The organism is Larkinella terrae, assembly GCF_009668025.1.
In the GTDB taxonomy this organism is placed as follows: Bacteria; Bacteroidota; Bacteroidia; order Cytophagales; family Spirosomataceae; genus Larkinella; species Larkinella terrae.
The window spans coordinates 1-57,671 of record NZ_WJXZ01000015.1 but is presented as its reverse complement, the minus strand read 5'-3'; the positions used below and the strand labels follow the sequence as shown (position 1 = coordinate 57,671).

The following is a 57,671-nucleotide window of genomic DNA, read 5'->3' as shown; positions in this document are numbered from 1 at the left end:
CGGCATTGTCGTAATCCCAGATGTCGTGATGAACCGTCTGAAAACTCCAGACTACTTTCCCGGTGGAGGCCCGAATGGCGACGATGGAGCTGGCGTTGGCATTTTTTCCCAGCCGTTCGCCCCCGTAATAATCGGGGCTGGGCGAGGTGGTGGGAATGAACACCAGATCGCGCCCGGCATCCGCCGAAATGACCGACCAGGCATTGGCCGCACCGGTTTGCGTGGCGCTGGCTCCTTTCCAGGTTTCGAAACCGGCGTCGGTTTGGGTACGCGGGATCGGGTCCCAACTCCAGCGCAGTTTTCCGGTCAGGGCGTCGAAAGCCCGAACCACGCCCCGCTCGTAGTTAAACCGCTGGTTGTCACCCATGGAAGAACCGACTACGATGGTGTTACCGATGACGGCGGGGGGCGAAGTAACGCTAATGTTACCGACGCCCTGCCGCAAATCGACGGTGCCGTCGTTCCCGAAAGTTTTAATCGGCTGACCGGTTTTGGCATCCAGCGCAATCAGCCGACCGTCGAGCGTGGGAATCAGAATTCGTTTGGGCGCATTGGCCGCGGTATTGTCGCCCACGGCAGGCCAGATTGAAACACCCCGCGACGTGACCTCGGAGAAGTCCTGCCGAAAATAAACCTCGGGATCGTACGACCATTTTTTCGTGCCGGTGGCTGCATCGACGGCAAACACCCGCGACGAGGGCGTGCTGAAAAACAAGGTTCCGTCCACCATCAGGGGCGTGGCTTCAAAGGCGGCTTTTTCGTCGGCGTTGGAGCCTTTGTACTGCTCCAGTTCGCCCGTTCGGAACGTCCAGGCGACGGTCAACTGCTTGACATTGCTGGCATTGATTTGTTTTAGGGGCGAAAACCGCATGCCGCCCGGATCGTTGCCGTAAGCGGGCCATTCGACAGAGCCGCCGGTTTGACCGATGGCGTAAATCGTTGAAAAAAAGACTAAAAGGACGGTGCTAAAAAAAGATTTTTTCATGGGAGTGATGACGGGTCTTATTTTAATCCGAATAGCAATCGGGTAAGCTTAAAGGGCCGAATGAGAAACCAGTAAATAACCGCGCATGTAATCAGGGCCGAGAAACTGATGACCAGAAAACCGCTATAAATCCCAGATTGGCTATATTCCAATACATAAAAGCCAATGGCGACGATGACAGTCTGGTGCAAAATATAAAAAGGATAGACTGCTTCGGTCAGATAGGGGAGAATGGGGCGGTTTTTGTTCAGGTACCGAAAACCGTATGCCACCGACATCAGGACCGAAAACCAGATCAGGCAGTCGGAATTGATGCCGGAGAAAAATGCCCACAACGCACTGTATTCCAGCTCGGGATGGCGGTTGACGTAGGCCGTTCGGGCGTAAAAATAGATGGTACAGGCCAGGGTGCTGAACAAAAAAATCCGACGTTGACTGCTCAGAATTCCGGCAAATTGCGGGCGACTCACCAGCACGTATCCGAACCAGAACAGCAGCAGGTTTTTGACAAAATAAGCCCAGTCGTTGATTAACGCGTGGGTTTCGTGCGGGAAAAAAGGTTTGAGGACCAATTGGCTGATCAACAGGATGATCACGAATCCCAAAGCGCCACCCGGTTTTTCAACCAGTCGTTCAATCCGATCCATAAATCGCTCTCCGGGCGCGGATTTCAGAAACCGGAAAAACGGAATACTGAGCAGCGAATACAGGAAAAGATAGGCCACAAACCAGAGGTGGTGCCAGCTAAAGGCTCCGCCTTTTCCGCCGTCTTGGTACGGTTGAAACTCAAAAACGTGGGGGTAAAAATCCGCAAAACTGCCCGAAAATCGGCCCCGGAAAAGCCATTCGAAATAGATCTGGGGCGGTACGATGACGAACATCCCGAAGACGAGCGGAATGAAAAGTCGCTGAAAACGCTCTCCGGCGTAGCTGGCGTACGGGCGTTTCCGGAGGGCGAAGTAGGTTCCGGCCCCGGAAATAAAGAACAGCAGCGGCATTCGCCAGCGGTGCAGCCACATCATTACGTCTTCAAAAACCGGGCTGGTTTCCCGGCTCTGGATGTGCCAGCCCCAACTCACGTAAATCATGCCGGTATGGTAAAAAAGCAGGATCAAAATGGCGAAAATCCGCAGCCAGTCGAGGTCGTAGCGCCGGGCAGTTGTGAGCAGAGGAGTTGTGGCATAGGGCAGCGGGCGCGGGGTTGCGGACTGCGAGTCAGGAATTGGACTGAAAGCTTGCATCGGTTTTACCGGTTGGTTTCGATGCCCAAACTTCGCGGCATTTCGGCCCAAAACCGCCATTTTCCGATAATCAAGAACTTCACGCCGACCGGGATGAAGTCGCCGTAGCCCGAAATTGAGCCGGGGTCTGGTTCGTCAGTCGCTTAAAAGCCGTGTGAAAAGCGGAAGTGGAATTGTAGCCGACGCGCTCCGCAATCTCGTCGATTTTTAAGTTGAACGTAGCGGGGTCCTGCAGGAGTTGCTGCGCTTCGCGGATGCGGTAGGTGGCCAGCAAATCAAAAAAGCTCTGTTCCAGCCGGTCGTTCAGCAATTGCGAAAGATGGTGCGGAGTGGTTTTGAGTCGTTGCGCCAGTTTGGGCAGCGACAGATCGCTTTCGAGGTACGGTTTTTCATCTTCCATCAGCCGCGTCAATTTTTGCAGAACGGCCTCTTCCACTTCTTCCGACAGCGACGATTTTTCGTATTTTTTGCGGGGAGAAGGCAGATCGGTTTCGGGCTCCGGAGCAGGTTCTTCCGCGAAAAAATCTGACCCCCGCATGACCAGAAAACTCATGGTGTAAATGATCAGCGTGATGTAACAGGCCAGAATGTAATCACCTAAATCTTCGTAAAATTGCGTTTTAACGGCCGAGCCAAAAATCGGGAACGCCAGATTCAACAGCACCAGATTCCGAACCTGCCGCAGGCCCGGTTTGGCATTTCCCCAGAACGACGAGTTCTGTTGCCGGAAAGCTTTCCGAACCGCAATAAAAGCTAAAACCGCATAAATCAGGCAGCTCAACATCGTCAGTTCACTGACAATGCCGCGCAGGCCGGTAAAATCCTCTTCGATGTAATTTACTTTCGGAACATAACTCAGTTCGGGGTGATAGGCGCTGATGTAGGAGTTGTATTTGAACTCGGCCGACTGGTATATCCAGGTAAACGAGTTAATCAGCCAGATCAGGGCGGGAACCAGGTGCCATCGCCAGTGGGCGGGGAGCCGTTTGTGCAATCGGGCAAAAACGAAGAAATAGAAAACCGGTCCCAGCGTAAAGTTGATCGGTTCCGAAAAATCGACCAGCCACAGCACCTGAAACATGTAATTCGTGTAGCAGAGAAAAATTTCGGCGATGATGGCCGAAAGTCCCAGCATAAACCAGCCGATGCACCGGTTTGTCAGGTTTCGCGCTCGCGATCCGGTCAGGAAGAAAATACCCAGAAACAGTCCCTGGGCAACTCCCAGCAAAATGATCAGGGCAAATAAATCGAGGTGAACCGGCAGTGTCTTCATGAAATGCTAAGATACAAAAAGACCCGTCAGGTTTTGAAAACAAAGTACCTGTCAGGTTTCCAAAACCTGACAGGTATCGTTCCGTTTTACGTTATTTTACATCCAGTCCAAACGGCAAGCGGGCCTGCGTTCCCTCCATGTTTTTCAGCATTTTGAGGTATTTGACGTACGGCGCCAGCTCGCCCAGTTTGGCCTGCATTTGCTCGTCTTCGTCACCGGTAAATGATTTGATCAGCTCTTCGACGGCGTTTTTCTTTTCGGGCGTGTAGCGAATCCGGTAATCACCTTCTTTCAGTTTGGCGGCTTTGGCGGCCAGTTCAACGGCTTTGTCCAAACCGCCCAGCTCATCGACCAGGCCGTTGGCTTTTGCCTGCACGCCCGACCACACGCGGCCCGACGCCAGCGCTTTCAGGCTGTCAATTGGCAATTTGCGACCCTGAGCGGCTTTGCTCGTGAAGATTTCATACCCCCGGTTGACGCTTTGTTGCAGCACATTCTTTTCAAAATCCGTCATTTCGCGGGTGAACGACGGGAAGTCGGAGTGCGTATTGGTGACCACGCGGTCGTACGTAATGCCTAATTTATCCTTGAAGAACCCCTGGGTGTTGAACAGCATACCGAAAATACCGATCGAGCCCGTAATGGTGTTGGGTTCGGCCACGATCTGGCGGGCGCCCATTGCCAGGTAATAACCGCCCGAAGCGGCATAATCGGACATCGACGCAACGACCGGTTTTACCTTGTTGGCCAGCACCACTTCGCGCCACATGACGTCCGACGCCAGGGCGCTGCCGCCCGGGGAGTTAACCCGGATCACGATGGCCTTCACTTTGTCGTCCAGCCGGGCTTTCCGGATTTGCTCGGCCACGCGGTCGGAAGCGATGTTGTCGTCGTCTTTTCCGGAAACAATTTCGCCATCGGTAACAATGACGGCGATGCGGTTTTTGATATTGCCTTCCTCGACGTATTTCTTGGCGTTTTCGTATTTACCGAGCGAGATAAAGTCGATTTTTTTCTTCTCATCGGTTTTCAGCGATTTCCGGATGTCGGCTTCCACTTCGTCATAATACGCCACTTTGGTAACGAGTTTGGCCCGTAGCGCATCACCGGCCGTCTGGATCGACAGGTCGTCGGCCAGTTTTTTCAGTTCCGGCACCTGCAAGCCGCGGCTTTGGGCCACGTTGACCAGAAAATGGTTGTTCAGGGAATTCAGGAACGAAGTGGTTTGCGTTTTGTTGGCTTCGCTCATATCCTCCCGAATGAACGGTTCAACGGCGCTTTTGAACTCACCGACCCGGAAAATTACCGGCTTGATACCCAGTTTGTCGAAGGTACCTTTGAAAAACGTGTATTCGGCATCCAGCCCGTTCCACTCCAGCGCTCCGGCGGGGTTGAGGTAGATATTATCGGCTACGGACGCGATGTAGTAGCCTTTTTCGGTCATCACTTCGCCATAAGCGACCACAAATTTCTTCGATTTTTTGAAGTCGATCAGGGCGTTCCGTATTTCTTCGAGCGATGCCCAGCCGGTTTGCGGGTATTCCGTCTGCACGTAAACACCTTTGATGTTCGGGTCCAGTTTGGCGTTGGCCAGGGCCGCTTTCAGGTCGATCAGGCCAATGACGTCACCCGACGAATTGATGGGGCCAAAACCGGCGAACGGGTTGTCGACGCCAATTTCCCGGATGGGACTGTTCAGGTTGAGCTTCAGTACTGAATTTTCCTTCACGGCCACCTCGTCGCCCGATGCCGCCGAAAAAGCCGACCCGATTGCCAGCAAAAGCATGAAGGCAACAACGGTAAAAATGAATAAACCGATGATGGTTGCAAAAACGTATTTAAAAAACTGACGCATGTTTGGGATTGACGAATAACGGGTTAATATGTGAGTTAGTTAGACGGGAGACAAGAGATTATAGAAAAAAGACTACCGAGTTTTCTAACCTCTTTTGCCGCATCTCATTCGTTTACCTATGAAGTTAATTGTTTTAACAACAATATAACTAACAAAAATAAAAAGGAGACGGCTCCCCATCTCCTTAATTTATGTTGAATGTGATTATTTGCGGGAAGAAAGGAAAGAGGGGCGGAAGGGAGGAAAATGCCTGCTCCCGTTTCCTCTTCCGGCCGGTTTTATTTTGCCTGATTCCGGATCAGGAGCCAGTAGTCTTCAATGGACCGGCGAATGACTTCGTGGGCTTCGTCCTTCCCGTAAACATTGACAATCTCGCAGGTCATGGGTTCGCCGGGTAAGTTTTTGTACGTCAGGAAGTAGTGCTTCAAACGCTGCACCACGCTGTCGGGCAGTTGGTGCATGTCCTCGTAGCCCATATACATGCCATCGCCTTTCAAAACCGCAATGATTTTATCGTCCGCTTCACCTTTGTCGAGCAACCGAAAACCGCCGATGGGAATGGCTTGCAGAATAATGTTTCCGTGCGTAATGGCGTGCTCGCTCAATACGCAGATATCGATTGGGTCACCGTCGCCTTTTTCGATTTCGCGCCCCGACTTTTCGCGCGCCAGTGAAGCCACTTGCTCGTCGCAGTACGTCATCGGAATAAAACCGTAGAGTGCCGGTACAATGTTGGAATATTTCTGCGGCCGGTCGATTTTCAGGTAGCCGGTTTCTTTGTCCACTTCATACTTCACCGTATCGGTCGGTACGATTTCGATGAAAGCTGTCACTTGTTTGGGCGCGTTCTCGCCAATGGGAATCCCGTGCCAGGGATGTGCTTTAAACTGATTGTTCATACTTTTTTAAAAATGAAGATCTTAATTATGGTTGGTTGTGATTTTTAATGGTTGGATGGTTAAAAATGGTTGGATGGTTAAAATGGTTGAGAATGGTTAAAAATGGTTGGATGGTTAGTTTTTTAGGTGGTCGCGGGTGTATTTGATTTGCTGGTTGATCAGTTTTTAACCATTCTCAACCATTAAATCCGGCTTTTTCAGCAATGAGATAATCACCGGTTTTGCTGGTTGATTGCCGGACAAGCATCTCTCCCAAAAAACCGGCCAAAAATAACTGAACACCCAGAATAATGGCGACTAAGGCCAGAAAAAATAGGGGATTATCAGTCACATTCCGGTATTTCAGGTGTTTCGCAATGTTGTATATTTTTTCCCCGATGAGGTAGATCGTGATCACCGTTCCGATAAAAAACGAAAGCGTTCCGAAACTTCCGAACAAGTGCATCGGGCGCCGACTGAATTTATGGACGAAGGCAATGACGAGCAAATCCAGAAAACCGTTGATAAACCGGTTCAGGCCGAATTTGGTCGTGCCGTATTTGCGGGCCTGGTGCTGTACTACTTTCTCGCCAATTTTATGAAAACCGTTCCATTTGGCCACGATCGGCAGGTTGCGGTGCATTTCGCCGTAGAGATTCATGGACTTGACAACCTGTCGGCGGTACGCTTTGATGCCGGAATTGAAATCGTGCAGATAAACGCCCGAAACCCAGCGCGATACGGCGTTGAAAAATTTGGTCGGAATGGTTTTGGTCAGTGGATCATAACGTTTCTGTTTCCAGCCCGAAACCAGGTCAAAACCGTCGACGGTGATCATGCGGTACAATTCCGGAATTTCGTCCGGACTGTCCTGTAAATCAGCGTCTAAGGTGATAACTACATTTCCGTTGGCGGCCTGGAAACCGGTTTGTAAAGCGGCCGTTTTGCCGTAATTCCGCGTAAACCGGATGCCCCGCACATTCGGATTTCGTTCCGAAAGCTGACTGATCGCTTCCCAGGACCGGTCGGTGCTGCCGTCATCGACAAACAGTATTTCGTACGAAAACCGGTGTTCCGTCATCACCCGCACAATCCAGTCGTGCAGTTCGGGTAACGATTCATCTTCGTTGTACAGGGGGATGACGACGGAAATTTGAAGTTTATCGCTCATACATTGCGGTCTAAACACGGCTGAATTAAAATCCGGGCGGTTTTCTCTCAATCACCCCTTGCGGCCGGTGTTCAGGAATAATTCGTCAAAGGTCGTAAGGATTTTAGAAAATCAGATAAAAAGGTTGCAATAACTCACGGAATGCTGCAGAATACGTTTTTCCATCCGGTTCAAAAATGATTAATTCGTCGGTTGTGGGAGTTGCCAAACCGTCAAAAGTGAAAGCGGTCACCGTTCGAAAAACCGGTTTTCGGCTATTGTGCCGGAGATTCAGTTGCCGGAAAGGCCGTAAACCGGTTTTGGCCGCAATTGATGTCAGTCGCTCCATTTCGAACGGCGGTAACAAAACCCAGAATTGGCCTTCCGGTTTGAGCAGACTCGCAACACGCGCGATCAATTCTTCAAACGGCAATTCGTCGTTGTGAAGCGCCCGGTTCACCGCCGAGTCGGGCGAGCGCAGGTGGTTGGAGTAAAAAGGCGGATTGGAAAGAATGCGGTCGTACGGTTCGGCCAGAAACGGTTGAATCCGGGAGTGAATGACCCGCACTTGTTCCGCAAACGGACTGGCTTGCACATTCTCAGTCGCCTGCTGAAAAGCCGCATCGTCTACTTCCACGGCGTCGATTTGGGCGGTCGGGTTGCGTTGGGCGGCCATGAGGGCCAGCAAACCGGTACCAGTGCCGATGTCGAGCAGGCGGCCACCCACACCGGTATCGGCGTACGCGCCCAACACGCACGAGTCGGTGCAGACCTTCATGGCCGTTCGATCCTGCTGAATAATGAATTGCTTGAAGCGAAACACAACGAGTTAAAAGTGAAGCGTTAAAAGTGCAGCGTGCCAGGGTTTACGTCCATTCATTGGGTCGCAAAATAGGGTGAGGGCCGCAGGATAAACAGTTTTGTCATTTGGGGAGTTTGAATGGGAAACTGTTTTTCCACCAAACTCAACGACAATGTTCAGTCCACAAAAATCGCTCGGTGTTCTGATTTTTTCACAAAAATATTTCTTCATTCTTGCTGTTTTATCCGTTTTTCTGACTGGCTGTGAACAGATTGCCGATTTAAAGCCTAAAAAATCGAAGTCTGAGTCGGATTCGGTTTCCACTTCTCCCCCCACTTCTTCTACTCCTACCTCTTCTACTCCTGTTTCTTCTACCCCTGTTTCTTCTACCCCCACTTCAAAACCGAATGCCCGAATTGCTTGCGTGGGTACCAGCATCACCCTGGGCGAGGAATTGCCACCGGAAAAAAATTACACCAAGCAGCTTCAGGACTTACTCGGCGGTGCAGATACCGTGCGAAATTTCGGCGTGAGCGGGGCTACGATCCTTAAAAAAGGCCTGTTGCCCTATTGGACTGAGAGCGCCTATAAAAACGCGCTCCAATTGAATCCGAGAATTGTCGTCATTGAGTTGGGGACGAACGACTCCAAAAGTGTGAACTGGAAATACAAATCGGAATTTAAATCGAATTACGTAGAATTCGTCCGTTCCTTCCAGGCCTTGCCTTCCAAACCCATTGTTTACATCTGCAAACCAACACCGGCCTTCAAAGCCGCATACGAGATTAATCCGGACATTATCAAGAACGAAATCAATCCCCTCATCGACGAAGTGGCCCGGGAAACCAATGTGCAGGTGATCGATTTATATACCCCTTTGGTGTCGAGCGATGCGTTATTCCGGGATGGTATTCACCCCAACGCGGAAGGGGCAAAGATGATCGCCGAGATAGTCAGAAAGGCAATCCGGCCGAATTAAGCTGAACGTACCGTTAGGTGATCCTTACTTCCGGCCAAAGTCGGCCGGATTTTCACCCCAGTGTTCGGTCTCCCATTTCAGGATTTTGTTTAGGAAGTTGTTGGTTTTCAGCCAGTTTTCGGCCCGGTCGATGAGCTCGAACAGGTGGGCGTTGCGGGCGGTTTCTTCCAGTTTGGTATTGGCTTTCTTTTTCAGGACCCAGCTAATGGCGGTTCGCGAATCGGAGTAGATGGGCAGGTTACTATCGCGCTGTTTCAGCCACGCCAGCGCGTGCACGATGGCCAGAAATTCACCGATATTGTTCGTGCCGTCGGGATGCGGCCCCTGATGGAAAAGCAGCTGTTTCGTTGTGGCATGCACGCCCTGGTATTCCATGTCGCCCGTTGCCGTGTTCCAGGCGGCATCCACGGCGATGCTGTCGGCAATGGGTTTACCGACAAACAGTTTTTGCCCCTTGCCATCGGTTGCCGTACCTTTGCCCTGCAGGTGAATATGCGGTTTTTCGCCCAGGGCTTTGTCGGCTACCGCACGGCTTTCAAACGATTTGTAAAGCGCACCCGGAAAGTTCTGAATCTGCTCCTGACAAGCTTCCCAGGTATCGTATACGCCTTTTTGCCGCCCTTTCCAGACGACGTAATATTTGGGCGATTTCGCCATTGTTAGTCGGTTCAATGAAACGCCAAAGATACGAATTGGCAGGAAGGTGCGCCAGCGGCTTATACCGGAAGTGATGGCTGAAACCGGTTTTCCTGTTTACTTTTCCGGTAAAGAAACTCACTGGTTGCAGAACCATTGGGTAAAAAAAACAAAAAAAAATAACCGTATGACGCAACTAAAACTTGATGTCATTCGTAAGTAACTCAATTTTGTATGCTTTTCACTCTTTTTAAACTTTAACTACCCACATCAGCTGTAACTATAAATGACGGTACTTATTTACGCACTAATTGCTTTAGTAGGTTTATATATTTTCTTTCTGCTTGGGATTCTACTAAAAACGCAGAAGAAATGTGAATGCATGCATTGCCGGACGTCGATGCACCTGGAACGAACGACCCGTCCTTTGTATGTCCGACGGCTTTACGACTATCTTCCCCTGAAATATTTTCATTGCCGACGTTGCCACCGCACATTTTACCTGCATAAAGACACGCCCGATTCGGAACCGGAGAGCATGAAAGATTCCACTCCGAAACCCAAGGCTTCGTATACCTGATAAGATGCAAGGTAACTGACGCCCGCGATGCGCAGGCGTCAGAAGACAGGAAAATGGAACGCTGAAATCAAAGAATCGGATTTTCCTTCATCTGAACGCGGATCAGGCGCAATTTCCGATTCAGATCCCGCAGTTCCGTCTGGTATTTGTGATACGTTGCAGGATCGTTGTTTTTGAGGGTGTCGTTGCTGCTGTAAAGTAAAACAGCATTCCGGCGGGCGCTAAGCCGCTGGTAAAGTTCGCTTGTAAGGTTCATCGGTTTGTTGTTTGGTCAGGAATAGTAAGAAAGGATCTGCCGCGCATCCTTCTCACTAACTAGAACGTTCGTTAGGTGGCAACATACTTACCGTTTATCAATCAATAATCACGTTTATCATATACTACGAATCAAATTGGGGGATGTACTACCCGGATAAGTAAGTTTTAGCCCCAGAAAACAAAAAACCGCCCGCAATGCGGACGGTTTTGTAAACTTATTTTTTTTGACTTTCCGGCCTATAACCGTTCTATTTTTGCACCAATGGCGTTCAGACGATCGTCGATGTTTTGATAACCCCGGTCGATCTGCTCGATGTTGTCGATAATGCTGTCGCCTTTGGCCGAGAGCGCGGCAATCAGCAACGCTACACCCGCGCGTATATCGGGAGACGTCATGCGAATTCCTTTCAGTTGCTGCTGGCGATTGAGGCCAATGACCGTGGCCCGGTGCGGATCGCACAGAATCATCTGTGCGCCCATTTCAATCAGTTTATCGACGAAAAATAACCGGCTTTCGAACATTTTCTGGTGAACGAGCAACGTGCCCTGCGCCTGAATCGCCGTCACGAGAACGATGCTGAGCAAATCCGGCGTAAAACCGGGCCAGGGGGCATCAGAAACGGTCATCATGCCGCCATCCAGAAAACTCTCAATCTGGTAATGTTCCTGGGCCGGAACAAAAATATCGTCTCCGCGAAATTCCATTTTAATCCCCAGTCGTTTGAAAACATCGGGAATGATGCCCAACTGCGGAATCTGGCAGTTTTTAATGGTTATTTCCGACTGCGTCATGGCGGCCAGACCAATGAACGACCCAATTTCGATCATGTCGGGTAGCATCGTGTGATCGGTTCCGCCCAGCTTTTCAACACCTTCGATGGTGAGCAGATTGGAGGAAATACCGCTGATGTTGGCGCCCATGCGGTTGAGCATCGAGCAGAGTTGCTGCAGATACGGTTCGCAGGCCGCATTGTAGATCGTCGTTTTTCCTTCGGCCAGAACTGCAGCCATCACCACGTTGGCGGTTCCGGTAACCGACGCTTCATCTAGGAGCATGTAAGTGCCTTTCAGGTGACTGGCATCGACGTTGAACATCCCGCTTTCTTCGGAGTCGTAGTTAAACTTTGCTCCGAGCTTTTCAAATCCCAGAAAGTGCGTATCTAGCCGACGGCGGCCAATTTTGTCGCCCCCCGGCCGCGGAATCCGGCCGGTTTTGAAGCGCCCCAGCATGGGTCCCAGCAGCATCACCGAGCCACGCAGAGCCGCTGCTTTTTCACGGTATTCGGCGGTATCCAGTACGGCAATATCGACCTGATCGGCCTGAAAACGGTAGGAAGATGCGGATAGTTTTTCAACTTTGACGCCCAGATCACCCAGCAATTCAATGAGTTTGTTGACGTCGCGGATGTTGGGAATATTATGAATCGTAACCGGCTGATCGGTCAGCAAAACCGCACAGAGAATCTGGAGTGCCTCATTTTTAGCCCCCTGCGGATTGATTTCACCTTTTAAATGTTGATCACCGGCAATTCGGAAAGATGCCATAAATGGAAGGATGAATGATGAATTATAAATGATGAATTATGAAAGAGCAGCCCACGCAATTGACTGATGCGAAGCTCATCATTCATAACTCATAATTCATAATCCGCAATATTGTTTAACGTCTTTTGCGATTGTTGGAATTGTTGTTTCCCCGGAAACGGTCGTTGCGGTGGCTGTTATCGCGGTTGTCGCGGCCTCCGGAATTGTTGTCGCGGTTACCGCGCGGTCCCTGATTCTGATAGAAATTATTGTTCTGGCGATTGCCCGACGTTTCGTTCCGGTTGTAGGGTTGGGAAGAGCCCTCGTTGCGCCCGTGCGAAGAACCTTCGTTGCGGCCATACGATGGACCGCCGGGATTGCGCCGGGGTGGCTGATCGCCCGTCCGTTCGCGCGGGGTAGCGTCGACAAAACCGTTCGTCCGGATCGATACGATGTCGGCGTGGAGTTTCCCGTTGGCCATCTCGTCGAGGTTGGTCAGAATCGTGTCGTCTTCAACGGCCTCCTTGTTCCAGGTCGAATAGAATGTCTTCATCAACCGGGCCATATACGACACGAAGGCCAGCCGCTCTTCGGTGTCTTCCAGCGAAATTGCTTTGGCAATCAGCAGGTTAATGTTCTGGCCGTAGTGTTTGTAGCGCAAACCGTGGGTGTTATACGGAACGGGTTGCGGTTTTTTGCCCAGTACATCGGCGGTCGGGGGCGGATAGGGGCTGTCTACATCCAGCCTGAAGTTCGACATGATGTAGAGGTCGTCCCAGAGTTTGTTGTAATAATCCTGATTATCCCGCATGTTGGGATGGATTTGCCGCATCAGTTCTACCAGGATATGCGCGTAGCGGGTGCGCTTTTCGCGGTCTTCAATAGTCTGTAGATGTTCGACTAATTTTTGGATGTTGCTGCCGTACTCTTTCAATCGATCGGGGCGTCTATAATGTGTTCAGACAAAAGTAAGAAAAAAAGTATTGAACTATCATTAATCCTTCGCGGATCGAGTTGCCGGAACAACCGGCCGAAAGTTGCTGTTGGAAAAGGATGAAGCAGTGGTATTTTGTTTATAAACCGGAACTGAGTGATACCCTGAGGCTGAGCATTCCGATTGTGATTGCGCAGTTGGGAGTGGTGTTGATGGGGGTTACCGACAATTTATTCGTGGGGCGGCTACTCGGAGCGGTTCCGCTGGCGGGGGCCGGTTTGTCGGTATCGCTGTCTTTTCTGGTGTCGAGCATTGGCGTGGGCGGTTTGGCCGTGGGGGCCGCGCTGATTTCCCAGGCCAAAGGCCGGGGCGATGCGGCCGAAATCAACCGGTTATTCCGGGCGGGTTTGTGGGTTGCGCTGCTGTTTGGATTGGTATTGGGGCTGATCGGAGCCGTCGGCGCCTATTTCTACGGCCTCTTTGGTCAGACGCCCGAGGTAACAACCATTGGCCGGAATTTCACGTTGATTCTCAGTTTGTCGAACCTCCCGTTGTTTCTTTTTATTGCAGCCCGGCAGTTGTGCGACGGCCTGGCGTACCCGCGCGTGGCCATGTCCATTACCCTGTCGGCCCTGGTTCTGAATGCGGTTTTCAACTATGTGCTCATCACCGGTTTTGGGCCGTTTCCGGCGCTTGGCGTATACGGATCGGCAGTGGCCACGCTGCTGTCGCGGATTTTCATGGCCGTTACCGTCATCATTTATATTCGGAAAGCCGGGACTTTTCAACCGTATTTTCAATCGTCATTTCGCTCTCTGGAAGTTGGTCAGTACGTCCGAAAGATTTTGCAACTGGGTTTGCCGGGCGGTTTAACGTTTTTCTTCGAAGTCGCCACGTTTTCGCTGGCGGCCATGATGGCGGGCTGGCTGGGCGCGGATCAACTGGCGGCTCACCAGATTGCCATCAACATGGCTTCGACGACTTACATGATGGCGACCGGTATTTCGGCCGCTGGTGCCATTCGGGTAGGCAATGCGCTCGGCCGTCGGAACCAGACGGCGGTGCGCCGGGCCGGAACGGCCGCTTTGATTCTGGTAACCGGCTTCATGAGCGTATGCGCCATTGTTTTTCTGACGGCCAACAACTGGCTGGTGGAGTTGTACATTCGCGATAATCCGGCGGTTTCGGCACTGGCGGCTTCGCTGGTCATCATGGCGGGCGTTTTTCAGCTATCCGACGGCGTGCAGGTCGTGGGCGTTGGGGTATTACGCGGACTGTCCGACGTCAACGTACCCAGCATTATTACCTTATTTGCCTATTGGATTGTCGGTTTGCCAATGAGTTATATTTTCGGGTTCTGGCTGCATTTCGACGTGGACGGCATCTGGCTGGGCTTACTGGCGGGCCTGACTATGGCCGCCATCTTACTGCCCATGCGGTTTTTCCGGCTGGTGCGCAAGATCAGCCCGATTGGCACCGAAGAACGAATTTACACCCATTAATAAGCAGAAATGAAACCATTGCTATCGGCTTCGGTTCCACCCAGAGAGCGGTTTTTGAATGCACTGGTGTTAATATTGATTATCAGTCAGTTGGTATTGATAATCGGATATTACGCGCAATTGCCCGAAGCAATTCCGGTTCATTTCGGCCTGGAAGGAAAACCGGACCGCTGGGGTGAGCGCCTGCAATTGTTTATTGTGCCGGGCCTGGCGACGTTTATTTTTCTCTTATTCTGGAGTTTCCGCTCCATTCCGGCCGAATTTTACAACCTGCCCTTTCCCTCAACGCCCGAAAATCTAAGCCGTCACTTACAGAATTCGCACGAAATGCTGGCGATGTTGTCGCTGGCGACGATGCTTTTTATGACCCTGACCCTTTGGAACTGGCTGGAAATCGCTTCAACGACCCATCCGATTATCAACGGCAAGACTCCCATCGCCCTTTTTGTGCTGGCGCTGATCGGCATTACGATTTTCTATGTCCGAAAGGCATACCGTCTGAAGTGACGGTTTTCGGCTACGTCGCATCTTTCGTACTCCGGATCAGGCTGATGCCGGAAAAGAAGAAAATACCGCCCATGATGAGATAGATCCAGGATGCCCGGGCGACACCACCGCTGGTGAGATCCATTCCGCCGTAAATCAACCCCACCAAGCCGACTAATGTCAATAGGATACCGAAAATGCTTTTGACGCTCATAATTTGTTGAAGTAATTGGTTTGTAGGCTATAAACTGTTTTGGGGGCAAAATGTCTGTGGGGAACGCAGGATCTTTTTTCGGGACAGTAGAACTGCGCTCCGCCTTTTGTTTTTTTTCGGTAAATTCGTACCTAATTTCGCCGGTTCCCAGACTGGATAAACCCTTTATGTTTAAAATTCCTGCCCCCACGTTTTCACCGCTCGTGCAGTCGTTCGATGGTGAAATCTACTTTGATAATTCTCCCGAACACGAAGCCATGCGGCTTCTTTACGCCACGGATGCCTCGGTTTACCAGGAAAAACCGCTGGCCGTTGCCATTCCGAAAACCGTTGAAGACATCAAACGCCTGGTGCGGTTTGCCCGCCAGCACCACACTTCTTTGATTCCCCGGGCCGCCGGAACTTCGCTGGCCGGGCAGGTGGTCGGCGGGGGCATCGTCACCGACTGTTCCCGGTATTTTACGAATGTGCTGGAAATCAATCAACAGGAACGTTGGGTGCGGGTTCAGCCGGGCGTCATTCGCGACGATCTGAATGCCGCACTGAAACCGCACGGGCTGATGTTCGGGCCGGAAACCTCGACGGCTAGTCGGGCGATGGTCGGCGGGATGATCGGGAACAATTCCTGCGGGTTGCACTCGATTGTCTGGGGCAGCACGCGTCACCATTTGCTGGAGGCAAAGGCGATTCTGAGCGACGGTGCCGAAGTGACGTTCAAAAGTTTGAGTTTCGACGAATTTGACCGGAAATGCCGGGGCGAAAATGTGGTGAGTCCGCTCGAGCAGCGCTTGTACCAGCAGATTCGGGAAACGTTAAGTACCCCGACCAACCAGCAACAGATTCGCGACGGTTTTCCCAAACCGACTATCACCCGCCGGAACACCGGTTATGCGCTGGATGCGCTGCTGCCGTTTTTCGAACAGAGCGCCGACCAGCGGTTTAACTTCTGTCAACTTATTGCCGGTTCGGAAGGTACGCTCTGTTTTATTACCGAAGCGAAACTGAACCTGCTGCCGTTGCCGCCGAAAAAAAGCGCGCTGGTCTGCGCCCATTTCATCACCATCCGTCAGTCGCTGGAAGCCAATCTGGTTGCGCTTGACCATGCCTGTTCGGCGTCCGAACTGGTCGATGATTATATTCTGCAATTAACGAAAGGCAATATTGAGCAGGCCAAAAACCGTGATTTCGTCGAGGGCGATCCCAAGGCGGTTTTGATGGTGGAGTTTTTCGACGACACGGTTGAAGCCGTTACGCAGAAAGCCAACCGACTCATTGCGGCTTTACAGCAGCAGGAATTGGGCTATGCCTACCCGGTTTTGTACGGCGAAGAAGCCGTGAAAGCCTGGAATCTGCGGAAGGCCGGACTGAGCATCATGTACAACATTCCGGGCGACGACAAACCGGCCAACCTTATTGAGGACTGCGCCATCGACGTCCGCGACCTGCCCGATTACATCGACGAGCTGGATCAGATGGCGGCCGAAAAACACGGCCTGGCGCTCGAATATTCGGCCCACGCCGGGGCGGGCGAGCTGCATGTATTGCCCTTAATCAACCTCAAATCGAACGAGGGGCGACTGAAATTCCGGGCGCTGCTGGCCGATACGGCCGCTCTGGTGAAAAAATACGGCGGCTCGCTGTCGGGCGAACACGGCGACGGACGTTTGCGGGGCGAATTCATTCCGTTTATGATTGGCGATGCGAATTTTCAGCTGGTGCAGGAGGTCAAACAGACCTGGGACCCGCAGCGCATTTTCAACCCCGGCAAGATTGTCGATACGCCCCCGATGAACGAATTTTTGCGGTATGAAGCGGATCAGAAACCCGTTCAGATCGACACCATTTTCGATTTCTCGGCGGAAGACGGTATCTTGAATCTGGCAGAAAAATGCAGTGGATCAGGTGATTGCCGGAAAACCGCTGTCACCGGCGGAACGATGTGCCCGAGCTATATGGCTACGCGCCGGGAACGCGACACCACGCGGGCGCGGGCCAATATTCTCCGCCAGTTTTTAACGCATTCCGAAAAACCGAACCAGTTCGATCACGATGAAATCAAGGAAGTGATGGACCTGTGTCTGTCGTGCAAAGGCTGCAAGTCCGAATGCCCGTCGAGCGTCGACATCAGCCGGATGAAGGCAGAGTTTTTGCAGCATTATTACGACGCCAACGGCGTTCCCCTGCGTTCCCGGCTGGTCGGGAATTTTACCAAACTGATGTCGCTGGCGAGTCTGGCTCCCTGGGCCTACAACGCCATTTACGACACCCCGGCCCTCCGCCGGATCGCGAACCGGCTGGCCGGTTTTCACCCGGACCGCACCATGCCGGAACTGGCGGGAACGACCTTGCGGCAGTGGGGGAAAGGGAAGCGGGTAAAGGGCGTGGGGCATGGGGCAATGGGCACTGAAGAACCTTCTGCCCCAAATCCTCTGCCCCATGCCACGAAAGTCTACCTCTTTTGTGATGAGTTTACGAATTACAACGACGTTGAAGTTGGGATAAAAACCGTTCAACTGCTGGAGCGGCTGGGCTATGAGGTGATCATTCCCGACCATCTGGAGAGCGGGCGGACGTATCTGTCGAAAGGGCTGGTGCGGGATGCGCAAAAGATTGCGATTGAGAACGTAAACCGGCTCAAAGACCTGATTACCGCCGAAACCCCACTGATCGGGATTGAACCGTCGGCCATTCTAGGATTCCGGGACGAATACGTGGATCTGGTGCCGCAATCGCTCAAGGCGTCGGCCCAGCATCTGGCCAAACATGCGCTGCTGGTTGATGAATTTATTGCGCAGGAAATCGACCGGGGACACATTTCAAAAACCGCCTTTACGACCGAAAAACGACTGATCAAGCTGCACGGACATTGTCACCAGAAAGCCATCGCTTCGCTGGTACCGACCAAAAAAATGCTTTCACTACCCGAAAATTACGAAGTACAGTTGATTCCGTCGGGCTGCTGCGGCATGGCCGGGTCGTTCGGGTACGAAAAAGAGCATTACGAATTGTCGATGCAGGTGGGCGAACTGGTGCTGTTTCCGACGGTTCGGCAGCAGCCCGCCGAGGTGCTGATTGCCGCCCCCGGAACGAGTTGCCGCCATCAGATCAAAGACGGAACCGGCCGCGTGGCCCAACATCCGGCCGTAATTCTGTACGACGCCCTCGTTTAAAAACCGGTTAAACCGTGAACGTTACTCGACGCAGTTAAACTGAAAGGTTTGTTGGTAATACCGGTTGGGAGAATCCGTAGGAATGGTAATCGTTGTCTGCTGGCTGGAACGGATCGGGTTGTAATTGCCATCAAAATCGGTCGTGAACTGGCTGTATTCGCGCAGGGACCGGTTTCCGCCTGTATTCATGATCTCGTGTGTAACGGATTGACAGTCAAATCGCTGTAAGTAGCGGGCAATTTCGACTTCGTTCGGGTTCGTCAGCGCCAGTAACGCAAACACAATGGTTTGTCCGGAATCATAATAAGGCGAATGATTTTGGGCACTGAGGTCAAAATCAAATTCTTCTTCTGTTCGCGAACCATCTTTGTACGCATTTTGAACGGTCTGGATAACCAGATCTTCCGTCTTACCGGCAATTTCCTGGTAGGAAAACTGAAATGTCCGGCTGATGATGGATGAATTGGCGGGCAAGAGTATTCTCGTTTCGACCAGACCGGTTAAGCGGGTAGTGCGATCAGGAGATTCATAATTAAGTGAAAACACCGTTTGCTCTTTGTTGTTAACCAATAGGGAAGCTTTTTCAATTCGCTCAAACTGGTCATAGTCAAAATTGAGAACGGTCGAATGGTCTGCCGTGTACGCATAAGCAACTTTTCCGCCCACGTACTTAAACTTGAACGAGAGAGCGCGGTCCGGATTCTGGTCGGTGTAAGACGCTAATCTGCCGGTTTCGTAGCCAAATGTTTGTCGGTTAATTTCCTGTTGATTCGTATCATGCTGCTCATACCGAACGATTTCAGTGACCATACAAACCTGATCAGAGGGTGTAGGGTCATTGAGTGTACAAGCGACCAGCAGTAGGGGCATCCATCCGAAGCCAAACCAATTTTTCATAGTAACGATGCCCAGAGTATCAACTGAATCGCCAAAATACGAACTATTTGCCAAAATGTAGTAGCTTCGACAGGCAGGATACCAAACAAGATTATGACCCTGACTCAGCAAAGGCACCAACTCATTGAAAAATTACGAACTATTGATCAACCCGAAGCGACCCGAAAGTTTTTTGGATTGCTCAAGGAATTGATCGAAATGGTAAATCTGCCAAATGGCGATGCCCGGCTGGCATTTGTCGTTGATCGGGATCGGAAAGGGATCTCGGCAAATATCAATTTTTTTCTGGCTTTGCGATTGTTTAAGCCCCGCCAGGGCGAGGTCGAATTCTGGCTGACGGTGAAGAAAGGTTGCCGGGAGCGGATCGAAGCGATTGCGACGATCGATGTAGTGCCGTTGTCTGAGAAATCGGATTATGTTTCCATCGTGATCGGGCAATCGTCGGATTACCTGCTGAACCATCCCGTGGTTCGAAGCTGCTGGGAAGATTGCCTGATGGAATTGCTGGTAACGACCAAACGGGGGCCGCATACCGCCAGTCACAATCCGTACGTCTACCAGACGGCCGACGATGAGGCCATTCGCGGGGAAATTCTGACGTCCATTTTTCGATCGGATGCGCCCGCCGACGAACAAAACCGGGTGGAAGAAGAACCGGAAGAATACGAAAAAACCGCTCCGCTCCGGCCCTCAATTCCGCAGAACTTTATCCTGTACGGCCCGCCCGGTACCGGTAAATCGTTCGAAGCGAAGCAGTTGAGCCAGTCTTTTGACAGCGAATGGGTCACGTTTCATCCGTCGTTTGGCTACGAAGAGTTCATCGAAGGCATTCGGCCCGAAACCCGTGGCACCCAGATTAGCTATAAAGTAGCCAAAGGTATTTTTTACAAAGCCTGCCTGTCGGCGCTCCAGAAAGCCGGGTACGCGACGCTGGCCGATTGCCTGAATGATGTGCCCGAAAACCGCAGGATCAAATTTGCCCGGGCCGATGCTCAGTTGCTGATCATCGACGAAATCAACCGCGCCAATATTTCCAAGGTGTTTGGCGAGCTGATCACCCTAATCGAGCCCGACAAACGGTTGGGTGCAGCCAATGAATTGTGGCTGACGTTGCCCTATTCACAGGAGCGGTTTGGCGTTCCGGCGAACCTCTTTATTGTGGCTACGATGAATACCGCCGACCGGTCTATTGCCCTGCTGGACATTGCGTTACGTCGCCGGTTTCATTTCCGGGAAGTAGTACCCGAACCCGGTTTGCTCACGTCGGTCAACGGGGTTGATCTGGGGGAACTGATGCGCGTTTTGAACGAGCGAATCGAATACCTTTACGACCGCGATCACCTGATTGGTCATGCCTACCTCATGAACATTCCGTCGCACGAGGAACTTTGCGATGCGTTCTGTGACCGGATTATTCCGCTGCTGCAGGAATATTTTTACAACGACTGGCGTAAAATCCAGTTTGTGCTGGGCGACAATCCGGCCTGGGGAAAAGCGCCGGACCAGAAACTCATCCGGGTAAAAAAACAATACCGACCGGCTTTAACCAAAGAATTATTTGGCGAGGAACCGGATGATCTGACGGAGGTAGTGACGTACGAAATCAACCCCGATTTACTCCGGCGAAACTACGATCAGGTGCCGAAAGAAGCATTTATCGCTATTTATCAAAAATAATTGCGTACTCGCGGACGAAAAGCTAGGTTTTTGTGTTACCCTTTTCTGTTCACCACAAAAAGCGCGGATTCTCTGTCCGTATGTACGTCGAAAATTATGAAAGCTCTCGTCCTGACTGAGTACAAACATTTTGAATTACAAGACCTTCCGCGCCCCCAACCCGGCCCGACCGATGTGCTGGTGAAAGTGCAGGCCGTTGGGATCTGTGGTAGCGACGTCCACGGAATGGACGGCAGCAGCGGCCGCCGGATTCCGCCCATTGTGATGGGCCACGAAGCCTCGGGTATCATCGTCGAAACCGGAGACAGTGTCAAAAAATGGCAGGTCGGCGACCGGGTTACGTTTGATTCAACTGTTTATCCCTTAGACGATTGGTACAGCCGTCGGGGGCAGTATAACCTCAGCGACGGCCGTGAAGTGCTGGGCGTTTCTACCCCGGATTTCCGTCGGCAGGGCGCTTTCGCCGAATTCATCGTCGTGCCGCAACACATTCTGTATCAGATCCCCGACAACGTCAGTTACACCCAGGCGGCTCTCGTCGAACCGGTGGCGGTAGCCCTCCACGCCGTGAGTCTGACGCCCATTCAGGTGAACGATTCGGCGGTGGTTGTTGGCGCGGGCATGATCGGTTTGTTCATTATCCAGGCGTTGAAACTGGCCGGTTGCGGTTCGATCATCGCCGTCGATCTGGACGACGACCGTCTGGACCTGGCGCTCAAGCTGGGCGCGACCGTTGCGATCAATGCTGGCCGTCAGGATGTTACCGCAGAAGTTCAGGCGCTGACCAACGGACGCGGGGCTGATGTTTCGTTTGAAGTGGTCGGGATTGCTCCCTCCGTCAAAACCGCCATCGACTGTGTTCGGAAAGGAGCGACTGTTACGCTGGTCGGAAATCTGTCTAAATCGGTTGATGTGTCGTTGCAGGCCATTGTGACCCGCCAGTTGCGTTTGCAGGGTTCCTGCGCGATCAATGGTGAATACGAAGCCGCTCTGGCCCTAATTTCTTCCGGAAAAATCAACGTCGAAGCGATTTTAAGTGCGGAAGTTCCGCTGGATAAAGGCGCAAGCTGGTTTCAGCGGCTGTACGAAAAAGAAAAGGGACTTTTGAAGGTGGTCCTAAAGCCCTAATAAACTTCGTTATTTAATTCATACTGAGCCAAATAGCGAATATTGAATAGCGAATTACGAAGTGGCTGCGCCGTACGCCGTCACGGTGCAGCCACGTAAGAAATCGAGAACGCCGAGTGTTCTCCGGACCAGAAATCGAGTACCAGACTCGTATCCGTGAGTGACAGGATGTGGAGTTCGGAAACGGCGACGCAACTCACATTGGCGCAGGGGCCATCCGTACCGGTCCTGACCACTTTTAAAATTTTTTTCTGCCGCTCTACTTGAACGGGAGAGCAGCAGGTCATGGACCGGTTTTCGTATTTAACCGATCCATCGGCCATAAATTCAGTAATGTCCTGCGGTTTCAGTTCCCGCCAGTCTTTCCCATCTTTACCTATTTCCACGGATTTCCAGCGTTTATAGAGTTTATCAGACGGCGAAACGTAGTTTCTCGAGGGATCACAGGCGCTCAAAAGCACCAGAATCAGCACGAAAGAAAGGAGGGATCTCATGAGTTTTCCGGATTTATGTAAGTAGAGTCATTCTGCCGGTAAACCGTTGGAGTAGGCATCAGAATTTTACGGGTTTTAGGTTGAAGACGTTCGCCCGGAGCGGTTTTCAAATGACCGGTTTTATCTTTTGCCGTTAACTAAATAGTTACAACTGGAAACCCCGGCAAATACTACCTTACCTGCTCAAAGTCAGACCCTATTCCTCCAAAACCAACAGTCCCAGTCCGATGCGTTTCGACACTCTTCCCCAAATCGAAGCCCGCTTTCGCCAGGAAGCCACGCCTTTTCTGACACCCTTTTCGATGCCGGTGCCTAATGAAAGCCTGACCCTGCGCGGCCAGGTGTTTAAGCCTCGCCAAACCAATTATTTTCACGCGGTCGAGCACCCCAAGCAACGCATTGTGCTGCATTTTACGGCTGGAAATCTGCGGTCCGATATGCAAAGCCTTACCCAGCAGGACCGCCATGTGTCGGTCGCTTTTGTGGTAGCACGGGATGGGACGATTTATCAGCTTTTTCCCTCGAAATTCTGGTCGGGACATCTGGGCGAAGGGGTCGGTAACAAAAAAGGGACCGGAAATCCGCAGGACAAAGCCACGATCGGCATCGAAATTTCCAACTACGGTTTTTTAGTCCCCCGCGACGGCAACCTGGAAACCATCTATTCCCGGTCGAAAGATCCCAGTACCGGGAAAATCGGCGCGATCGATGCGTACTGCCCGCTGACAAACACGGCCGCTTATCAGAAAGTCAACGTCCCGTTCCGGGAGCAGTCGTTTTATGCCACCTTCACGCCGGAGCAATACGATAGCACAATTATTCTGTTGCGGTTTTTGACGGCTAAATACGCAATTCCCCGCCAGTTTTTGCCCGAAAACAAGCGGTTTCTGACGACGGAAGATGTCCTGAATTTCAAGGGAATTGTTTCCCACATCAATTACCGGTCGAGCGGAAAATGGGATATTGGTCCGGCTTTTCAGTGGGAAACCGTCATTGCGGGTGTTCAGGCGGCTCAATATGTGAGTACGACCCAACAGCAGCGGAGTTTGCTGGCCGATCCCGACGAGCTGACTTCGGAAGAAGCTGTTGACGCGCTTTTCCCGCAAACCCGCGATCTGATTCCGGATGAAGCAGAAACTACCGATAACGAAGGCTACAATCCGGCGGATTTTGACGCGAAACCCGTAGCCGATCAACCCACGGAAACTGCTTGGAATGTGTTTGCGCTACTGGTCGGGATCAATAATTACGATCGAATCAGAAAGCTGGGCGGCTGTTTACATGATGTCGGCGAGGTGGAAAAATACCTGACCCGGCGTACGGCTTTCGACTTTGAGCTGGACGGAGAATCCACCGGGAAAATAAAGAAACTGCTCGACAGCGATGCGACCCGGGCGGGCGTTGCCGCCGGTTTTCGGGAGCATTTGGGGCGGGCTAAAAAAGGCGATACCGTTTTGTTTTATTACTCGGGTCATGGAACGCAGGAAGAAGCCGATGCGATCTGGGATGAAACCGACGGTCGGCTGGAATGTCTGGTCTGTTACGATGGGGGAGCTGAAAATGCTGCCGATTTTCTGTTGACGGACAAAGAGTTACGGTTTTTGATTCACGAGCTTTATCAAAAAACCGGTGCGCACATCGTTACAATTTTTGACTGCTGCAACTCCGGCGATAATACCCGAAATGCCGCGTTGGTCGGTGCCGCCTACCAGGATCAACCGGTGAAAATCCGGCGCGCGACCGACACCGGCGCTTTTCCGGCCCGCACCTGGGAGGAATTTCTGTTTAGTGACAAGATTTTGAAAGCGGATATCGCCGGTCAAAAACCGCACGAGTTTCTGGCGGAAGGGACGCATGTGCAAATGGCGGCCTGCGAGTCGGACCAGACCGCCGTTGAGATCGCCGGGGAAGGAATTTTTACCAAAACGCTTCTCAAAACGCTCACCGATTCGGGCGGGAATATTTCGTACAACACGCTGCGGGGGCGAATCCGGCAATACATGCGGGTGGGATATGAACAGACGCCCCGAATCTACGCGCCAGTGGACCCGGAAAAAGTACTGAACAACGGTTTTCTGAATCAACTCATTGATCCGCAGCAACTTATCTGCGAAGCGGTTTTCAACGCTAAAACCGGCTGGCAACTGAACATGGGCGCTATTCACGGGATCAATGAAAAAACCGCTATTCTCCTCCTTGATCCCGGCGATGCGACGAAGATGATTCCGGTAACGGTTAAAAAGAATGGCGTCTTTGTGGATTATACGGTTCTGGCGGGTACGTCGGCGCTCAGTCACGCGACGATTTACAAGGCCGTGGTTTCGGGTTTGATGATTCAGGAACTGAAAGTTGAACTTCAGAATCACGACGGGAATCCCAAAGAGGTTGGGGAGTTTGTAGCTGCGCTGGAGGACCAGGCCAGTGGTAGTTTTGCGTTTGGTGGGGAGAAAAGCACCCCAGCGGAAACGAAGCAGGACAACGGCAAGGTTCAACCGGCGGATTACACGCTTCACGTCCGCGCCGGGGAGGTCTATCTGACGTTTCCCGATGATCCGTATCGCCCGCTGGTTCGGCCCATTCCGTTTGTAACCTCCGACAACAACCGCGCGGTATTGGCGATGCTGCAGCACGTGTCGCGCTGGCATTTTATCAAAACCCTCCAGAATCCGATCATTCCCGACGGTTTTCCGGAGCAGGCGCTTGCCATAAAAGTGAAGCGCCTTCTGGCCGATGGCACCACGCAGAAAATAACGACCTCGGATTCGGTCGCCAAGCTGGAATACGAACAGGTCGACGAGGTCTGGAAAGGCACCATCCAGATTGAAATTACGAACACGACGGCGCAGGATCTGTACGTCTGTGCGGCTTATTTGAGCAAGGAATTTCAGTGTTACCTCAAATTTATCCCGCAACGGGTTAAGTTGCTGGAAGCAGGCCAATCGATCTTCCTGGGGCTCAATGGCAAAGACCGGATCAACATGAATCTGGGCAAAGTGGAGCAGGAATACAACTGGCCGGAAACGCACGAGGCTTTAAAATTCATCATCAGCACGACCGAATTCGACGCCGAAGCCCTGACGCTGGAAGAGTTACCGCCCCCGCTGACGACTGACGAGATTGGAAAAAGTCTGGAACCCGAGCGGGCCCGGGGATTAGACACCGATGAAGAGCCCGTGGAGTTTTCCGGCTGGATTACGCAAACCCTGCATCTGGTTTTCAAAAACCCGGTTTATAACCAGATTCCGGCCCGTACGCTGAAAGCCCTGCTCGAATGGGACGAAACGGCTTATTTTGCGGCCGGACTTTATTGCGATGTCAAACTGGATCCGTTTGGACAGCCAACGGTTTGGGAACTCAAGGAGGGCATCAACAAAGGGTTGAAGGTGCCGGAAGAGGAAAGAAACCTGATTAGCGACGCGAAACTGTTTCTGGGTAACACGATTGAAACCGCGCAGCGACGCAAACGCTACCGAAATCTGAAGAAAGATCCCAATCGGCTGCGGATCGTGGCCGAAGGTGACTCCTGGTTTCAGTACCCGATTCTGGTGGAAGATACGCTCGATCACCTGTACAAACTGTACGCCATCCGGAGTTTTGCCGAAGCTGGCGATACGCTCGAAAACTACATGAAAAAGCGGGAATATCTGGACGCTATTGAAGAAGAAGGCGCGAAGTTTTTCCTGATCAGCGGGGGCGGAAACGACATTCTGGGCGAGCAGTTTGAAGGCTTTCTGCGGGATGAACCGGATGCGGGCGACACCACGCCTAGGCGGTATTTCAAACCTAATTTTGCGGCAAAATTAACGCATCTGGAAGCGTTTTATCAGGATATGTTCAGCGAATTGCTGGAACGCTACCCGGATCTGCACATTCTGGTCCACAGCTACGATTACCCCATTCCGCTGGACACCGACGATCCGGCCAACCAGAAAAAGTCGAGCTGGCTGGGCCAGTACCTGATTAAAAAAGGCGTTACGCCCCAGGATGAGCGGGAAAAATGCATTCACTTTATCATGGACGAATTCAACACCCGGCTTAAAAAACTGGTGGAAGGATTTGGAGAGCGGGTATCCTACATTGATGCCCGAAATTTGGTAAACCGCACGAGCTGGTTTGACGAAATCCACCCCACCAACGACGGTTTTCAACTGGTTGCCGACAAATTTATCGCCAGAATTGAGCAGATTCGGGGAGCAACAACGTAGTGGAAGTGATTCCCGGAAGTAGCCAATTGGCGCGATAGAAAACGAGTAAGGCCGGTCCTACAACCGGCCTTACTCGTTAGAAAGAAAAATACAAAAACCGCTTTTTATTCCATTAAAACAGAGAACCCAGCACCTTCAGACTGAGTGGATTGACAAAATAATTGACGTGATCACAGGCGACGGTGAAAGTAACCGGCGGTTTTGACCAGCTTTCGGAACCGGGAATCGACAGGATACTTTTCGTGCCGACGGCAATGTCGTTCGACGCCCGGAAGACGAATTGATCCAGCAGATCGTATTTGGCGGCCCGGCCCAGCCGTTGAAACATTTTTTTGATTAATGACATTTCCTGGCTCAGATCCAGCTCAATCTGGCGGATGTCACCGGCGATGATGTAATACGGAATCCGGGGGTCGGTCTGGTCGTTGAGCTCCCCGTAAATGCCGGTAACCATGTCCATTTGTTTGAACGACACGGAGACCTCGCTGCCCAGTTTTCCGAGGAGATTGATGCCGAAAAGCCACGGTTTCAGGATCGAAGCTCCGTTTACCGCGAAGGTTAACAGGACTTCAAAGGCATCGCGCACGTCGGCCAGCGGAGTGCCTTCGTTGGGCGTACCACAGAGGATTACGCGGTCGACGACCTCATCACCCCGCAGTTTTTCGATAAACCAGCGCGTCACCAGGCCGCCCATCGAGTGGGCAATAATCGTCACCTGCTTGCCGTCCTGCGCCTTGATCCCGACTTCGGCCAGCCGCTCTTTGAGTTTCTGGGCGTTGTCCTGAATCCGCGTGCTGAGGTTTTCATAATCAAACGTGAGAATGGCATCGATCTTTTTTTCAATCGGCTGACCGTCGGCCGTCAGCGCCAGTCGGGCGGATTTGGTCATGTCGAGCGTGTCGCCAATAATACCGTGGGTGAAGAGCAGAATGTTTTTGACGTTCTCCTGCTGGAGCGTATGGCGGATCATTTCCGGGTCGGTTTCGTACTGAACTTCCAACGTGTCGGAAAGCGTTGCCAGGGCCAGCCGCGGGTGGTTGTAACCAAAACCGACTTTGCTCAGAACTACCTTGTAAAAAAAGAGCTTGATCGAGCCGCCCAGACTGCGCTGCGAAGACGATTCGTCCGGCAGCGTGTGAACGGCGACGGTTTGGTCACCAATCTGATCTCCGGCCGAAAAGTAAAGTCCGGTGGATGGGTCGTAGGCCAGCACCACAAAACTGTCGCCCACGCTTGCTTTAAACTCAATCAGCAGTGGCTGTTCCGGCGAAACGGCGTTTCTGTCCGAATAATCGTAGAGTTCAAGGGTGTTCAGCGACGCGCTGTCGCCCCGGGTCTGGAGCCAGTTGAACGGTTGCAGTGCCGCATTTCCCATCACCAGATCGGGCGGAACAACCTCGCCAATCGACCGTTTGATCTCGCCGGGGCTGCTCCAGGCGAAACTGGTCTGAAACGATGCGGGGGTCTGAATCCGTAAAAAAGTAGAATCCCAAAAACCACCGGCGGGGATCAAAACTCCTTTGGCCGGGTAATTGATTTGCAGGGAAACCGTCGTCGTAATCCAGTTCTGAATACCATCATCGACTTCGTCATCCATGCCATCATCGGGGCTTCGCTCAAGTTCTCCACGCGTTTCCGTTCGTTTTTTAGCCAGATCCAGCCCTTTCTGGTTGTACTTATTCAGAATACCGGTTTCCAGTTCCTGGGTCGAAACGATCACTTTGACATGTTCCAGAATCTCGCTGTAACCCAAATCCCGGTACGTTTTATCCACTTTGAGCCGCAGGATGTCGCTGGCGCTGATCAGGCCCGTGGATGTGTTCCTGACGTTAAACGTCACGGTGGTTTCCGAATTTGGGGCCAGCGAAAAGGCATTCAAACTCCGGTTGCTGATCGAGTAATCGAAACCGAGGTAAAAAGGCTGGAACCAAAGCGCCCGATTACTCCGGTTTTCAATCTGAATCTGCAGGGCCGGGGACTCATCGCCGAAATAAAACAGCGGAACCGGCTGGGTCAAATCCGCGACTTCCCGGAATGTATCGGGTTTGTAATCAGGATCGGGTGGGCTGACGGCCACCGTAACGCTGAGTTGAAAATCGCTGTCGGTCAGGGTAGAGGTCGGATTCTGGAGGTTCAGAAGCTGCGTCCACGTACTGAAATACTGCAACTCTTCGAGAAAAAGAACCGCATCATCGTCCGTTTGAATGGCTCGTTCCTTGAACAAGGGTGTGGTGTCGGCTAACCCCGTCACGTATACCAAACTGCCCTCGGCACGAATCCGGAAACGGGTCTGGTCGTCGATACCGTCGGTTAACTTCAACGAAAAACCGGTTTGACTGGCTGCTTTCAGGAACGCCCTGACTGGTGCCGGAACGGTTGGATCGATGCCGAAGGAGATGAGTTGTTTCGGCACCCAGGTGGCCTGATACTGCTTAAGCTGATCCAAACCCGGTCCGGCCAAAACCGTTGATTCTTCCGGGAAAACCTCGCCAATCCGGGTGGAAACGCCATTTTCCAGCATCACCACGTCGCCCGACCGCGCGCCCAGCACCGCCCCGGCGTCGATGCACCAGCCGCGCTGACCGGTAAAAGCGACCCAGTTGGTCGGCTTTGTAGTTGAGGTTTCGCTTTGCAAAAACCGGTTTCGGGCCGCATCGGAAGGTAATGACTCTATATTGAGCAGCGGATTCTGATCGGTGACGTAGCTTTTGAGTTGTAATTCCGTCCGCCGGATGAGTTCGGCGTAACTGATCAGGCCTTTGCTTTCCTGCAAGGCTTTGAGCAGCGAATAGGTAAATAAACCCCGGGCCTGGCCGTTGAGCACATTCTCTTTCGCCGTCTGATTATCGCGGGCCGCAGCCAGGTGAATATGCGGGGCGGTTTGCACGGTGATCAGCTCTTTTCCCGATTCGCTGGAGGTAACATAGCCGCGTTGCCCGTTCACTTCTTCCGAAAAACCGTAATAATCCTCGGCCGTCAGCGTCCCCGGAAAGGGGTCGAGGGAGCGTTCCCGCAGTTCCTCCGTCCGGTTTTCGGTCGCGTTCCGGGTGACGGTTCCTGAGTGACAACTGTCGGTGATGACCACAATACGAAGCGCGGTTTTCTGCCGGGCTACGGAATATTTCCAGATCAAATACGCCAGTTCCTTGTCCATTAAATCCCGGCCGCCCGGATTCCGGCTGTCCCAGCAAACCAGCGACTGGTGAAACCGGTTCGTCGGGCTGTAAAAACCGGCCGGAGCAGTGGCAAAGGAACCGTGCCCGAAAAAGTAAAACAGGCAAATGTCGGTTCCGCTGGCCTGATCGAAATGGGCAAAGCCGTCGATGACCTCCGCGCGGGTGGCCTGCTCGTTGACCAGTTTCCGGATGCGCAGCTTGTTGGCGTCGGGCTGAAACCACCGCAGAAATGTTTCAACGGCGGCCAGATCATTCAAACAGCCTTTCAGCGGTTTTTTCGCATAGTCATTAATACCCACCAGCAAGGCATAAATTGTTGATTCCATAAGAAAACTTACGGGTTAAAAAGAGGTTTAGGGGCTTATAAACGCTTATTCCAGCTCGGCGGGGTCGAAAGGCTGGATGCGGAACTTCTCTTTGGCCAGCTCGTCGGCATCGCTCCGGTTGCTGAGTTGCGGGCGGCCAAACAGCGGATGACGAAAACCGGCCACCCGGTATAAAGGCGTAATGCCGCTCGACGCAATGGCTTTGAAATGGCTGCCTTTTTCGTTGGCCACCGTCAGTCCCAGCGATGCATCCGTCAGTTTCAGTTGCGGAGTGCCGACGTTGGCGCTGGCTTTTAAATCGATCTTACTGTTGCTGCTGAACGAAATAATAATGGTGGCGGTGGTCGCCTGCACCAGTTGCGTAACGATCGCCCACTCTTTGACCCACTGCCCCGCCTTCACCCGCTTGATGACTTCCCGCTCGATGGCGCCCATGTTGGTAATCTGGATCGTCTTCGTTTTGTCGGCCTGAAAAACGATTGATTTTTCACTGGCGAAATCGATGCTGAAACCGGCGTCGGCGTCTGACAAAACACTGCCGGCCAGGGGCGCCTGCCCGGCCAGTTTAACACCGATCTGCACCGATCCGGTGGAAGAATAATCCAGCGTTCCTTCCGAAAGATCATCCATTACCTCCATCGGAATGCCTTCTTTTTCCAGGCTGCTCTGAATGGTAAAAACGCCTTTTTCAAGCGTAACTATCGCGCCGATAAACAGCGGGCGGTTGGGCTCCCAGGTGGCCCGGTAGCCGGTTTTGGAAGCCATGTGTTCCAGATAAAACTGATGAATGTTAGCCATGGACGTAGGAATGGATTTAGAAATAAACGGGAGAGGGCTTTATTGTAGAATGGTGATAAAGGACCAAGGCCCCGATCAGAAAAAACGGATACGAAATAAATGCCAAATACCGGAAGCTATCTTACAATTTAAATAGCAGCGAGGGAATCTAATTTTAGTGAACGGTCGATAATGGCCGGATACGGTTTACCTGGCGGGTTTGTACTTCAGAAATCCATTACTGACGGGGCTGTTGTTTCCTAATATCGTTTCGATAATCAGTTCGTTGGTGGTCAACGACACAATGTTCAGCGCCGATGGTGATGCGCAGTCGACGTATTCGCAACCGGGACCGGAATAGAGGCCCGTTACTTTCAGCACATTCGACTGACGCTCAACCTTGACCGCAGCACAACAGGGCGGATTCGGTTTTTCGTACCGTATGCTGCCGTCGGTACGGAACTCGATGAAAGCATCATACGTCACGGTTTTCCAGGAACCGGTATTGCTTTTATATTCGATCAGCTTCCAGTTCTGGTACAACGGATCGGCAGGCGATGTATCCCGATCTGATTTTTTGCAGCCACCGGCCAGCGTCAAAAGTAGCACGAAGAGAACCAGTTGTTTCATGACTTTCCTACATTTGTAGACTAAGAGCCGTTTTGCGGGGAAATCGTTGGAGTAACTTGAACTTATACTGATTTATCGGCCTACTAGTTTGCTCCTTTTATTGGCATTCGCATGACGAATGAAAGGCTTTAATTTAAAAAAAAACATGTCCAAAACCCTCAACATCGCTTTGATCGGACCCGGTAAAGTGGCTCATAACCACGCCCGATCGGTCCTGGAAACTCCGAATACCAAACTCGTTGCCATTTACGGACGGAATCATACCAAAGCCGACGAATTTGCCGATCAATACGGCATCGCAGCCTATTCCGATATTTACGACATGGTCGACCGCGAGAATGTGGACATCTGCATCGTCTGCACCCCGCACCCGGCCCACCGCGTGGTAACCGTGGCGGCTTTTGAAGCCGGAGCCAATGTGCTGGTCGAAAAACCGCTCGCGTCGTCGCTCGAAGACTGCGACGCCATGATCGAAGCCGCCCGGAAAGCCAATCGCCAGCTCGCGGTTGTCAGTCAGCGCCGGTTTTACGAACCCTGCATGCGGATTCGGCAGGCCATCGACGACGGCAAAATTGGAAAACCGGTCCTCGGTATGGCGCAATTGTTCGGCTGGCGCAGTGAAGAATACTACCGCAGCGACCCCTGGCGCGGTTCGTGGGAACACGAAGGTGGGGGCGTGCTGGTCAATCAGGCCCCGCACCAGCTGGATTTGCTGCTGTGGTACATGGGCGAAATGGAGGAAGTTTACGGCGTTTGGGCTAACCTGAATCACCCGAATATTGAGGTCGATGACACGGCCGTGGCGATTGTTAAGTTTAAAAACGGCGGAATTGGTAACGTCATCGTCAGCAACTCGCAAAAACCGGGGCTGTATGGGCGCGTTCATATCCACGGCCAGAATGGTGCTTCGGTTGGGGTACAGACCGACGGCGGTTCGATGTTCATCGCGGGCATGACGTCCATTCAGGATGCGCCCTACAACGACATCTGGTCGGTGCCGGAGGAGGCCGATATGCAACCCGTCTGGAAGGCCGGAGACGATGCGGTTTTCAACAGTGTCGACTCGTCCAGCCACTATTTCTCGCGGCAACTGGCGGATTTCTGTCAGGCCATTAACGAGGGCCGAAAACCGCTCGTGACGGGCGAAGAAGGCCGGAAAGTAGTCGCCCTGTTTGAAGCCATTTACGAGTCGACGCGTACCAATCAGCCCGTTCGATTGAGTTCTTAGCCGCTTTTCAACAAAATCCGGTGTGTATACGTTTTGGGAATAACTCATCGGATTATGAAGAAACTTGCACACTTTTTTTGCCTTTTTGGCGTCTTTATCCTGGCGGATGGTTGCCGGAAAACACCTGCGACGAGCAGTCAGCCAACGGATGCGGGTGAGATTACCACAAACGATTTTGGCAGCAAACGGCGGCAGGGCATCGACTTCACGGCACAGGGCGGCACGCCAACCTGGACGCTGGATGTCGATTTTACGAAAGCCATTCGGTTTCAAACCCAGAACGGCCCGGTTCTTCTGGCCGCCGTTCCCAAATCGCAGCGCGACCCGCGCAGCAACGGCATTCTGATCGACGCAGAACTGATGGCCGAGCAAACCGGGTCGGGAAAGCGAACGGTGAGTCGGGCCGTAGTGGCCAACCGGCGGCTGAAAATCATCATCAGCCCCGTCGTTTGCCGGGATACCAAAACCGGTCAGTCGTTTGCTTACGGCGTTACGGTTGAAACCAACGGCCAGCGGTACAGCGGCTGCGGAACCTTCCTCAACGGCGTCTCCCGGCTGAACAGCCAGTGGGTTTTGGAAACGTATCGTGGGCAGCGTTTGCACGCCGAGCAGTTTGTGAACCGCCAGATGCCGACATTGGCTATCAACCTGAAAGAGAAGAAAGTACAGGGTTTTACCGGGTGCAATTCCCTGCAGGGGCAGGTACAGGCCGACGGCGACAACGTCCGGTTCGAGACCATTTCGACCACCCGCCGGGCGTGCCCGTACAACTTTGAAAGCGGTTTTTTGTCCACCCTGCAAAGTGTTACCCTTTATCGAATCAGTAACAACCGCCTGACGCTGCTAGCCGATGGCAAATACGTGATGACGTTTCGGAAAACGGCTTCTCAATGACCTTCACCCTCACTGAGTACGGCCTCATCCGGCGGAGTCGTGATTTTCCCGATGCGGTCAATTCGCTGACGGAATTACACCTGCCGGATGCGGTTTTTGATGCGCTCCGCAACTTCGTAACCGAAAGCGAAGCCGATACCTTGATGACTTTTTTTCTGCAGAAAGGCCGCGAATGCATCCGGGTGAAGAATTACGTCGGGCTGCTCGAGACCCGCGATGGCACCCAACTGGAGATTTTACCCAAAGCCGTCGATGTCGAAAACGCCCGGAAAACGCTGCTTCGGATGCTGCGGTATTTGCGCAGCGGCCCCTTCCAATCGGTTGGGTCGGTGCACCTGGGAGCCGCTAAACTACCGGTTTGGGAAGTATTCATTTCAGCGTTTCTGGCGGAGGTTATGCCCCTGATTACCCGGGGGTTACAAAAATCGTACGTGCCGAAAACCAATACGCAGCGGTTTATGAAAGGGAAACTGGAAGTCGCCACGCAGGTTCGCCAAAACCCGCTCCACGCCGAGCGACTTGTCACCACGTTCGATGAGCAAACCACCAATTTACCGCCCAACCGTTTACTGAAATCTGCCCTGGAATTTGTGCAGTCCCGCGCCCGGACGGTTCCCAATCAGACCCGCATCCGGCAATTGCTGTTTGCGATGGAAGACATTCCTGCTTCCGACCGGGTTGCAGACGACCTGCGGGCGGTGGCAACACAAAACCGGCTTTTTGCTCCCTATCAACCGGCTTTGCGCTGGGCCGAAGCCCTGCTGAACGGCCGGGCATTTGGGTTGACGCCCGGGCGATACCTGAACCTGGCGTTGCTGTTTCCGATGGAACGGATTTTTGAAGATTACGTCGCGGCCGGTTTTCAACGCTACGTTTCCGGGGGCGAAGTTGTTCTTCAGGAATCGTCGCAGCACCTGATCGACAACCACAGCGGTTCGCGAAAATTCCGGTTGCGGCCGGACATTATTCTGCGAAAAAACGGCGTGATCACGGTACTGGATACAAAATGGAAACGCATCGATGCGTCCAACGCGGCCGGAAATTACGGAATCGACCAGGGCGATCTGTACCAGTTGTATGCCTACGGCAAAAAGTACAGCGCCACCGAACTCATCCTGATTTATCCGATTACCGAGCAGTTTCAAAAACCGCTCGACCTCTTCGGTTACGACGAAACCATGCACCTCCGCGTCGTGCCCTTCGATGTCACGTTGCCTCTGGAAGAAGCGGTTTTGGGGGTAATGAACAATGAACAATGAAAAATGAATAGGGCTAACGGAAGGATATGCTGGTGGCCGGTCAGCTTCATTATTCATTGTTCATTATTCATTAATTGCTATCTTACGCCCTCCTAAACAATCCCAATCCTCTTAAATGCCACTTCTACTCACCTTTCTGGGCATTCTGGCCCTGGTATTTCTGATCGCATTTGTCAAGATCGACACGTTCATTTCCTTTGTGCTGGTTGCGCTTGGTATCGGGCTGGCATCGGGAATGGATGTGGTAGCGGTCGGCAAATCCATTCAAACCGGTATCGGCGGCACGCTGGGCGAGCTGGTTCTGATTGTCGGTTTTGGGGCCATGCTGGGCCGACTCGTGGCCGAAAGTGGGGCGGCCATGCGGATTACGAACGTCCTGATCAAGCTTTTTGGCATCAAAAACCTCCGCTGGGGGCTGGCGCTGGCCGGTTTTATTATCGGTATTCCGCTGTTTTACAACGCCGGTTTTATCATCGTTTTTCCGCTGATCGTCACCATTACAGCTTCCTCGGGTTTGCCCATGATGACGGTGGCGGTTCCGATGCTGGCGGCTTTGTCGGTGGCCCACGGCTATTTGCCACCGCACCCGTCGCCCGCAGCCATTGCCGGGCAACTGGGCGCCAACATCGGCCGGACGCTGATGTACGGCATCATCGTTGCCATTCCGGCCATCATCATCGCGGGACCCATTTTCGGGAAAACCTTGTCGAAATACAAACCGCAGATCGACCGGGACCTGTTCAAAGTCAAAGTGATTCCGGAAAATGAACTGCCGGGTGCGGGAATCAGCTTCTTTGTTGCCCTTCTACCGGTTTTGTTACTAACCCTGACTGGGCCGCTGAAGTCGGTTTTGACGCCGGGATCGTTTGCGCATCAGATCGTTACCTTGCTGGCGGAACCGTATATTGGCATGTTGCTGTCGGTGCTGGTGGCGGTTTATACTCTGGGTATTCAGCGCGGTCAATCGACGAAAGTTGTCATGAAAGACCTCGAAGAGGCCATTAAAGCCGCGTCGCCGGTGTTGCTGGTCATTGCCGGGGCCGGGGCTTTGAAGCAGATTTTTATCGATAGCGGAACGAGCAAATACATCGGTTTTTTGCTACAGGGCGTCGAAATTTCGCCCTTGCTGCTGGGCTGGGGCATAGCGGCCGTTATCCGGGTTTGCGTGGGTTCGGCCACGGTGGCCGGTTTAACAACCGTCGGAATCATTCTGCCACTGCTTGAAAATCAGACCAATGTGAAACCTGAATTGATGGTTCTGGCCATTGGCTCCGGCAGCCTGATGATGTCGCACCTGAACGACGGCGGTTTCTGGTTATTCAAGGAATATTTTAATTTAAGCATCAAAGAAACCCTCCAAACCTGGACGGTGATGGAAACAATTGTGTCTATTGTCGGGTTGGCTGGCGTTTTAGCCTTAAATTTGGTGGTTTAATTAAGGTTTACGGTTTTTGGTTTACAGTATTCGGTGCGGTTCCCCGCCGGGACTGAAAACCGAAAACCGAATATCGAAAACCAACGCACTGATATGGAATACATGGCTCATCATTACCTGAACACCGGGTTTGAACCGGACAAAAATTTAAAATTCGATTTGGAACCTGAGTCTGACCTTACTTCTGAAACTGCGCCTATGACGCCTGACGAAAAATTTGCCCAACTGGGCCTGACCCTGCCGCCCGCGCCGAAGCCGATGGGCGTTTACAAACCGTGTCTGATCGTTGACAAATTCGTTTACGTTTCCGGCCACGGACCGGTGAAGAACGACGGGAGCCGCATCATTGGCCGGATCGGTGCCGACATGAATATCGACGAGGGCAAACTGGCCGCCCAACAGGTCGGTTTGACGATTCTGGCGACCCTGAAAGCAAAATTCGGCACGCTGAACAAAATCAAGCGCGTCATCAAAACGCTGGGCATGGTGAATGCAACGGCCGATTTTGAGCGCCACCCGTTCGTGATCAATGGCTGTAGTGAACTGTTCGTTTCGATTTGGGGCGAAGACAACGGCGTGGGCGTTCGCTCGGCCGTGGGCATGGGCACACTGCCGGAAAATATCCCGGTCGAAATTGAAGTCATGTTTGAACTGGCCGACTAAAAAACCGCATCGACGGCCCGAACTTTCAGGATTATTCTTCGTCACCTAAAAAGCCGCTTCATGGGCGGCTTTTTCCGTTTCAGGGAATCCCTCATTTTCAGAAGGTAAATCCGGGTTCAATTTTGGCAGTGTAAACAACACACTGCCAATGAACAAGTTATTTGCCTTTATCCTGAGCCTGACGCTCGTCGTATTTGCCATTTCCTGTAAACACGATACGGACCTCCTGACCCCCGAAGAATCGGGCGGTTCCCGGGTCGATCCGCCAACCACACCCCAGCCCGAAGGAGCCATTACGCCAGTGGGAACGCCCGATGGCGAAGTCCTCACGGCAATGATCGGTCCGGCGGGTGGCACCATCGAATCCAAAGATCGGCGCGTTCGGGTTGTCATTCCTGCCGGAGCCCTCGCCAGTTCGCAGTCCATTTCGGTACAGCCGATTACGAACAACTGCCCGTCGGGCGCAGGGCAGGCGTTTCGGCTGATACCCCACGGCATTACGTTTGCCAAACCCGCATCCATTACGTTTCAGTACGATGAATCGGACGTGCTGGGGAGTGCTCCGGAAGCGCTCCGGATTGCTTATCAGACCGACAAGGGTAGCTGGAAATCACCGGCCCGGCGCTCGCTCGATACGGCGGCCCGAACGCTGTCGGTGGAAACAACGCATTTTAGTGACTGGACCTTTTTCAAGAATATTGAGCTGGATCCGGGTTTGGGTGTCGTCAATCCCGGCGGTTCGATCAACCTGAAAGTTCGGCAACACATTGCTGACCCGGGAGCGGTGATGGAAGATTTGTTTGTTCCGCTTCCCTCGGTGATCAGTGAGAAGTACATCAAACAATGGACGGTGTCCGGCCCGGGGGCACTGGCACACAACCAAGCGACCGCAACGTACTACGCTCCTGAGCATATTCCGGCTAAAAATCCGGTTGCCATTACGGTTTCCCTCAATCAATCGGTCACCATTGACGGCCAGGTTTTTAAAGATATTCGGTTGGTATCCAATATTATGGTGGCGCCGGAAGGCATTTCGGTGCAAATTGACGGCGCAGAATGGAAAACATATACGGGCGGCATCAATGTTCGCGCGCAATCAACTATTCTGCTCGGTCGTAACGGCTCGGAACTGTGTGAGTTGGCTTTTCCCGGCACCAAAACCGGTATATTTCGCTGGACGATGGGAGCTGATGTAGTTTTCAATCTCAATATGGGAACGATTATTTACCAGCACATCTACGAGAAGAACAAAAAACCGATTCTCAGTGACGGTAATCTGCGGGTGATTGACATCAGTGAGGAATGGGTTTGGGGGACGTTTACCGTGTTACCGGCCGGTTGGATTATGCCGAAAGCCACGCGGGAGCCAACCGGAACGGCGAATATTAATGGGATTTTCCGATTACGACGCACGCCCTAAGTCGCATACCGATAGCCGGAATTTGCCGCAATTGCCGTAAATTCCGGCTATGAGCCAATCAACAGAACATTCATTCCAGGCCCGGGCCGAAGCGTTCCGGGCTTTGCATCAACAACCCGGTCTGTTTGTCATTCCGAATCCCTGGGACGCGGGGTCGGCGCGGGTTTTAGCCAGTTTTGGGTTTAAGGCGCTTGCGACCACCAGCGCGGGGCTGGCGTATTTGCTCGGAAAACCGGACGGACATGGCTCGGTTACCCGCGCCGAAACCCTGCAAAACGCGCAAAGCATCGTGGCCGCTACGCATTTGCCGATTGCCGCCGATCTGGAAAACGGCTACGGCGATGATCCGGAAACCTGCGCCGAAACGATTCGGCTGGCCGCCCAAACCGGTCTTTCGGGAGGCTCCATCGAAGACGCAACCGGAAAACCGCACGATCCGATTTATCCTTTTGACCTCGCCGTTGAACGCGTAAAAGCCGCCGTGGCCGCTGCCCGGAGTTTACCTCAACCGTTTACGATCACGGCGCGGGCCGAAAATCTGCTGTATGGCCGACCAGATCTGAACGACACCCTCCGGCGGCTGGAAGCTTATGCCGATGCGGGTGCCGACGTGCTGTTCGCGCCCGGACTGAAAAACCGGGAAGAAATCGAAGCGGTGGTGAAAACCGTATCGCCCCGGCCCGTGAATGTGCTGATGGGACTGGCCGGTGGCAGTTTTTCGCTGGAAGAGCTGGCCGAAATGGGAGTGAAGCGGGTGAGCGTGGGTTCTTCGCTGGCGCGGGCTGCTTACGGAGCACTTTTTCGGGCGGCTGAGGAAATTTCTCAGAAAGGCACTTTTTCCTACGTCAATGAAGCAAAACCGTATGCCGATCTGAATAAATTGTTTGCTGGGTTAATTCAATGAATTTACGGTCTTATACTGCCCCGATGGGAATATACTGAGCCAGTTAATAACGTTTAAAGATTTCCTTTTTTGCGGAAAATAAATTATTACCGAATACGATTTATAGATTTTTAAATCCTTTTAATGCAAATAATCAGACCTCGACTGGTCTGATTATTTGCATCTATATATTTTAGTTTAATACAAAACTTAAGCGATTTGTTGCGCTTTTGCTTTCGGATCTGCACCGTATTCGTTCATGCCGTGAACACCTTCCGTACAGGCCAGAATCAGGTTGTAAATGGGGATCAACGCGTACCAGCCACTTTTGCCCACGTCGTGCATCCGGCGGATCGCAACGGCAATGGATGGAACCAGAATCGCCAGATTGAACAGCATCACGATCCAGCCAATCAGCGCTACGTTGTCGAATAACAGTACATTCGTAAAGTTTAAAGCCTGAGAAACCAAGACATTAACCAGGACAAAATACCAGTATTCACTGCGACGGGAACGTCCGTTAAAATCGCTAAATTTTTTCAGTACAGAAACGTAATTGTCGACAATTGAAAAACCGGTAGTGGATGGAATGGAAGTGTTCATTGTTTTTGTGTTTAGTAGTGGTTTATAGCCCTTGTGGCCGTTTATTGATTCAAAAGTATAGCGTTCCGAAAAGGTCTGCAATCGCGGAACAATAACTGGTAGAAAAAAGCTGGTAACTGGTGGCGAGGTGGCCGTAAGTCGTTTTTATTCTTTCGTTCGAACTGAAACGATCCGCAATAAACAGTAGCTTTACAACGACAAAAATTGAGCACGAACCTTCTGACGAAACCGCCCTTTAACTGATGAAATTCAGCGTCGCCCTTCTGTTGATCACCACCCTTGTTACTGTAAGCAGTTGCGAAACCAAAAAACCGCTGCCGCTGGTTGGAACCTGGGAGCTTGTTTCGGCTACGGCCACCGAAAAGGACAGCACGTATTCGACGTTTGATCCGAATCGGAAAATGATCAAGATTATCAACGCGACCCATTTCGCTTTCCTGAACCACGCGATCCAGACGGGAACAGATTCATCCGCGGCTGCATTTTCAGCGGGCGGTGGTTCGTACACGCTGGCCGACAGCACGTATACGGAGAATCTGGAGTACTTTGTCGACAAGCAGTGGGAGAATCACAAATTTCAGTTTGCGGTGACAATCAGCAACGATACGCTGACGCAAACCGGCGTCGAAAAGCTGGAAAAGCTGGGAATTGACCGGATTATTGTCGAAAAATATGTGCGGGCGAAAAACTGAAAAACCGCTTTTGCTGCGTTTTCAATGTGATTGAGCGTTGCGGAGTGGGACCGGTTTCAAGGTTTGTTCCGCGATTCAGTTAGAAATAAACTTTTTGACGGTTATATTGAACCGTCAATCATACGTTTTTTCATGAACGAGTATCAGGTTCAAAATATTCAGTTGGTCGATTCTCCGGCCCTTTTGATCTACCCCGACCGCATTGTCCACAACATCCGAACCATGCTCGACATGGTGGATGGCGACGCCGAAAAACTGGTTCCGCACGTCAAAACACACAAAATGGCGGAAGTGGCGCGAATGCAGGTCGAAGCGGGCATTACCAAATTCAAATGCGCCACGATTGCCGAAGCCGAGATGCTGGCCGATACCGGAGCGCGTCACGTCCTGATAAGCTACCAGCTGACGGGGCCGAAACTCCACCGGTTTTGCGAACTGGTGCAGGCTTACAACTGGGTCGAATGGGCGTCGCTGGTGGATAACCTGGTGTCGGCGGAAGAACTGGCGCGGGAATTTGCCAAAACCACCCATAAACCGATCGTTTACATCGACATCAACCTCGGCATGAACCGCACGGGCCACGTAGTCGATGACGAACTGGAGCAGTTATACCGCACTCTGAAAGCCGACCCTCGGTTTGACCTTCGCGGCTTTCACGCTTACGATGGCCATATTCGCGATCAGGATGTGGCCGAACGTCAGCTCAAAGCCGATGCGGCCGTAAAACCGCTGGAGGAACTGGCCGAAAAACTGGAGCAGGAAGGCGAACCGCGCCCGCTGATCATTGTGGGCGGAACGCCGACGTTTTCCAACCATGCCCACCGCCCGAACGTCTGGTGCAGCCCCGGAACCTGCCTGTTGTGGGATTGGGGATACGACGACTTGTTGCCCGAGCAAACGTTTGAATGGGCCGCCCTGCTGCTAACCCGCGTGGTATCGAAACCGGCGCCGGGCATTGTGACCACCGATCTGGGCCACAAAGCCGTGGCCGCCGAAAATCCGCTGGCGAAACGGGTTAAATTCCTGAATCTGACGGATTATGAACTGACCGGACAAAGCGAAGAACACCTGGTTTTGCAGGTCAAAAATTGGGACGACATCCAGATCGGCGACGTTCTGTACGGCGTTCCGTATCACATTTGCCCAACCGTGGCGCTGCACGAGGAAGCGCAGGTGATTCTCGGTGGGGAAGCTACCGGCCGCTGGGCCATCGACGCCCGCAAGCGCCGGATAACGTATTGAGTGACTAACCAAACCAAAACCCCTATTCTGAATTAATTGATTATGAGAACGTTTCCCATTCTCCTGCTCACGTTTATGTGGCTGGCCCTGACCCCATCGAAACCGACACGCGTGGTTTTTTTTGGTGATTCCATTACCCAGGCCGGAGTTAGTCCGGGCGGTTACATTACCCGAATCGGCGATATGCTGAAGAAACAGAATCTGGCGAATGAATATGAACTGATTGGCGCGGGCATCGGCGGTAACAAAATTTATGATCTGTTTCTGCGGATGGACGACGACGTGCTGGCCAAGCAGCCAACCATTACCTTTGTATACGTGGGCGTGAACGACGTTTGGCACAAGCGGACGTACGGCACCGGCACCGACCCGGATAAATTTGTGAAGTTTTACGATGCCGTGATCAAAAAACTTCAGAATGCCGGGAGCAAGGTGATTTTGTGTACGCCGGCCGTGATTGGTGAAAAAACCGATTATTCCAACGATCAGGACGGCGACCTGCAGCAGTATTCCAAGCTGATTCGCGATCTGGCGGCCAAACACCAGTTGCCGCTCTGCGATTTGCGGAAAGCTTTTCTTGATTATAACCTGAAAAATAACCCCAACAACGCCGAAAAAGGCATTTTAACGACCGACCGCGTTCACCTGAACGATACCGGAAATCAGCTGGTGGCCGACGAAATGTACAAATTGATGGTGGCTGCGAAATAATAATGCTCAGTAAAAACGTAAAATATGTTCTCTTCGGACTCGTCGCGTTGCTGGTCGGGTACATGATTTACGATGCGGTTTCTGAACCCGGCATCAAGGACCTGAAGGGAACGTATAAAGAAGTGGCGATGTACCGGAATGAGAACAATACCGGCCCGATTGTGCGGATTTACGCCGTGACGGTGACCGATACACTCTGGGACGAAATGGAGAAATACGGCGATTACATGCTCTATACCAAGTACGGAACCACCAGAGTGTATTTCTTCCCGGAAGGCCAGCCCGCGCCGACGCAGGTTTTTCCAAAACGCCCGAATTTTGATCAGAAATACGAAAAAACCTGTCTGGCAATGTATGAGAAAGACGCCATGAGTCAGGTGACTTTTCAGCGAAAACCGTTTGCTCAGCCCACGGCGGCCGAAAGGCAGGAATTGATCGTCGGCGCGAAATAATACAGGGGCGCTACGATCCGGAGGGTAACAAATGACCCGGTTGACCGACAAACGTTGATCAACCGGGTTTGTTTTTTAGAACGGTGTGGATACAGTTTCAATTTTTTTGAGAGTATAGAAGTTAGACGTGAGACAAGAGACTTAAAAAATCGGCGTTGCATTTAGTCTCTATTCTCTTGTCTCACCTCTCATGTCTATTTCTACACTTCAAACGGAAGTTCGTATTCTTTAATGACCGGTTTTGAGGAGCGCGTTTTTACCTCCACTTTGGCTTTTAGCGGAAAACCGAGCACCAGCGAGTTTTTGATGTATTGATCTTCGTAATGCATCCAGGAATAATCTTTCAGCAAATATTCGCTAACGCCCGCTTTGTGAGCCTGATACGCCAGACGTTCCACAAATAGAGGTTCGTAATTGATGATGTGGCCCATGTACATGACCTGAATGCCCGGGCGTGATTCATTGCCGAGTTCGGTGCAGCCGAGGACGGCGATTTTCAGGGACGAACCGTCTTCCAGGTCTTTTACGGCCCATTCGTCGATTATGGTTTTTACATTAGCCATTGTTGCGTTGGTTTTGCATGGAATCAGTACGCAAATGTAGCCGCCCGCGCGGGCGGCTACCACCCGGATTTGACAACTGGCGGCTTTTGGTGAATAACTGGCGGAAACGGGAAAAAGTCGGTTCAGGCCGGTAAAACCACCTGCAAATGCCCCGGCCAGATTTCGGCTGTCAGCTCCCGTATTTTTCCCCGGTATTCGCCGTCAATTTGGAAATACGCCCGCCGTTTGGTGACGATATGGACCGAGGAGGCCGAAAAGATTTCGATGTGTTTCGGATCGAACGGACGGAAGTGAATAAACATCCGTAAGATGGCAACCAGCGAAAGTTTACGAATGACGACTACCTCAAATTTGCCATCGGCAACGTCGCCGTCGGGATTGATTATGGCGCCGGTTCCGTACATGCGGGCGTTCGCCAGCACGACCATGAAAGCGGTTCGCTGGACGACGCTATCGCCGGTGTTGATCTGTAGTTTCAGAAGCCGTCTCCGCATCAGTACCCGCAGCACACCACGCGCGTAGCCGAGCTTACCGCGCATTTTTCCTTCGTCGAAGTATTTCACCAGTTGGGCGTTCATGCCGATGTCGCTCAGGTGGAGGCAATGTTCGGTGCCGTTGATGCAAATCAGGTCGATTGGTTTTTCGACGCCGTTGATCAGTACCTCCAGACTACCTTCCAGCGTGGGCGGTATGTCCAGTTCGCGCGCCATGCCGTTGGCCGAACCGGCCGGGATGATGCCGAGCGGTATCTTGGCGTTCAGGGCGTGTTCGGCCACGAATTTAATGGTGCCATCGCCACCCACGGCCACCAGGCGGTCGGGTTGGTAGGTTTCAATGCGTTTGGGAAGTTCAATGTCATCGTTTTTGCCATCCAGCAGGAACAGATCGGCGGAATGAGGCTGTTGTTCAAAGAATGTGCGAATTTCCGTTTCCCAGGCAGACTTATCCTGTCCGCCGGAAATCGGGTTGATGGCGAACAAAAATTTTAACTTTTTGACTTCCGGCATGTTTGTGGTTTAGTTCGATTACCTGAAATTTATTGTTTTCAACACTTCGCTATTCAATATTCGGCGTTCAGTATTCGATATTGAAAGACGGGTTACTTAAAGTTAAATATCGAATATTGAACACCGAATAGCGAATAATGAATGAAATGATTGACTGGTTATTTCCAATAAACAAAGAATGAAGGCAAGTGGCGGAATAAAACATGAAATCTTACGTTGGCTGCGGATTAGCGACGAGCCCACCGTGAAAGTTTACCGGGGTTATGTCCATGAGCAGAAGGTGGTTGTCTTTGGCCACGTGCTGCGCCGGAGCCCGATGCCCCGCCAGAAATACCGCCAGAATTTCTGGGTCAATTCGCTGTCGCTGTTGCGGCTTTTTATGATGCGCCCGGTTTCGGGCGCTACGGTGAAAGTAAACGGAATTCAGAAAGATGTGCGGTTTACGACCGAAAAAGACGGTTTTTTTCGGCTGGAGTGGACGTCCGATGAGCCGGTCGCGCCCGGCTGGCATCCCGTAAAAGTGGATTTAATTACGGAAAACCTGGGTCCGGAAAAACCGGTGGCAACGGGCGAGGGCGAAGTATATTGCTCGTATTCAACGCAATACGGTTTTGTGTCCGACATCGACGATACTTTTCTGATTTCACACTCGGCCAACCTGCGCAAACGAATTCACGTGATGCTGACCGAAAACGCCCACAGCCGCGACCCGTTTGATGATGTCGTCAAGCATTATCAACTGCTGGCGCGCGCCGGAACCGACGCCAGCGCCCCGAATCCGTTTTTTTACGTTTCGAGCAGCGAGTGGAATCTGTACGACTACATTCTGACGTTTTGCGAAAAGAATGACATGCCCGACGGCATCTATCTGCTGAGCCAGATCAAGCGGTTTCGCGAGGTCTGGAAAACCGGTCAGAACAAACATGTCACCAAATTTGCGCGGATTGTCCGGGTGCTGGAAGCCTTTCCCGAGATGAAATTCGTGTTGCTGGGCGATGACACGCAGGAAGATCCCAACATTTATACCTCCCTGGTCCAGCATTTTCCGAATCAGATCTGTTGTGTTTACCTCCGCCGGGTTCACAAAGAAAATGAAGCGCGTACGCAGGGCTTTGTCGATCAGATTGTTGCTGGTGGCGTTCCCTGCTGTTATTTCAAAGACAGCGCCGAAGCCATTCGGCATTCGGCCCGAATTGGATTAGTGGAGAAATCGGAGGTGAAAGAAGAGTGAAAAGCTATCAAAAAACCGCCTTCATTATAATTCGCTTAAACGGATAAAAGACCGGCGATTTTGAAAACTGTTTTTGTAAGCGGTTTTTAAAATCGGTGATAAACCGGTGCCGGTTCTCGTCGTTTAATTTTTCGGTATACGGGATTAAAGTCGTTCCGGATGCCCAATCATAAAGTGCACTTGAATCCGACACAACCAGCGGATAAATCTTCTCGAAAACCGTAATTTCATTTCCGCCGTTCTCAAATAACAATTGCGCGTATTGCTCAATTTCTAAAACCGGCGGTGTTCGCTGCCAGCCCTGTAATTCGGTTTTAAAAGGTTCTTCATCGGCCAGCTCATTCAGCATTTTATTCAGGGCGTTGTGATGTTGCGCCGGAAGCTGAATGGCTAACTGCCCGTTCGGTTTGAGAAGGGAAATGATTTTGGGCAACAGCGCTTCATGATCATCGACCCACTGAATGGCGGCATTGGAAAAGACCAAATCCCATTTCTGCTCCACATTACGGACCTGATTTTCAATGGATTTCTGCTCAAACTGCACCTGGCTGCTGGCAAATGGCGCTGAATCGTTCAGCATTTCCTGCGATGAATCGATGCCCAGCACCCTGGAATGGGGGAGGGCGTCGGCAAGTTTGCGGGTCAGTTCACCGGTTCCGCAGCCCAGGTCAATGATGTCCATATTTTCGCGGATTTCGATCAAGGCCAATACGTCGTAAAAAGGAGCAAACCGCTCGGACTTGAACTTATTGTAAGTGTCTGGATTCCAGGCCATGCGTTTTAGTTGATTCAGTCATTCAACTGGAAGGCTAGTGCCGGTAAGGACAATTCCAGCGCCCTCACCGGCATTATTTTAGCGGTTACGCCAGTGCTTTCCGGGCTTCGCGGTCGGGGTCGTTGACCAGCATCGAACTGTCGTCCAGCACCATCGTTTCGCCATTTTCAATGGAATACGGTTTCCAGGTAGGTAAACCGCCCCCGTTTGGATTACCGGTTTTGACAAAATTGATAAAGGATTTCGCCATTTTTTCCGATAAGGCCCGGGGACGCTTGCCACCGCCCGTGTGGGTCAGCATCAGATCGGTATTGTAAAACCAGAAGCAGATATCGTCGCAGTGGAACGCCCGCATTCGGCCGTCGAACAGCGGGGGTTGCCAGCCAAACCAGGCCACGTAAACGGGCGCTTTTTGTTGCGAAGCCTTCGCATTGGCGGCCGCAATGGCATTTTTCCGGTTGGAAACGGCTAACGCCCAGATTTCAATCGGCCGAGCCTTCGGAAAATTTTTGGCGTAGGCGTCGATGATCTCGCCGGATTTATCGCCAAATCGAGGTTTGACTTTTTCTTTTACCTCATCCAGCGAAACTTTTTCCAGGGCCGAATCCACCCGGCTGGGATTTTGCTCATGGAAAGTCGAGCAGATGAGCAGGGGAATATCGGCTGAGAAATGATTGGGATCGCTGAAAAACGCACCGCCGTTCAGGGAAGCGCCATCGGCCACCGGAGAATAGCCTCCGCGCTGGAGGTTGAGCCGTTTGGCTTCGTCGGCCATTTTTTCCACGGCCGAATTGGCAATATCAATGTATTGTCGCCAGGGAATTTGCTGGAGTTTGTCGATTTCACCCGGTTTTAAACCGGCCACTTCCATAACTTTCAGACCCAGTTTTTCGGCGTATTCCTTATTTACCCCAGTCAGCGAACTGCCGCTCAGAGCAACGGCTTTGTGGAACAACCCTTTCGCCGACGGCATATTCATCAGGGTGGTAACTTTGGCTCCGCCCCCCGACTGACCGATAATCGTCACGTTGTTCGGGTCCCCACCGAAATTGGCGATATTATTTTTGACCCATTCGAGGGCCGCCACCAGATCCAGATTTCCGACATTTCCGGAAGCCGGATGACCCCCGGCGGCTTTCAGGTGCGTGTAGCCCAGCGCTCCCAGCCGGTGGTTGGGTGAACAGAAAACCACATTGCCAAACCGGGCCAGGTTTTCGCCCTGGTACCCATCCTGTTCAACGGCATTTCCGTTCACAAAACCGCCCCCGTGCAACCAGACAACAACCGGGCGTTTTTGCGAGTCAAGCGCTGGCGTCCAGACATTTAGTTTCAGGCAGTCTTCCGATACATCGTCGTAATTCCAGTGGTCGACAAAAGAAGAATAGGGGTTGGCGTACCGTTTTTCCATGATCTGGGGCGCCGAATTCCCCCACCACAGCGCGGGCCGGATGTCGGTCCAGGCGGCCGGTTTTTGCGGAGGCATAAACCGGTTTTTCCCCGACGTATCAGCCCCATATGGTACGCCTAAAAAATGATGAATGCCCCGAAGAACAAATCCCCGTATTTTTCCATATTCGGTGTTGGCAATGGCAATGTTGTCGCCCACAAACAGAACCTGCTCATCGCCAGCCGGTTTCAACGCTTTGGGTGGCTGCACTCCGGCCGTGGACTCATGAGCCAGACTCACACCGGCCATGCTTATACCCAGAGATTGTAAAAAATTACGTCTTGAAGGCTTCATCGTCGAACGTAGGTTAATGGTTGAAGTAAGGACTTAGGAACGAGCAAGCAGCCTGTTACTGGCTGCATTTGCCGGAGGTGCACAATGAATGCAACAATTTATTAAAAAAGTCCTTACCAAAGACCGGCAATCCAACTAAATGCGCCAGCGGTCTCAGAAACCGTTACTCGGGCAGATTGTACGCTTTCCGAACCTCTTCGTAGTTGGTGTAATCGATGGCGGCTTTCCGGCCATTGCTCTGTTTATCAGCGGTTATAACTACCACGCGAATGGCTTCAAAATATTCGCTACCGCTTTGAAAATCAGATGTTCTGCGAAGAAATACAGCGGCCAGCGTCTGCCCGTTTCCGGGAAAAACAAAATGAGAATACGTATTGCCTTTGAGGGTTTCGCCCGGGATCGAAAACCAGTAGGAATCTTCCAGGTTGTTTGGTCGTGGCACCGATTGTTTGACGTAAACATAGAACATGCTTTTGTCGACAACATCCCGATTGATGGCTTGCGGCAATGCCAGCAGTAAATCGTTCGAGCCGTCGTGACTGCGCGCGGAATAATTGATTTGCTGGACATTGGAACTGCCGTCGGCCCCTTTGGCACCGGTTGCGCCCGTATCGCCTTTGGGACCCTGCGCGCCCTGTACGCCCTGCGGCCCCTGGGGTCCTTCCGGTCCTTCGAGTCCCTGACACGCGCTAATCGCAATACAACCCATCATCAGCAACTTCGTCATTACGCGGAAATACGTTTTCATATCAAAATCAGATTATTTGTTTACGTGTTAAAGTTCGAAATTTACGGAGAAATCCGGCCCTCTTTTTCTACCTGTCCCGGTTTACCAGATATTCAATCACCAGCGCCAGCGAATGGGCTTCGCAGGTCCAGTCCATTCGAACCAGGCGGGATTGCGCCATGCGGTTGAGTAGCGGATTTTGGGAAGCCGTCAGCATCCCGGCAATGAAAAAGGAATAGTCCCGAATTTCGTTTTCGGGAATGCGCTCCGCATCGATCCGGGGCGGTTTTGCGCCCAGTTGCAGCAGGGAAGTGGAAACAATCAATTGATCCATTACCGGCAAACCGCTTTCGAGCAACTGAAAACCGTCGCGAATCAACTGCGCCCGAATGGGTTCCAGCGCGTCCGGGCGGAAAGCCGCCAGCAAACCGGCAATGTGATACAGAATCAGGGCGGCTCGTGGATAAGAATGCGAACAGCGAAACGGTTCGCGGAGGTACTGACCGGTTTCTACCACCGACCGAATGAAAACCAGGCTATCGAAATCGTGTTCGTTCAACGGCAAGTCATAGTGAAAAATGCAGTAGAGCAGATTACACAGAACGCTGGCGTCGAACTCGACGGGCATATTCTTGCCAAACCAGGTCGAATACGCTTTCAGATTGACGTATTCGGGATAGGAGTCTTCCACCTGCCGGGTCGCCAGATTGGCGTGTTGCGTCAGCTTGTGTTTGAGCCAGAGCAAATCCGCGCGCGATGGCTGACTGGTCAGGTAAATCATCGCCGTATCATCGGCATCGTCGGGGAGCCGGAAATGCTCGATGCGGTGCAAAAACCGCCCGTTCGGAAAATGCCCTGATGGGCGGCCCCGTTTCGGCGTTTTGTAAAAATTATAGGTCTTCAGTCCGTCTTTGTTCTGAAAATCAGGGTAATGCTGAACGGCTTTTTGACTGATCTCGTCAACTTTTGTCTGCAAATCCGGCAGGAGTTTCGGTCGGATTTGTTGCAGGGTAAAAACCGTAATGGCCGTAAAAAAGACGTTGGTATCCGGGCGATGGTAGCCCAGCAGAAGCGGATTACTCCGGTAGGATGGCATCAAACCGGCCGGGAAGCAGGGGGTATTTTCCGACTGAAGGATCGAAATTCGGTGGAGTAACTCTTCTATAAATGCGGTTTTGTCGGGCATACTTCCCCAAAATACGGCATCTTCAATCAATTTTACCAGCCAGCGACCCGGTTCTGCTCATAATTCAGAACCGCAAACTCTTAATGCCTTTTATCCTTTCATCCGGTAACTTCTTGCAACCACCCGGCCTTCTGCGTAGTTTCGCCAATACGATAGCCTAGCAAAATCATGACACCGGTTCGGAAAAATAGCATATTACGCCGGGTGAAAGACATCACCCTCAGCACTACCCTGGGTCTCGCGCTGCTCAACGGCACGGTGATCCTGCAAAGTTGCGGCAACTCGAATGACTCGGAATACGAACAGACCGATGAGGAAAAACCGGCATTCGGAAAAGGTGTTCGGACCTACATCACCGAAACCAGTCCGGGGAATTTCAAGATTACGGACGAAACGGAAGTGGACCCCAAACTGGCCGGAGCCATTGTCAACTACGCCGATGGTCACCGCGACACGCTGAGCGTGGAAGCCGCCCGCCGGTTGGTGCAGGCCGACTCGTCGACGCGCCACTATTTCCATAATCCGGCGGCTTATCACCACCACAGCGGTTTATCGAATGTGCTCTTGTGGGGAAGTCTGGGGTACATGCTGGGCCGGTCGACCACCCCGCGTTACGCCAACGAGCAGCAATACAGCTCGGGCGTTTACAACAATCCGCAGACCTACGAACGGTCGAACCGAATCGGGAGCAGCATCAGTAATTCGAGGATCAGCCGCCCTTCCGGTGGCCGCAGCGGTTTTTTCGGCGGTGGCCGTTCGCGGGGGTTTTCGTCTTAAGAGAAGAAAGACGATAGACAAGAGAATAAAGAAAAGACCGAACATGCAACGAACCAGTCTTTACTCTCTTGTCTCACCTCTTTTCTCTTTTCCCTTTTCCCAACCAACCTGAACTATATGAAACAAACGTTTATCTACAGCGCGCTGCTGGCAACGGTGCTTTTGCTGAATGCCTGCCAGACCAAACAACAAGCGTCGGAAGCGACTTCTCCGGCCGACAGTGCTCAAATTGTGACCAATCCGCCTGAGGCAAATTCGGAAGTTGTGGTGAGCGACTGGCTGGAAAAACTGGTAGGACCGGACGACGGTTTGTTCCGGGGCGTCAGCACGGGCGATGCGGTTTCGGTGGTCAAGGAGAAAGAGTCTGCCGAACCTTTTGAAGAAGATGCCGCCCACGTTGGATATACCATCGACTATCCGAATCTGGAATCGACTGATATCCAATATTTTCTGGATAAAAATAAGAAGGTTTCGGGCATTCAGGTGGATATTTATTTGAATAACCGGCAATCGGTCGATACGCACCTGAAGGAACTGACGGCGTATTTTACCCGCAAATATGGCAATCCGGTTCAGCAAACGTGGAAGGCATCCGGCAACAACCGGATTACGCTGAAGGATGTATCGAAAGGCAAAGATTTTGGCCTGAAGCTGGTGCTAGGCGGTAATTCGAATGTCTAGAAAATGAATGATGAATTATAAATGATGAATGATAAATGTAAAAGTGGTAGCCAGTTCCGCACCTTTACATTCATCATTCATCATTTATAATTCATCATTAAATTTTATACATCCAGCCAAACGTGTCCTCAACCCGTCCGGTTCTGACGTCCGTGAGGTAGTTGAAGATGCGGTTTGCGAGTGAATCTTCTTTCGGTATATCGCTCAGCATGTAATCTTTTCCTTCAAATCCGATCAGCGAGTAGGGCGAAACCACCACGGCGGTTCCCGCACCGAAGGCTTCCGTCAGGTTGCCGCTTTCAATGCCGTCGATCACTTCCTGAATCGAGACTTTCCGCTCTTCCACTGCGATTCCCCAGCTTTTAACCGCCTGAATGATGCTGTCGCGGGTAACGCCTTTCAGAATCGAATCCGAGGTAGCCGGAGTAACCAGCTTGCCGTCGATCACGAACATAATGTTCATGGTGCCGGATTCTTCAATGTATTTGTGTTCAACGCCATCGGTCCACATAATTTGGTCGTAACCAGCCTTTTGTGCCAGCATCGTCGGATACATCGAACCCGCATAATTGCCCGCGCATTTGGCGTAACCCACTCCGCCCGGGGCCGAACGGATGTAGTCGGTTTCTACTTTCAGCTTCGGCGGTTTGGTGTAATAAGCCCCCACCGGACAGGTGAAAATGCAAAACCGGTAGGTTTTTGACGGCGCAACACCCAGAAATACGTCGGTCGCAAACATATACGGCCGGATATACAGCGAGCTGTCGGGCGTGTTCGGCACCCAATCGGCATCAACCCGAAGCAACGCTTCCAGGCCACCCATGAAAACCTCTTCCGGAATCGTCGCCATGCACATGCGCTCGGCCGATACGTTCATCCGTTTCCAGTTTTCCAGCGGGCGGAACATCAGCACTTCACCGGCTTCGTTTTTATAGGCTTTCATCCCTTCGAAAATCGACTGCCCGTAGTGCAGCGACGACAGCGCCGGGCTGAGGGTAAAGTTGTCGAATGGAACCACTTGCAGGTTTTGCCATTGGCCGTCGACAAAGTCAGCCACAAACATGTGGTCGGAAAAATGCTTGCCAAACGGCAGGTTGTTGAAGTCGACCTCCTCGATGCGGGAGCGTTCTGCTTTCCTTAGCGCGATGTTTACTAATTCGGTAGTCATAATGGTCGGTAGCAAATCTGACCAACTAAAAAAGTCGTCAGCGGGTTGATAGTCAGCAAATGTATAGAAAACTTCAGGAAGTGTCCAGTAAAAAATAGTTGTTATGCTAATTATTTTTTTTACGGTTACCAGTTCGTTAATAAGCCGTGAAAAACGGTTACAAAATTACACCCGTGGTTTCCAGGCGACCTCCTCCGCGCCGAGTTCCTGCGTCATTTTCCGACTTAGCATAAACAGGTAATCCGAAAGCCGGTTGAGGTATTGCATCACCAGCGGATCGACCGGTTCTTCCTCATTCAGCGCAATCACCAGCCGCTCGGCGCGTCGGCAAACGGTGCGGGCCAGGTGACAAAAGGAAACAGACTGATGACCACCCGGCAACACAAACGCCCGGAGTTCAGGTAGTTCCGTATCCATTTCGTCCATGTCTTTTTCCAAAACCGTAATGTCCGAATCCAGAATGGCCGGCAGCGGTTTTTTGACAGTCTTTTCCGGATCGGTCGCCAGTTCGGCGCCGACCGTAAACAGGCGATCCTGAATTTCCTTCAGCCGTTCCCGGCGGTTTTCATTGACCGGCTGATCCCGCACCAGCCCGATATAGGAATTCAACTCGTCAACGGTTCCGTAGGCATCGATCCGGTGGTGCGCTTTGCTGACCCGACGGCCGCCAATCAGCGAAGTTTGGCCTTTATCGCCGGTTTTGGTGTAGATTTTCATGGGATAATAAATGGCTGTTTTGCAAAGATCAACAAAGCAAATCAGAGTTTGTAGCAGAATACTTTAAAGCTTGGGTTGGGAACACAGCTTGTCAGCCCGTACCTTTGCGCCCCAAAGCCTGTTGTCGGGCGAATCGATCAATTCATGAAAGTTAGCACGTTTGCCATTCGTTTGTGGCGGCTGGTCTCGCTGGCCGGTTTTGCCACGATGCTTATTTATACCTACGTTTCGCTGGAAACCAATGTGGCTGTGGGATTTACCCCCGATAGTCGTCCGGATGTTTTTATGAGTCGCGACTATTTATTTTATAGCTGTGTCGCCATTTTTCTGATTAATAATACGCTCATCAATACCCTGACAAAACTATTTCCGAAAGTAGACGGCACCAAGTTGCCCATTCCGAACCAACAGCTCTGGATCGAAAACCGCGACCAACTGAACGAGATTTTTCGCAACTGGTTTTACTGTTTAATGGCCGCCGTCAAAACCATCATGGCGCTTTCGCTGTACGTTCTCGGGAGATTAAACAGCCAGTTGGGCTCAACCAACCTGAGCGGACACCAGTGGCTGCTGCCGGTTTGTACGGCCATCATCGCCATCGTGATCGTTTCGTTGCCGATTCGTCTGGCCCTGAAACCCGCTGCTGAAGAGTGACGATGGAAGAATTGCAACTTGATGATTTTCAGTACGATCTGCCGGATGAGCGGATTGCCCGGTTTCCCTTGCCGCAGCGCGACCAGTCCAGATTGCTGGAATACCGTCAGGGAAAAATCGAACACCACGTTTTCCGGGAGTTGCCTGATCGCTTGCCCGAAAACAGCCTGCTCGTATTCAATAATACCAAAGTGATTCCGGCGCGTTTGCACTTTCAGCGGCAAACCGGCGCAACTATCGAGTTATTTCTGCTCAATCCGGTTCCGGCTGATCGGCTGGTTTCGGAAGCGATGCAGGATAAAAATCAGAGTATCTGGCAGTGCATGATCGGCAACCGGAAACGCTGGAAACCGGGCGAAGTACTGGAGCAGGAAATTCGGATTCATGACCATACGGTTTTAATTAAAGCCCATTGGCACGACGCCGGGCAGTCGAAGGTCCGGTTTGAATGGATGCAGGACGACGAAACGCCGGGCGAGGAAAGCTTTGCGGCTATTCTGCACGAAGCTGGGAAGATTCCGCTGCCGCCGTACCTGAATCGCGACGTAACCGAAGCCGACAGAGAAACTTACCAAACCGTCTATTCCCGAATCGAAGGAGCGGTGGCGGCTCCGACGGCCGGTTTGCATTTTACGCCGGAAGTTCTTGCGCAACTGGCCCGGAAAGGAATCCAGACCGAATACCTGACTTTGCACGTTGGTGCCGGAACGTTTCAGCCGATCAAAACGTCGAACGTCCGGCTGCACGCGATGCATTCCGAGCAGGTGGTTTATTCCCGGCAAAATCTGCAGAATCTATTGATGCACACCGGGCCGGTCATTGCGGTCGGCACCACTTCGATGCGTTCGCTGGAAAGTCTGTACTGGTTTGGCGTTCGGCTGTTGAAACAGGAACCGGAGCCGTTTCATCTGGATCAGAAGTACGCGTATTCCGTCAGCGAAAACGATCTGCCGGAAAAACCGGAAGCGGTGCGGGCGGTTCTGAATTACCTCGAAAAAACCGGTCAGGATCAGGTCATTGGCCATACCGGCATTTATTGCATGCCCGGTTATCGCTTTCGAATCACAAACGGGCTGGTGACTAATTTCCACCAACCCGGTTCTACGCTGATTCTGCTGGTAGCGGCTTTCGTCGGCGAAAACTGGCGGAATATTTACCGGGAAGCGCTGGAAAACGACTACCGGTTTTTAAGTTACGGCGACTCCTCGCTGCTTTTACCCTGAAAGTGTATCTTTGCCCCCGAATTCATTGCCATTGAATGATAAGCGAGGAATCCTGCACTTCGGTGGTCGATTCACTCAATCACTCAATCGCTCAATCTCAATTGCTAAATGATTGATTTTCTTGAAGAACTCCGCTGGCGGGGCATGTTGCAGGATGTGATGCCCGGTACCGATGAACAACTTCGCAAAGAGTCGACTGCCGGTTACATCGGTTTTGACCCAACGGCTGCGTCGCTGCACATCGGCAATCTGGCTACGATTATGTTGCTAGTTCATTTTCAGCGGGCGGGACACAAACCGTTTGCGCTGGTAGGCGGGGCAACCGGCATGATTGGCGATCCGTCGGGCCGGTCGACCGAGCGTGATTTTCTCTCCGAAGCAACCCTGCGCCACAACCAGGAAGGCATTCGGATGCAATTAGCCCGGTTTCTGGTGTTCGATGACAGCGCCAATTCGGCCGAAATGGTCAATAATTACGACTGGTTTAAGGGAATTTCCTTTCTCGACTTTCTGCGCGAAGCCGGTACGCATTTGACCGTTAATTATATGGTTGCCAAAGATTCGGTTAAAAAGCGTCTGGAAACCGGTCTTTCGTTTACCGAATTCTCATACCAGTTACTTCAGGGGTACGATTTTTACTGGCTATATAAGAATAAAAATGTCCGGCTTCAGATGGGCGGTTCCGATCAGTGGGGGAACATCACCACGGGCACCGAGCTGATCCGGCGGAAGGAAGGCCGTGAGGAATACCACGCCTTTGCCTTAACGACTCCCTTGATCACCAAGGCAGACGGTACAAAATTTGGGAAGTCGGCTAGCGGTAATGTCTGGCTCGATCCCACGATGACGTCGCCTTACCAGTTTTACCAGTTTTGGCTGCACGCTACCGACTCAGATTGTCCACGGCTGATTCGCGTGTTCACCTTGTTGTCCCGAGAAGAAATCGAAGAACTGGAGCGTCAGCATAACGAAGCTCCGCATCTGCGGATTTTACAGAAAGCGATTGCGAAAGATGTTACCATTCGAGTCCATTCCCAAACCGGCTATGAACTGGCGGTAAAAGCGTCGGAAGTGCTCTTCGGCAAAGCGACAATCGAAACGCTGCGGACCCTTCAGGCCGATGAGTTCGATGTAATCTTTGAGGGAGTACCCCAAACGCAGATTACCAGCGCTGATCTGGAAGCGAGCAAGGACATCATCGATCTGTTGGCCGTGGCCACCAAAGGCGCAATCTACGCGTCGAAAGGGGAAGCCCGCCGGGCGATTGCGCAGAATGCGGTTAGCATCAACAAACAAAAAATTAATGACACCACAAGCCTGTCGGATCAGGAATGGCTGCAGAGCCGGTATTTGATTGTTTCCAAAGGGAAAAGCAACCATTTGATTAAGCTGGTGTAAATATTTTTAATTTTTTTAAACAGGTAACTTCTTGAAAACGAATTGAGTACTTCAACGCTAAAAGTAGTTACCTGTTTATTTCAAAAAATACACTTGACAAAGGGAAAAATATTTCGGTACTTTGCAGTCCCAAATCGGGGATGCGAACAGTAAGAGGTTTAAATAAATCACTGATAACCAGTGATTTATAGAGTTAAAAAGGAAAAAGAGTTTAAAAATATTTTTCCGAATTAATTTTGAAAAACCCAATTTAGTTTCTACCTTTGCAGTCCCAAATCGGGGAAAGAGTTGGAGTGAAGAAAATAGCGTACCGGTTGACAGGCTTTCGGGCAGCTCAATCACGATTTTCCAAACGAGGAAAATATGTTCTTTGACGTAGTGGACAGAAGTACCAAACAATGACAATCGACGACGTAACAGTGAAATGTTAGTACGTTATTTACAATGGAGAGTTTGATCCTGGCTCAGGATGAACGCTAGCGGCAGGCCTAATACATGCAAGTCGAACGGATTCCTTCGGGGATTAGTGGCGTACGGGTGCGTAACGCGTAAACAATCTACCTC

Annotated in this window: 52 protein-coding genes and 1 rRNA gene (1 of these 53 running past the window's edge); 26 read left to right on the top strand and 27 right to left on the bottom strand. The window is 51.9% G+C overall.

All coding sequences use genetic code 11. The features are described 5' to 3' along the window. From GJJ30_RS29495 to GJJ30_RS32115, 8 genes are all read right to left on the bottom strand, one after another. Positions 1-985, bottom strand: partial view of a pyrroloquinoline quinone-dependent dehydrogenase gene (locus GJJ30_RS29495; protein WP_154178835.1) — the 5' portion only. The gene continues 950 nt to the left of window position 1, outside the view; the window shows 985 of its 1,935 coding nt (coding positions 1-985); the start codon lies at positions 983-985; its stop codon lies off the left edge, out of view. A gap of 17 nt (positions 986-1,002) precedes the next feature. Then, positions 1,003-2,226, bottom strand: a complete 1,224-nt coding sequence (locus tag GJJ30_RS29490; protein ID WP_154178834.1) for an acyltransferase family protein — start codon at positions 2,224-2,226, stop codon at positions 1,003-1,005. Positions 2,227-2,305: 79 nt separating this feature from the next. Continuing rightward, entirely contained in the window at positions 2,306-3,499 is a 1,194-nt protein-coding gene (locus GJJ30_RS29485; protein ID WP_154178833.1) for a helix-turn-helix transcriptional regulator, read from the bottom strand. Positions 3,500-3,590: 91 nt separating this feature from the next. Continuing rightward, entirely contained in the window at positions 3,591-5,354 is a 1,764-nt protein-coding gene (gene sppA, locus GJJ30_RS29480; protein WP_154178832.1) for a signal peptide peptidase SppA, read from the bottom strand. A 278-nt stretch (positions 5,355-5,632) separates the two neighbouring features. Then, complete coding sequence (locus GJJ30_RS29475) at positions 5,633-6,253, bottom strand: inorganic pyrophosphatase (protein WP_154178831.1); 621 nt, start codon at positions 6,251-6,253, stop codon at positions 5,633-5,635. 175 nt (positions 6,254-6,428) lie between these two features. Further along, positions 6,429-7,403, bottom strand: a complete 975-nt coding sequence (locus GJJ30_RS29470; RefSeq protein WP_154178830.1) for a glycosyltransferase family 2 protein — start codon at positions 7,401-7,403, stop codon at positions 6,429-6,431. 103 nt (positions 7,404-7,506) lie between these two features. Then, entirely contained in the window at positions 7,507-8,160 is a 654-nt protein-coding gene (locus GJJ30_RS29465) for a tRNA1(Val) (adenine(37)-N6)-methyltransferase (RefSeq protein ID WP_154179062.1), read from the bottom strand. 51 nt (positions 8,161-8,211) lie between these two features. Beyond that, positions 8,212-8,622, bottom strand: coding sequence for a hypothetical protein (locus GJJ30_RS32115; protein ID WP_170299302.1), 411 nt, complete (start codon positions 8,620-8,622; stop codon positions 8,212-8,214). Here GJJ30_RS32115 and GJJ30_RS32110 point away from each other — a divergent pair. Further along, a complete protein-coding gene (locus tag GJJ30_RS32110) occupies positions 8,609-9,163 on the top strand; it encodes a GDSL-type esterase/lipase family protein (protein WP_170299301.1) in 555 nt (184 codons plus the stop codon). The two genes, GJJ30_RS32115 and GJJ30_RS32110, sit on opposite strands and share 14 nt — an antisense overlap. A 24-nt stretch (positions 9,164-9,187) precedes the next feature. Here the strand turns inward: GJJ30_RS32110 and GJJ30_RS29455 are convergent, their stop codons facing one another. Beyond that, on the bottom strand, positions 9,188-9,820 hold the full coding sequence (locus GJJ30_RS29455; RefSeq protein ID WP_154178828.1) for a ribonuclease H1 domain-containing protein: 633 nt from the start codon (positions 9,818-9,820) through the stop codon (positions 9,188-9,190). A gap of 361 nt (positions 9,821-10,181) precedes the next feature. Between GJJ30_RS29455 and GJJ30_RS29450 the strand changes: the two genes are divergently transcribed. Then, a complete protein-coding gene (locus GJJ30_RS29450) occupies positions 10,182-10,379 on the top strand; it encodes a hypothetical protein (protein ID WP_154178827.1) in 198 nt (65 codons plus the stop codon). 67 nt (positions 10,380-10,446) lie between these two features. Here GJJ30_RS29450 and GJJ30_RS29445 read toward each other — a convergent pair whose 3' ends face one another. The 3 genes from GJJ30_RS29445 to GJJ30_RS29435 all read right to left on the bottom strand — a co-directional run bounded on the left by GJJ30_RS29445 (position 10,447) and on the right by GJJ30_RS29435 (position 13,095). Next, entirely contained in the window at positions 10,447-10,635 is a 189-nt protein-coding gene (locus tag GJJ30_RS29445) for a hypothetical protein (RefSeq protein ID WP_154178826.1), read from the bottom strand. A 239-nt stretch (positions 10,636-10,874) separates the two neighbouring features. After that, entirely contained in the window at positions 10,875-12,182 is a 1,308-nt protein-coding gene (gene murA, locus GJJ30_RS29440; protein WP_154178825.1) for a UDP-N-acetylglucosamine 1-carboxyvinyltransferase, read from the bottom strand. Between the two features lie 115 nt (positions 12,183-12,297). Further along, positions 12,298-13,095: a DUF4290 domain-containing protein gene (locus GJJ30_RS29435; RefSeq protein WP_154178824.1), complete on the bottom strand. Its 798-nt coding sequence runs from the start codon at positions 13,093-13,095 to the stop codon at positions 12,298-12,300. Between the two features lie 119 nt (positions 13,096-13,214). Here GJJ30_RS29435 and GJJ30_RS29430 point away from each other — a divergent pair, with 119 nt between their 5' ends. Both GJJ30_RS29430 and GJJ30_RS29425 read left to right on the top strand, forming a co-directional pair. Further along, a complete protein-coding gene (locus GJJ30_RS29430; RefSeq protein ID WP_154178823.1) occupies positions 13,215-14,597 on the top strand; it encodes an MATE family efflux transporter in 1,383 nt (460 codons plus the stop codon). 9 nt (positions 14,598-14,606) lie between these two features. After that, positions 14,607-15,104 (top strand): DUF1648 domain-containing protein, encoded by a 498-nt coding sequence (locus GJJ30_RS29425; RefSeq protein ID WP_154178822.1) that lies wholly within the window; start codon positions 14,607-14,609, stop codon positions 15,102-15,104. 10 nt (positions 15,105-15,114) lie between these two features. Here the strand turns inward: GJJ30_RS29425 and GJJ30_RS29420 are convergent, their stop codons facing one another. Continuing rightward, positions 15,115-15,297 carry a hypothetical protein gene (locus GJJ30_RS29420; RefSeq protein ID WP_154178821.1) on the bottom strand — a complete coding sequence of 61 codons (183 nt, stop codon included), beginning with the start codon at positions 15,295-15,297 and terminating at the stop codon, positions 15,115-15,117. A 167-nt stretch (positions 15,298-15,464) separates the two neighbouring features. Between GJJ30_RS29420 and GJJ30_RS29415 the strand changes: the two genes are divergently transcribed. Next, positions 15,465-18,467 carry an FAD-binding and (Fe-S)-binding domain-containing protein gene (locus tag GJJ30_RS29415; protein WP_154178820.1) on the top strand — a complete coding sequence of 1,001 codons (3,003 nt, stop codon included), beginning with the start codon at positions 15,465-15,467 and terminating at the stop codon, positions 18,465-18,467. Between the two features lie 21 nt (positions 18,468-18,488). On the opposite strand, the gene GJJ30_RS29410 is transcribed toward GJJ30_RS29415, so the two are convergent. Continuing rightward, entirely contained in the window at positions 18,489-19,277 is a 789-nt protein-coding gene (locus GJJ30_RS29410) for a hypothetical protein (RefSeq protein ID WP_154178819.1), read from the bottom strand. Between the two features lie 180 nt (positions 19,278-19,457). On the opposite strand from GJJ30_RS29410, the gene GJJ30_RS29405 reads away from it, so the two are divergent. Both GJJ30_RS29405 and GJJ30_RS29400 read left to right on the top strand, forming a co-directional pair. Further along, positions 19,458-21,041, top strand: a complete 1,584-nt coding sequence (locus GJJ30_RS29405) for an McrB family protein (RefSeq protein ID WP_154178818.1) — start codon at positions 19,458-19,460, stop codon at positions 21,039-21,041. 96 nt (positions 21,042-21,137) lie between these two features. After that, on the top strand, positions 21,138-22,169 hold the full coding sequence (locus tag GJJ30_RS29400; protein WP_154178817.1) for a galactitol-1-phosphate 5-dehydrogenase: 1,032 nt from the start codon (positions 21,138-21,140) through the stop codon (positions 22,167-22,169). Positions 22,170-22,249: 80 nt separating this feature from the next. Here GJJ30_RS29400 and GJJ30_RS29395 read toward each other — a convergent pair whose 3' ends face one another. Beyond that, entirely contained in the window at positions 22,250-22,663 is a 414-nt protein-coding gene (locus GJJ30_RS29395; RefSeq protein ID WP_154178816.1) for a hypothetical protein, read from the bottom strand. A gap of 227 nt (positions 22,664-22,890) precedes the next feature. On the opposite strand from GJJ30_RS29395, the gene GJJ30_RS29390 reads away from it, so the two are divergent. After that, positions 22,891-26,868 (top strand): caspase family protein, encoded by a 3,978-nt coding sequence (locus tag GJJ30_RS29390; protein ID WP_154178815.1) that lies wholly within the window; start codon positions 22,891-22,893, stop codon positions 26,866-26,868. Between the two features lie 112 nt (positions 26,869-26,980). On the opposite strand, the gene GJJ30_RS29385 is transcribed toward GJJ30_RS29390, so the two are convergent. The 3 genes from GJJ30_RS29385 to GJJ30_RS29375 form a co-directional block, all read right to left on the bottom strand. Further along, positions 26,981-30,370, bottom strand: a complete 3,390-nt coding sequence (locus tag GJJ30_RS29385) for a DUF7379 domain-containing protein (RefSeq protein WP_154178814.1) — start codon at positions 30,368-30,370, stop codon at positions 26,981-26,983. Positions 30,371-30,415: 45 nt separating this feature from the next. Beyond that, positions 30,416-31,168: a hypothetical protein gene (locus GJJ30_RS29380; protein ID WP_154178813.1), complete on the bottom strand. Its 753-nt coding sequence runs from the start codon at positions 31,166-31,168 to the stop codon at positions 30,416-30,418. A gap of 186 nt (positions 31,169-31,354) precedes the next feature. After that, a complete protein-coding gene (locus tag GJJ30_RS29375) occupies positions 31,355-31,777 on the bottom strand; it encodes a hypothetical protein (protein ID WP_154178812.1) in 423 nt (140 codons plus the stop codon). Between the two features lie 145 nt (positions 31,778-31,922). Between GJJ30_RS29375 and GJJ30_RS29370 the strand changes: the two genes are divergently transcribed. The 7 genes from GJJ30_RS29370 to GJJ30_RS29340 all read left to right on the top strand — a co-directional run bounded on the left by GJJ30_RS29370 (position 31,923) and on the right by GJJ30_RS29340 (position 39,580). Then, entirely contained in the window at positions 31,923-33,005 is a 1,083-nt protein-coding gene (locus tag GJJ30_RS29370) for a Gfo/Idh/MocA family protein (RefSeq protein ID WP_154178811.1), read from the top strand. Positions 33,006-33,059: 54 nt separating this feature from the next. Next, entirely contained in the window at positions 33,060-33,899 is an 840-nt protein-coding gene (locus GJJ30_RS29365) for an META domain-containing protein (protein ID WP_154178810.1), read from the top strand. Next, positions 33,896-35,158 carry an McrC family protein gene (locus tag GJJ30_RS29360; protein WP_154178809.1) on the top strand — a complete coding sequence of 421 codons (1,263 nt, stop codon included), beginning with the start codon at positions 33,896-33,898 and terminating at the stop codon, positions 35,156-35,158. Before GJJ30_RS29365 ends, GJJ30_RS29360 begins: the two co-directional genes overlap by 4 nt. A 115-nt stretch (positions 35,159-35,273) precedes the next feature. Further along, positions 35,274-36,593, top strand: coding sequence for a gluconate:H+ symporter (locus GJJ30_RS29355; RefSeq protein WP_154178808.1), 1,320 nt, complete (start codon positions 35,274-35,276; stop codon positions 36,591-36,593). A gap of 198 nt (positions 36,594-36,791) precedes the next feature. After that, a complete protein-coding gene (locus tag GJJ30_RS29350) occupies positions 36,792-37,256 on the top strand; it encodes a RidA family protein (RefSeq protein ID WP_154178807.1) in 465 nt (154 codons plus the stop codon). Positions 37,257-37,404: 148 nt separating this feature from the next. Continuing rightward, positions 37,405-38,676: a hypothetical protein gene (locus GJJ30_RS29345; protein WP_154178806.1), complete on the top strand. Its 1,272-nt coding sequence runs from the start codon at positions 37,405-37,407 to the stop codon at positions 38,674-38,676. Positions 38,677-38,725: 49 nt separating this feature from the next. After that, positions 38,726-39,580 carry an isocitrate lyase/PEP mutase family protein gene (locus GJJ30_RS29340; RefSeq protein ID WP_154178805.1) on the top strand — a complete coding sequence of 285 codons (855 nt, stop codon included), beginning with the start codon at positions 38,726-38,728 and terminating at the stop codon, positions 39,578-39,580. A gap of 189 nt (positions 39,581-39,769) precedes the next feature. On the opposite strand, the gene GJJ30_RS29335 is transcribed toward GJJ30_RS29340, so the two are convergent. Continuing rightward, a complete protein-coding gene (locus GJJ30_RS29335) occupies positions 39,770-40,162 on the bottom strand; it encodes a DUF805 domain-containing protein (RefSeq protein WP_154178804.1) in 393 nt (130 codons plus the stop codon). A 242-nt stretch (positions 40,163-40,404) separates the two neighbouring features. Here GJJ30_RS29335 and GJJ30_RS29330 point away from each other — a divergent pair, with 242 nt between their 5' ends. The 4 genes from GJJ30_RS29330 to GJJ30_RS29315 all read left to right on the top strand — a co-directional run bounded on the left by GJJ30_RS29330 (position 40,405) and on the right by GJJ30_RS29315 (position 43,259). Next, positions 40,405-40,854, top strand: coding sequence for a hypothetical protein (locus GJJ30_RS29330; RefSeq protein ID WP_154178803.1), 450 nt, complete (start codon positions 40,405-40,407; stop codon positions 40,852-40,854). Positions 40,855-40,986: 132 nt separating this feature from the next. Continuing rightward, on the top strand, positions 40,987-42,096 hold the full coding sequence (locus GJJ30_RS29325; RefSeq protein ID WP_154178802.1) for a D-TA family PLP-dependent enzyme: 1,110 nt from the start codon (positions 40,987-40,989) through the stop codon (positions 42,094-42,096). Positions 42,097-42,138: 42 nt separating this feature from the next. Then, positions 42,139-42,807 carry an SGNH/GDSL hydrolase family protein gene (locus tag GJJ30_RS29320; RefSeq protein ID WP_154178801.1) on the top strand — a complete coding sequence of 223 codons (669 nt, stop codon included), beginning with the start codon at positions 42,139-42,141 and terminating at the stop codon, positions 42,805-42,807. A gap of 2 nt (positions 42,808-42,809) precedes the next feature. Further along, entirely contained in the window at positions 42,810-43,259 is a 450-nt protein-coding gene (locus tag GJJ30_RS29315) for a hypothetical protein (protein ID WP_154178800.1), read from the top strand. Between the two features lie 200 nt (positions 43,260-43,459). Here the strand turns inward: GJJ30_RS29315 and GJJ30_RS29310 are convergent, their stop codons facing one another. Both GJJ30_RS29310 and GJJ30_RS29305 read right to left on the bottom strand, forming a co-directional pair. Then, positions 43,460-43,822, bottom strand: a complete 363-nt coding sequence (locus GJJ30_RS29310; RefSeq protein WP_154178799.1) for a hypothetical protein — start codon at positions 43,820-43,822, stop codon at positions 43,460-43,462. A gap of 122 nt (positions 43,823-43,944) precedes the next feature. Then, positions 43,945-44,829: a diacylglycerol/lipid kinase family protein gene (locus GJJ30_RS29305; RefSeq protein WP_154178798.1), complete on the bottom strand. Its 885-nt coding sequence runs from the start codon at positions 44,827-44,829 to the stop codon at positions 43,945-43,947. Between the two features lie 244 nt (positions 44,830-45,073). Here GJJ30_RS29305 and GJJ30_RS29300 point away from each other — a divergent pair, with 244 nt between their 5' ends. Further along, on the top strand, positions 45,074-46,060 hold the full coding sequence (locus GJJ30_RS29300; RefSeq protein WP_310588425.1) for an App1 family protein phosphatidate phosphatase: 987 nt from the start codon (positions 45,074-45,076) through the stop codon (positions 46,058-46,060). A 7-nt stretch (positions 46,061-46,067) separates the two neighbouring features. Here GJJ30_RS29300 and GJJ30_RS29295 read toward each other — a convergent pair whose 3' ends face one another. The 4 genes from GJJ30_RS29295 to GJJ30_RS29280 all read right to left on the bottom strand — a co-directional run bounded on the left by GJJ30_RS29295 (position 46,068) and on the right by GJJ30_RS29280 (position 50,489). Then, positions 46,068-46,835, bottom strand: coding sequence for a methyltransferase domain-containing protein (locus GJJ30_RS29295; protein WP_154178796.1), 768 nt, complete (start codon positions 46,833-46,835; stop codon positions 46,068-46,070). 85 nt (positions 46,836-46,920) lie between these two features. Beyond that, positions 46,921-48,576 (bottom strand): carboxylesterase/lipase family protein, encoded by a 1,656-nt coding sequence (locus GJJ30_RS29290; RefSeq protein WP_154178795.1) that lies wholly within the window; start codon positions 48,574-48,576, stop codon positions 46,921-46,923. 163 nt (positions 48,577-48,739) lie between these two features. After that, entirely contained in the window at positions 48,740-49,324 is a 585-nt protein-coding gene (locus tag GJJ30_RS32565) for a collagen-like protein (RefSeq protein ID WP_154178794.1), read from the bottom strand. 67 nt (positions 49,325-49,391) lie between these two features. Beyond that, positions 49,392-50,489: a hypothetical protein gene (locus GJJ30_RS29280; RefSeq protein ID WP_154178793.1), complete on the bottom strand. Its 1,098-nt coding sequence runs from the start codon at positions 50,487-50,489 to the stop codon at positions 49,392-49,394. Positions 50,490-50,657: 168 nt separating this feature from the next. On the opposite strand from GJJ30_RS29280, the gene GJJ30_RS29275 reads away from it, so the two are divergent. Both GJJ30_RS29275 and GJJ30_RS29270 read left to right on the top strand, forming a co-directional pair. Next, positions 50,658-51,266, top strand: a complete 609-nt coding sequence (locus GJJ30_RS29275) for a Cj0371 family chemotaxis-regulating polar lipoprotein (protein WP_154178792.1) — start codon at positions 50,658-50,660, stop codon at positions 51,264-51,266. Positions 51,267-51,383: 117 nt separating this feature from the next. Beyond that, the gene (locus tag GJJ30_RS29270) at positions 51,384-51,947 is read left to right on the top strand and encodes a hypothetical protein (protein ID WP_154178791.1); all 564 of its coding nucleotides are present in this window, start codon (positions 51,384-51,386) and stop codon (positions 51,945-51,947) included. Positions 51,948-52,044: 97 nt separating this feature from the next. On the opposite strand, the gene GJJ30_RS29265 is transcribed toward GJJ30_RS29270, so the two are convergent. Together GJJ30_RS29265 and GJJ30_RS29260 are read right to left on the bottom strand one after the other, a co-directional pair. After that, complete coding sequence (locus GJJ30_RS29265) at positions 52,045-53,115, bottom strand: branched-chain amino acid aminotransferase (RefSeq protein ID WP_154178790.1); 1,071 nt, start codon at positions 53,113-53,115, stop codon at positions 52,045-52,047. 165 nt (positions 53,116-53,280) lie between these two features. Then, entirely contained in the window at positions 53,281-53,832 is a 552-nt protein-coding gene (locus GJJ30_RS29260) for a cob(I)yrinic acid a,c-diamide adenosyltransferase (RefSeq protein ID WP_154178789.1), read from the bottom strand. Between the two features lie 144 nt (positions 53,833-53,976). On the opposite strand from GJJ30_RS29260, the gene GJJ30_RS29255 reads away from it, so the two are divergent. From GJJ30_RS29255 to GJJ30_RS29240, 4 genes are all read left to right on the top strand, one after another. Continuing rightward, positions 53,977-54,486, top strand: a complete 510-nt coding sequence (locus GJJ30_RS29255; protein WP_229313557.1) for a hypothetical protein — start codon at positions 53,977-53,979, stop codon at positions 54,484-54,486. A 2-nt stretch (positions 54,487-54,488) separates the two neighbouring features. Further along, a complete protein-coding gene (locus tag GJJ30_RS29250) occupies positions 54,489-55,709 on the top strand; it encodes an S-adenosylmethionine:tRNA ribosyltransferase-isomerase (protein ID WP_154178788.1) in 1,221 nt (406 codons plus the stop codon). 111 nt (positions 55,710-55,820) lie between these two features. Next, a complete protein-coding gene (gene tyrS / locus GJJ30_RS29245) occupies positions 55,821-57,107 on the top strand; it encodes a tyrosine--tRNA ligase (protein WP_310588436.1) in 1,287 nt (428 codons plus the stop codon). A gap of 441 nt (positions 57,108-57,548) precedes the next feature. Continuing rightward, positions 57,549-57,671 (top strand): 16S ribosomal RNA (locus tag GJJ30_RS29240); the annotation flags it as partial.

What these genes read in the sequence shown, in the direction of transcription:
- GJJ30_RS29335 (WP_154178804.1), bottom strand. Translation starts at nt 40,162, where the DNA reads ATGAACACTTCCATTCCATCCACTACCGGTTTTTCAATTGTCGACAAT.
- GJJ30_RS29475 (WP_154178831.1), bottom strand. Translation starts at nt 6,253, where the DNA reads ATGAACAATCAGTTTAAAGCACATCCCTGGCACGGGATTCCCATTGGC.
- GJJ30_RS29380 (WP_154178813.1), bottom strand. Translation starts at nt 31,168, where the DNA reads ATGGCTAACATTCATCAGTTTTATCTGGAACACATGGCTTCCAAAACC.
- GJJ30_RS29350 (WP_154178807.1), top strand. Translation starts at nt 36,792, where the DNA reads ATGACGCCTGACGAAAAATTTGCCCAACTGGGCCTGACCCTGCCGCCC.
- GJJ30_RS29280 (WP_154178793.1), bottom strand. Translation starts at nt 50,489, where the DNA reads ATGCCCGACAAAACCGCATTTATAGAAGAGTTACTCCACCGAATTTCG.
- GJJ30_RS29325 (WP_154178802.1), top strand. Translation starts at nt 40,987, where the DNA reads ATGAACGAGTATCAGGTTCAAAATATTCAGTTGGTCGATTCTCCGGCC.
- GJJ30_RS29420 (WP_154178821.1), bottom strand. Translation starts at nt 15,297, where the DNA reads ATGAGCGTCAAAAGCATTTTCGGTATCCTATTGACATTAGTCGGCTTG.
- GJJ30_RS29395 (WP_154178816.1), bottom strand. Translation starts at nt 22,663, where the DNA reads ATGAGATCCCTCCTTTCTTTCGTGCTGATTCTGGTGCTTTTGAGCGCC.
- murA (WP_154178825.1), bottom strand. Translation starts at nt 12,182, where the DNA reads ATGGCATCTTTCCGAATTGCCGGTGATCAACATTTAAAAGGTGAAATC.
- GJJ30_RS29360 (WP_154178809.1), top strand. Translation starts at nt 33,896, where the DNA reads ATGACCTTCACCCTCACTGAGTACGGCCTCATCCGGCGGAGTCGTGAT.
- GJJ30_RS29370 (WP_154178811.1), top strand. Translation starts at nt 31,923, where the DNA reads ATGTCCAAAACCCTCAACATCGCTTTGATCGGACCCGGTAAAGTGGCT.
- GJJ30_RS29250 (WP_154178788.1), top strand. Translation starts at nt 54,489, where the DNA reads ATGGAAGAATTGCAACTTGATGATTTTCAGTACGATCTGCCGGATGAG.
- GJJ30_RS29295 (WP_154178796.1), bottom strand. Translation starts at nt 46,835, where the DNA reads ATGGCCTGGAATCCAGACACTTACAATAAGTTCAAGTCCGAGCGGTTT.
- GJJ30_RS29365 (WP_154178810.1), top strand. Translation starts at nt 33,060, where the DNA reads ATGAAGAAACTTGCACACTTTTTTTGCCTTTTTGGCGTCTTTATCCTG.
- GJJ30_RS29490 (WP_154178834.1), bottom strand. Translation starts at nt 2,226, where the DNA reads ATGCAAGCTTTCAGTCCAATTCCTGACTCGCAGTCCGCAACCCCGCGC.
- GJJ30_RS29265 (WP_154178790.1), bottom strand. Translation starts at nt 53,115, where the DNA reads ATGACTACCGAATTAGTAAACATCGCGCTAAGGAAAGCAGAACGCTCC.
- GJJ30_RS29465 (WP_154179062.1), bottom strand. Translation starts at nt 8,160, where the DNA reads ATGAAGGTCTGCACCGACTCGTGCGTGTTGGGCGCGTACGCCGATACC.
- GJJ30_RS29445 (WP_154178826.1), bottom strand. Translation starts at nt 10,635, where the DNA reads ATGAACCTTACAAGCGAACTTTACCAGCGGCTTAGCGCCCGCCGGAAT.
- GJJ30_RS29390 (WP_154178815.1), top strand. Translation starts at nt 22,891, where the DNA reads ATGCGTTTCGACACTCTTCCCCAAATCGAAGCCCGCTTTCGCCAGGAA.
- GJJ30_RS29255 (WP_229313557.1), top strand. Translation starts at nt 53,977, where the DNA reads ATGAAAGTTAGCACGTTTGCCATTCGTTTGTGGCGGCTGGTCTCGCTG.
- GJJ30_RS29275 (WP_154178792.1), top strand. Translation starts at nt 50,658, where the DNA reads ATGACACCGGTTCGGAAAAATAGCATATTACGCCGGGTGAAAGACATC.
- GJJ30_RS32565 (WP_154178794.1), bottom strand. Translation starts at nt 49,324, where the DNA reads ATGAAAACGTATTTCCGCGTAATGACGAAGTTGCTGATGATGGGTTGT.
- GJJ30_RS29430 (WP_154178823.1), top strand. Translation starts at nt 13,215, where the DNA reads ATGAAGCAGTGGTATTTTGTTTATAAACCGGAACTGAGTGATACCCTG.
- GJJ30_RS29260 (WP_154178789.1), bottom strand. Translation starts at nt 53,832, where the DNA reads ATGAAAATCTACACCAAAACCGGCGATAAAGGCCAAACTTCGCTGATT.
- GJJ30_RS29290 (WP_154178795.1), bottom strand. Translation starts at nt 48,576, where the DNA reads ATGAAGCCTTCAAGACGTAATTTTTTACAATCTCTGGGTATAAGCATG.
- GJJ30_RS29315 (WP_154178800.1), top strand. Translation starts at nt 42,810, where the DNA reads ATGCTCAGTAAAAACGTAAAATATGTTCTCTTCGGACTCGTCGCGTTG.
- GJJ30_RS29375 (WP_154178812.1), bottom strand. Translation starts at nt 31,777, where the DNA reads ATGAAACAACTGGTTCTCTTCGTGCTACTTTTGACGCTGGCCGGTGGC.
- GJJ30_RS29270 (WP_154178791.1), top strand. Translation starts at nt 51,384, where the DNA reads ATGAAACAAACGTTTATCTACAGCGCGCTGCTGGCAACGGTGCTTTTG.
- GJJ30_RS29415 (WP_154178820.1), top strand. Translation starts at nt 15,465, where the DNA reads ATGTTTAAAATTCCTGCCCCCACGTTTTCACCGCTCGTGCAGTCGTTC.
- GJJ30_RS29450 (WP_154178827.1), top strand. Translation starts at nt 10,182, where the DNA reads ATGCATTGCCGGACGTCGATGCACCTGGAACGAACGACCCGTCCTTTG.
- GJJ30_RS29340 (WP_154178805.1), top strand. Translation starts at nt 38,726, where the DNA reads ATGAGCCAATCAACAGAACATTCATTCCAGGCCCGGGCCGAAGCGTTC.
- GJJ30_RS29385 (WP_154178814.1), bottom strand. Translation starts at nt 30,370, where the DNA reads ATGGAATCAACAATTTATGCCTTGCTGGTGGGTATTAATGACTATGCG.
- GJJ30_RS29485 (WP_154178833.1), bottom strand. Translation starts at nt 3,499, where the DNA reads ATGAAGACACTGCCGGTTCACCTCGATTTATTTGCCCTGATCATTTTG.
- GJJ30_RS29310 (WP_154178799.1), bottom strand. Translation starts at nt 43,822, where the DNA reads ATGGCTAATGTAAAAACCATAATCGACGAATGGGCCGTAAAAGACCTG.
- GJJ30_RS29405 (WP_154178818.1), top strand. Translation starts at nt 19,458, where the DNA reads ATGACCCTGACTCAGCAAAGGCACCAACTCATTGAAAAATTACGAACT.
- GJJ30_RS29320 (WP_154178801.1), top strand. Translation starts at nt 42,139, where the DNA reads ATGAGAACGTTTCCCATTCTCCTGCTCACGTTTATGTGGCTGGCCCTG.
- GJJ30_RS29305 (WP_154178798.1), bottom strand. Translation starts at nt 44,829, where the DNA reads ATGCCGGAAGTCAAAAAGTTAAAATTTTTGTTCGCCATCAACCCGATT.
- GJJ30_RS29425 (WP_154178822.1), top strand. Translation starts at nt 14,607, where the DNA reads ATGAAACCATTGCTATCGGCTTCGGTTCCACCCAGAGAGCGGTTTTTG.
- GJJ30_RS29400 (WP_154178817.1), top strand. Translation starts at nt 21,138, where the DNA reads ATGAAAGCTCTCGTCCTGACTGAGTACAAACATTTTGAATTACAAGAC.
- GJJ30_RS29410 (WP_154178819.1), bottom strand. Translation starts at nt 19,277, where the DNA reads ATGGTCACTGAAATCGTTCGGTATGAGCAGCATGATACGAATCAACAG.
- GJJ30_RS29355 (WP_154178808.1), top strand. Translation starts at nt 35,274, where the DNA reads ATGCCACTTCTACTCACCTTTCTGGGCATTCTGGCCCTGGTATTTCTG.
- GJJ30_RS32115 (WP_170299302.1), bottom strand. Translation starts at nt 8,622, where the DNA reads ATGCTGGTACCCACGCAAGCAATTCGGGCATTCGGTTTTGAAGTGGGG.
- GJJ30_RS29455 (WP_154178828.1), bottom strand. Translation starts at nt 9,820, where the DNA reads ATGGCGAAATCGCCCAAATATTACGTCGTCTGGAAAGGGCGGCAAAAA.
- sppA (WP_154178832.1), bottom strand. Translation starts at nt 5,354, where the DNA reads ATGCGTCAGTTTTTTAAATACGTTTTTGCAACCATCATCGGTTTATTC.
- GJJ30_RS29470 (WP_154178830.1), bottom strand. Translation starts at nt 7,403, where the DNA reads ATGAGCGATAAACTTCAAATTTCCGTCGTCATCCCCCTGTACAACGAA.
- GJJ30_RS29345 (WP_154178806.1), top strand. Translation starts at nt 37,405, where the DNA reads ATGAACAAGTTATTTGCCTTTATCCTGAGCCTGACGCTCGTCGTATTT.
- GJJ30_RS29330 (WP_154178803.1), top strand. Translation starts at nt 40,405, where the DNA reads ATGAAATTCAGCGTCGCCCTTCTGTTGATCACCACCCTTGTTACTGTA.